Origin of the sequence: Goekera deserti (assembly GCF_010685995.1) — a bacterium.
GTDB lineage: Bacteria > Actinomycetota > Actinomycetes > Mycobacteriales > Geodermatophilaceae > Goekera > Goekera deserti.
In genome coordinates this window covers 1-56,788 of record NZ_JAAGWK010000024.1, presented here as the reverse complement: position 1 = coordinate 56,788, position 56,788 = coordinate 1, and the positions used below count along the sequence as shown (strand labels likewise).

55 protein-coding genes (1 of these 55 cut by a window edge) are annotated in these 56,788 nt (G+C 74.0%); 16 read left to right on the top strand and 39 right to left on the bottom strand.

Annotation, left to right across the window (positions count from 1 at the left end):
* Together G1H19_RS16505 and G1H19_RS16500 are read right to left on the bottom strand one after the other, a co-directional pair.
* A protein-coding gene (locus G1H19_RS16505; protein WP_152730894.1) for an acetyl-CoA C-acetyltransferase crosses the window boundary here: on the bottom strand, positions 1–762 show its 5' portion. 459 nt of this gene lie to the left of the window's left edge; 762 of the gene's 1,221 nt are visible here — the first part of the coding sequence; its start codon is at positions 760–762; its stop codon lies beyond the left edge, outside the window.
* A gap of 82 nt (positions 763–844) precedes the next feature.
* Positions 845–1,879 (bottom strand): SGNH/GDSL hydrolase family protein, encoded by a 1,035-nt coding sequence (locus G1H19_RS16500; RefSeq protein ID WP_162393067.1) that lies wholly within the window; start codon positions 1,877–1,879, stop codon positions 845–847.
* 80 nt (positions 1,880–1,959) lie between these two features.
* Between G1H19_RS16500 and G1H19_RS16495 the strand changes: the two genes are divergently transcribed.
* Positions 1,960–3,315 carry a DUF2252 domain-containing protein gene (locus G1H19_RS16495; protein WP_235928146.1) on the top strand — a complete coding sequence of 452 codons (1,356 nt, stop codon included), beginning with the start codon at positions 1,960–1,962 and terminating at the stop codon, positions 3,313–3,315.
* A gap of 14 nt (positions 3,316–3,329) precedes the next feature.
* Here G1H19_RS16495 and G1H19_RS16490 read toward each other — a convergent pair whose 3' ends face one another.
* The 3 genes from G1H19_RS16490 to G1H19_RS16480 form a co-directional block, all read right to left on the bottom strand.
* The gene (locus G1H19_RS16490) at positions 3,330–3,794 is read right to left on the bottom strand and encodes a GNAT family N-acetyltransferase (RefSeq protein ID WP_162393068.1); all 465 of its coding nucleotides are present in this window, start codon (positions 3,792–3,794) and stop codon (positions 3,330–3,332) included.
* Between the two features lie 135 nt (positions 3,795–3,929).
* Positions 3,930–5,939 carry a VWA domain-containing protein gene (locus G1H19_RS16485; protein ID WP_152730895.1) on the bottom strand — a complete coding sequence of 670 codons (2,010 nt, stop codon included), beginning with the start codon at positions 5,937–5,939 and terminating at the stop codon, positions 3,930–3,932.
* A gap of 36 nt (positions 5,940–5,975) precedes the next feature.
* Complete coding sequence (locus tag G1H19_RS16480) at positions 5,976–7,445, bottom strand: sigma 54-interacting transcriptional regulator (protein ID WP_235928147.1); 1,470 nt, start codon at positions 7,443–7,445, stop codon at positions 5,976–5,978.
* Between the two features lie 72 nt (positions 7,446–7,517).
* Between G1H19_RS16480 and ilvA the strand changes: the two genes are divergently transcribed.
* The 3 genes from ilvA to G1H19_RS16460 all read left to right on the top strand — a co-directional run bounded on the left by ilvA (position 7,518) and on the right by G1H19_RS16460 (position 13,120).
* On the top strand, positions 7,518–8,747 hold the full coding sequence (gene ilvA, locus G1H19_RS16475; RefSeq protein WP_174278109.1) for a threonine ammonia-lyase: 1,230 nt from the start codon (positions 7,518–7,520) through the stop codon (positions 8,745–8,747).
* A gap of 120 nt (positions 8,748–8,867) precedes the next feature.
* Positions 8,868–10,979, top strand: coding sequence for an ATP-binding cassette domain-containing protein (locus tag G1H19_RS24660; RefSeq protein ID WP_322099366.1), 2,112 nt, complete (start codon positions 8,868–8,870; stop codon positions 10,977–10,979).
* A 35-nt stretch (positions 10,980–11,014) separates the two neighbouring features.
* Positions 11,015–13,120 carry a M3 family metallopeptidase gene (locus G1H19_RS16460; protein WP_152730896.1) on the top strand — a complete coding sequence of 702 codons (2,106 nt, stop codon included), beginning with the start codon at positions 11,015–11,017 and terminating at the stop codon, positions 13,118–13,120.
* Between the two features lie 193 nt (positions 13,121–13,313).
* On the opposite strand, the gene G1H19_RS16455 is transcribed toward G1H19_RS16460, so the two are convergent.
* Positions 13,314–13,676 carry an RNHCP domain-containing protein gene (locus tag G1H19_RS16455; RefSeq protein ID WP_235928148.1) on the bottom strand — a complete coding sequence of 121 codons (363 nt, stop codon included), beginning with the start codon at positions 13,674–13,676 and terminating at the stop codon, positions 13,314–13,316.
* An 8-nt stretch (positions 13,677–13,684) separates the two neighbouring features.
* Positions 13,685–14,185: a transcription elongation factor GreA gene (greA, locus tag G1H19_RS16450; protein WP_235928149.1), complete on the bottom strand. Its 501-nt coding sequence runs from the start codon at positions 14,183–14,185 to the stop codon at positions 13,685–13,687.
* A 229-nt stretch (positions 14,186–14,414) separates the two neighbouring features.
* Here greA and mca point away from each other — a divergent pair, with 229 nt between their 5' ends.
* Both mca and G1H19_RS16440 read left to right on the top strand, forming a co-directional pair.
* Positions 14,415–15,302: a mycothiol conjugate amidase Mca gene (gene mca, locus G1H19_RS16445; protein ID WP_235928150.1), complete on the top strand. Its 888-nt coding sequence runs from the start codon at positions 14,415–14,417 to the stop codon at positions 15,300–15,302.
* Positions 15,299–15,628 (top strand): hypothetical protein, encoded by a 330-nt coding sequence (locus G1H19_RS16440; RefSeq protein ID WP_162393070.1) that lies wholly within the window; start codon positions 15,299–15,301, stop codon positions 15,626–15,628. Before mca ends, G1H19_RS16440 begins: the two co-directional genes overlap by 4 nt.
* A gap of 61 nt (positions 15,629–15,689) precedes the next feature.
* Here the strand turns inward: G1H19_RS16440 and G1H19_RS16435 are convergent, their stop codons facing one another.
* Positions 15,690–16,256, bottom strand: coding sequence for an AMIN-like domain-containing (lipo)protein (locus G1H19_RS16435; RefSeq protein ID WP_152730898.1), 567 nt, complete (start codon positions 16,254–16,256; stop codon positions 15,690–15,692).
* Between the two features lie 376 nt (positions 16,257–16,632).
* Between G1H19_RS16435 and G1H19_RS16430 the strand changes: the two genes are divergently transcribed.
* The 4 genes from G1H19_RS16430 (at position 16,633) to G1H19_RS16415 (ending at position 20,123) form a co-directional block, all read left to right on the top strand.
* On the top strand, positions 16,633–17,268 hold the full coding sequence (locus tag G1H19_RS16430; RefSeq protein WP_152730899.1) for a hypothetical protein: 636 nt from the start codon (positions 16,633–16,635) through the stop codon (positions 17,266–17,268).
* A gap of 53 nt (positions 17,269–17,321) precedes the next feature.
* Entirely contained in the window at positions 17,322–18,584 is a 1,263-nt protein-coding gene (locus tag G1H19_RS16425) for a geranylgeranyl reductase family protein (protein ID WP_162393071.1), read from the top strand.
* A gap of 94 nt (positions 18,585–18,678) precedes the next feature.
* A complete protein-coding gene (locus tag G1H19_RS16420) occupies positions 18,679–19,014 on the top strand; it encodes a PadR family transcriptional regulator (RefSeq protein WP_152730900.1) in 336 nt (111 codons plus the stop codon).
* Positions 19,011–20,123 (top strand): HAAS signaling domain-containing protein, encoded by a 1,113-nt coding sequence (locus tag G1H19_RS16415; protein ID WP_152730901.1) that lies wholly within the window; start codon positions 19,011–19,013, stop codon positions 20,121–20,123. Before G1H19_RS16420 ends, G1H19_RS16415 begins: the two co-directional genes overlap by 4 nt.
* A 72-nt stretch (positions 20,124–20,195) precedes the next feature.
* Here G1H19_RS16415 and trhA read toward each other — a convergent pair whose 3' ends face one another.
* Positions 20,196–21,017 carry a PAQR family membrane homeostasis protein TrhA gene (trhA, locus tag G1H19_RS16410; protein WP_152730902.1) on the bottom strand — a complete coding sequence of 274 codons (822 nt, stop codon included), beginning with the start codon at positions 21,015–21,017 and terminating at the stop codon, positions 20,196–20,198.
* Positions 21,018–21,149: 132 nt separating this feature from the next.
* Here trhA and G1H19_RS16405 point away from each other — a divergent pair, with 132 nt between their 5' ends.
* The 6 genes from G1H19_RS16405 (at position 21,150) to G1H19_RS16380 (ending at position 26,768) form a co-directional block, all read left to right on the top strand.
* Positions 21,150–21,929: an isoprenyl transferase gene (locus G1H19_RS16405; RefSeq protein WP_152730903.1), complete on the top strand. Its 780-nt coding sequence runs from the start codon at positions 21,150–21,152 to the stop codon at positions 21,927–21,929.
* Positions 21,930–21,983: 54 nt separating this feature from the next.
* Entirely contained in the window at positions 21,984–23,267 is a 1,284-nt protein-coding gene (locus tag G1H19_RS16400) for a DUF885 domain-containing protein (protein ID WP_235909993.1), read from the top strand.
* A gap of 1 nt (position 23,268) precedes the next feature.
* Positions 23,269–23,463 carry a hypothetical protein gene (locus G1H19_RS16395; protein ID WP_152730904.1) on the top strand — a complete coding sequence of 65 codons (195 nt, stop codon included), beginning with the start codon at positions 23,269–23,271 and terminating at the stop codon, positions 23,461–23,463.
* 54 nt (positions 23,464–23,517) lie between these two features.
* Complete coding sequence (locus G1H19_RS16390; RefSeq protein WP_162393072.1) at positions 23,518–24,498, top strand: ATP-binding cassette domain-containing protein; 981 nt, start codon at positions 23,518–23,520, stop codon at positions 24,496–24,498.
* Positions 24,495–25,253: an ABC transporter permease gene (locus G1H19_RS16385; RefSeq protein ID WP_152730905.1), complete on the top strand. Its 759-nt coding sequence runs from the start codon at positions 24,495–24,497 to the stop codon at positions 25,251–25,253. Before G1H19_RS16390 ends, G1H19_RS16385 begins: the two co-directional genes overlap by 4 nt.
* 222 nt (positions 25,254–25,475) lie before the next feature.
* Positions 25,476–26,768 (top strand): PhoH family protein, encoded by a 1,293-nt coding sequence (locus G1H19_RS16380; protein ID WP_202925925.1) that lies wholly within the window; start codon positions 25,476–25,478, stop codon positions 26,766–26,768.
* Positions 26,769–26,925: 157 nt separating this feature from the next.
* On the opposite strand, the gene G1H19_RS16375 is transcribed toward G1H19_RS16380, so the two are convergent.
* The 30 genes from G1H19_RS16375 to G1H19_RS16230 form a co-directional block, all read right to left on the bottom strand.
* Positions 26,926–27,165, bottom strand: a complete 240-nt coding sequence (locus G1H19_RS16375) for a hypothetical protein (protein WP_152730907.1) — start codon at positions 27,163–27,165, stop codon at positions 26,926–26,928.
* On the bottom strand, positions 27,162–32,141 hold the full coding sequence (locus G1H19_RS16370; RefSeq protein ID WP_152730908.1) for a hypothetical protein: 4,980 nt from the start codon (positions 32,139–32,141) through the stop codon (positions 27,162–27,164). Before G1H19_RS16370 ends, G1H19_RS16375 begins: the two co-directional genes overlap by 4 nt.
* Complete coding sequence (gene flhA / locus G1H19_RS16365; protein WP_162393073.1) at positions 32,122–34,167, bottom strand: flagellar biosynthesis protein FlhA; 2,046 nt, start codon at positions 34,165–34,167, stop codon at positions 32,122–32,124. Before flhA ends, G1H19_RS16370 begins: the two co-directional genes overlap by 20 nt.
* Positions 34,168–34,347: 180 nt before the next feature.
* Complete coding sequence (locus G1H19_RS16360) at positions 34,348–35,475, bottom strand: EscU/YscU/HrcU family type III secretion system export apparatus switch protein (RefSeq protein WP_162393074.1); 1,128 nt, start codon at positions 35,473–35,475, stop codon at positions 34,348–34,350.
* 3 nt (positions 35,476–35,478) lie between these two features.
* Positions 35,479–36,243, bottom strand: coding sequence for a flagellar biosynthetic protein FliR (fliR, locus tag G1H19_RS16355; RefSeq protein ID WP_162393075.1), 765 nt, complete (start codon positions 36,241–36,243; stop codon positions 35,479–35,481).
* A 6-nt stretch (positions 36,244–36,249) separates the two neighbouring features.
* A complete protein-coding gene (gene fliQ / locus G1H19_RS16350) occupies positions 36,250–36,525 on the bottom strand; it encodes a flagellar biosynthesis protein FliQ (protein ID WP_162393076.1) in 276 nt (91 codons plus the stop codon).
* Positions 36,522–37,337: a flagellar type III secretion system pore protein FliP gene (fliP, locus tag G1H19_RS16345; RefSeq protein ID WP_152730909.1), complete on the bottom strand. Its 816-nt coding sequence runs from the start codon at positions 37,335–37,337 to the stop codon at positions 36,522–36,524. Before fliP ends, fliQ begins: the two co-directional genes overlap by 4 nt.
* Complete coding sequence (locus G1H19_RS16340) at positions 37,334–37,795, bottom strand: FliO/MopB family protein (protein ID WP_235909994.1); 462 nt, start codon at positions 37,793–37,795, stop codon at positions 37,334–37,336. The genes fliP and G1H19_RS16340 overlap by 4 nt, the downstream gene beginning before the upstream one ends.
* Entirely contained in the window at positions 37,792–38,538 is a 747-nt protein-coding gene (gene fliN, locus G1H19_RS16335; protein WP_152730910.1) for a flagellar motor switch protein FliN, read from the bottom strand. The genes G1H19_RS16340 and fliN overlap by 4 nt, the downstream gene beginning before the upstream one ends.
* The gene (locus G1H19_RS24655; protein WP_162393077.1) at positions 38,535–39,569 is read right to left on the bottom strand and encodes a flagellar motor switch protein FliM; all 1,035 of its coding nucleotides are present in this window, start codon (positions 39,567–39,569) and stop codon (positions 38,535–38,537) included. The genes fliN and G1H19_RS24655 overlap by 4 nt, the downstream gene beginning before the upstream one ends.
* A gap of 107 nt (positions 39,570–39,676) precedes the next feature.
* Entirely contained in the window at positions 39,677–40,135 is a 459-nt protein-coding gene (locus tag G1H19_RS16325) for a flagellar basal body-associated FliL family protein (protein WP_152730911.1), read from the bottom strand.
* Between the two features lie 11 nt (positions 40,136–40,146).
* A complete protein-coding gene (locus G1H19_RS16320) occupies positions 40,147–41,052 on the bottom strand; it encodes an OmpA/MotB family protein (RefSeq protein WP_162393078.1) in 906 nt (301 codons plus the stop codon).
* A gap of 25 nt (positions 41,053–41,077) precedes the next feature.
* On the bottom strand, positions 41,078–41,857 hold the full coding sequence (locus tag G1H19_RS16315; RefSeq protein WP_152730912.1) for a motility protein A: 780 nt from the start codon (positions 41,855–41,857) through the stop codon (positions 41,078–41,080).
* Positions 41,858–41,860: 3 nt separating this feature from the next.
* Entirely contained in the window at positions 41,861–42,148 is a 288-nt protein-coding gene (locus tag G1H19_RS16310) for a flagellar FlbD family protein (RefSeq protein ID WP_235928152.1), read from the bottom strand.
* A 221-nt stretch (positions 42,149–42,369) separates the two neighbouring features.
* Positions 42,370–43,641: a flagellar hook protein FlgE gene (locus tag G1H19_RS16305; protein ID WP_152730914.1), complete on the bottom strand. Its 1,272-nt coding sequence runs from the start codon at positions 43,639–43,641 to the stop codon at positions 42,370–42,372.
* Positions 43,642–43,682: 41 nt separating this feature from the next.
* Complete coding sequence (locus G1H19_RS22695) at positions 43,683–44,474, bottom strand: flagellar hook assembly protein FlgD (RefSeq protein WP_235909995.1); 792 nt, start codon at positions 44,472–44,474, stop codon at positions 43,683–43,685.
* A gap of 15 nt (positions 44,475–44,489) precedes the next feature.
* On the bottom strand, positions 44,490–46,298 hold the full coding sequence (locus G1H19_RS24650; RefSeq protein ID WP_152730915.1) for a flagellar hook-length control protein FliK: 1,809 nt from the start codon (positions 46,296–46,298) through the stop codon (positions 44,490–44,492).
* Positions 46,295–47,302 carry a transglycosylase SLT domain-containing protein gene (locus G1H19_RS16290; protein ID WP_162393080.1) on the bottom strand — a complete coding sequence of 336 codons (1,008 nt, stop codon included), beginning with the start codon at positions 47,300–47,302 and terminating at the stop codon, positions 46,295–46,297. The genes G1H19_RS24650 and G1H19_RS16290 overlap by 4 nt, the downstream gene beginning before the upstream one ends.
* On the bottom strand, positions 47,290–47,778 hold the full coding sequence (locus G1H19_RS16285; RefSeq protein ID WP_193616535.1) for a flagellar export protein FliJ: 489 nt from the start codon (positions 47,776–47,778) through the stop codon (positions 47,290–47,292). Before G1H19_RS16285 ends, G1H19_RS16290 begins: the two co-directional genes overlap by 13 nt.
* Before the next feature lie 10 nt (positions 47,779–47,788).
* Entirely contained in the window at positions 47,789–49,090 is a 1,302-nt protein-coding gene (locus G1H19_RS16280) for a FliI/YscN family ATPase (protein WP_162393081.1), read from the bottom strand.
* Complete coding sequence (locus tag G1H19_RS16275) at positions 49,087–49,980, bottom strand: FliH/SctL family protein (RefSeq protein ID WP_235909996.1); 894 nt, start codon at positions 49,978–49,980, stop codon at positions 49,087–49,089. The genes G1H19_RS16280 and G1H19_RS16275 overlap by 4 nt, the downstream gene beginning before the upstream one ends.
* Positions 49,973–51,061, bottom strand: a complete 1,089-nt coding sequence (gene fliG / locus G1H19_RS16270) for a flagellar motor switch protein FliG (RefSeq protein WP_152730917.1) — start codon at positions 51,059–51,061, stop codon at positions 49,973–49,975. The genes G1H19_RS16275 and fliG overlap by 8 nt, the downstream gene beginning before the upstream one ends.
* 2 nt (positions 51,062–51,063) lie before the next feature.
* On the bottom strand, positions 51,064–52,659 hold the full coding sequence (gene fliF, locus G1H19_RS16265) for a flagellar basal-body MS-ring/collar protein FliF (RefSeq protein WP_152730918.1): 1,596 nt from the start codon (positions 52,657–52,659) through the stop codon (positions 51,064–51,066).
* Complete coding sequence (fliE, locus tag G1H19_RS16260) at positions 52,659–52,991, bottom strand: flagellar hook-basal body complex protein FliE (RefSeq protein ID WP_152730919.1); 333 nt, start codon at positions 52,989–52,991, stop codon at positions 52,659–52,661. The genes fliF and fliE overlap by 1 nt, the downstream gene beginning before the upstream one ends.
* A gap of 2 nt (positions 52,992–52,993) precedes the next feature.
* Positions 52,994–53,398 carry a flagellar basal body rod protein FlgC gene (locus G1H19_RS16255; RefSeq protein WP_152730920.1) on the bottom strand — a complete coding sequence of 135 codons (405 nt, stop codon included), beginning with the start codon at positions 53,396–53,398 and terminating at the stop codon, positions 52,994–52,996.
* A complete protein-coding gene (gene flgB / locus G1H19_RS16250) occupies positions 53,398–53,748 on the bottom strand; it encodes a flagellar basal body rod protein FlgB (RefSeq protein ID WP_235928153.1) in 351 nt (116 codons plus the stop codon). The genes G1H19_RS16255 and flgB overlap by 1 nt, the downstream gene beginning before the upstream one ends.
* A gap of 367 nt (positions 53,749–54,115) precedes the next feature.
* Positions 54,116–54,469: a hypothetical protein gene (locus G1H19_RS16245; protein ID WP_152730922.1), complete on the bottom strand. Its 354-nt coding sequence runs from the start codon at positions 54,467–54,469 to the stop codon at positions 54,116–54,118.
* Positions 54,466–54,852: a flagellar export chaperone FliS gene (gene fliS, locus G1H19_RS16240; protein WP_152730923.1), complete on the bottom strand. Its 387-nt coding sequence runs from the start codon at positions 54,850–54,852 to the stop codon at positions 54,466–54,468. Before fliS ends, G1H19_RS16245 begins: the two co-directional genes overlap by 4 nt.
* Positions 54,853–54,898: 46 nt before the next feature.
* Positions 54,899–56,299, bottom strand: coding sequence for a flagellar filament capping protein FliD (fliD, locus tag G1H19_RS16235; protein ID WP_152730924.1), 1,401 nt, complete (start codon positions 56,297–56,299; stop codon positions 54,899–54,901).
* Positions 56,300–56,425: 126 nt separating this feature from the next.
* On the bottom strand, positions 56,426–56,788 hold a 363-nt coding region (locus G1H19_RS16230), incomplete at its 5' end, for a flagellin (protein WP_268895386.1).

The window sequence follows — 56,788 nt, the reverse complement described above, 5'->3', positions numbered from 1 at the left end:
GACCCGGCCGTCGGGGCGGAACACCGGCTTCAGCGCGGAGATGCCCTCGATCGTCGTCCCGGCGCGGGGGCCGTCGTCGGCGCTGACCACGGTGCCGTCCGGGGTGGTGACCGGGGTGATCTCCCGGGCCCAGAAGCCGTTGGCGATGGCCTTCTCGGCGAGGTTCTGGCTGCGCACGGCGAACTCGTCCATCTCCTGGCGGGAGACGTCCTTGAGCAGCGCCAGGTTCTCCGCGGTCTGCCCCATGGAGATGTAGACGTCGGGCACGTCCCCGTCCGAGCGCGGGTCGGTCCAGCTCTCGGCGCCGCTCTCGGCCACCTTCGCCCCCCGGGCGGCGGCGTCGGTGAAGGCCGGGTTCTGCGTGTCCGGCAGGCCGTCGGAGTTGCCCTTGACGAAGCGGGACACCATCTCCACGCCCGCGGAGATGAAGACGTCGCCCTCGCCGGCCCGGATGGCGTGCATCGCCATGCGGGTGGTCTGCAGCGAGGAGGAGCAGTAGCGGGTGATCGTCGTGCCGGGCAGGTGGTCCATGCCCAGCAGCACCGCGACGACGCGGCCCATGTTGTACCCCTGCTCACCGCCGGGCAGCCCGCAACCGAGGACCAGGTCGTCGATGTCCGTCGGGTCCAGCTCGGGCACCTGGTCCAGTGCGGCGCGCACGATCGTGGCGGTGAGGTCGTCGGGGCGCAGGTCCTTCAGCGATCCCTTGAAGGCGCGGCCGATGGGCGAGCGGGCGGTGGCGACGATGACGGCTTCGGGCATACGAGTACTCCACGGTGAGGCGTTGCCGGGGGCGGCACGGGCGTCGGTCGGCCCGAACCTACCCGGGGCCGTGCCGCGGCCGTCAGCCCCGGACCCCCGGCTGGGCGACGCCCGCCCGGGCGGACTCGCCGGCCTCCTCGGGTGTGGGGATCCCCGGCGGACGGCGGCGGCGCAGCCGGGCCCAGGGCCCGCGCGGGCCGGTGTCCTGGCCGCGCACCTCGGTGGGCTGCACCTCGGTGCCGGTGCGGCCGGCCGCGCGGGCGGCGGCCTGCGCCACCGGGCGCACGGTGTTGCGCCGCAGCCGCAGGCCCCGGTCGGCCGAGGCGGGCCACACCCCGATCGAGTCGGCCACCGAGGGCAGCAGCGAGGCAGCAGCCGCGGCGTAGCCGACGGCCGAGGGGTGGAACTCGTCCCGGCTGAACATGCTGGTGTCGGTGGCGAACGCCGGCCCGAGCACCGAGCCGAGCGACACGGTGCGCCCGCCCTCGGCGACCACCGCGATGGTCTGCGCCGCCGCCAGCTCGCGGCTCCACCGCCGGGCCAGCAGGCGCAGCGGCTGCCGGATCGGCCGGATCGTGCCCAGGTCCGGGCAGGTCCCGACCACCACCTTGCAGCCGGCCGCGGTCAGCCGGCGCACCTCGTCGGCGAGCTGCCGCACCGACGTCGACGGGCGGGCGCGGCTGGTGATGTCGTTGGCGCCGATCATGATCAGCGCGACGTCGGGCCGCTCGGCCAGGGCCTGGTCGACCTGGGCGGCGAGCCGGGCGGACACGCAGCCCGACACCGCCAGGCGGACCAGCCGTACCGGGCGCTCGCTGAGCTCGGCGAGCGCGGCCGCGATGAGCACGCCGGGGGTCTCGGTGGCCTTGTCGACGCCGAGCCCCACGGCGCTGGAGTCGCCCAGCACCACGAACACGATCGGCTCGCCCCGGCCGCTGCCGTAGACGCCGTTGCCGGTGGGTGGGTCCTTGCGCAGGTCGTGGGTCTCGATCCGCCGCCGGGCCGACCGCGCCTCCTCGCGGAGCAGCGCGACCAGGCCGGCACCGACCAGGCCGATCCCGCCGCCGCCGTAGATCGCGCTGGTCGCCAGTCGCCGTGCCCTGCTGGCCCGCGTCACCTCGGCTCCCGTCCGTCGTCCGTGCACCGGCGGCGCTGCAGGCCGCCCATCGCAGGCTAGTCGCCACCTACGGTGGGCCCGTGCCCACCCGCCAGCCCCCCGCACCGGACGCCGACCTCGACCGTCAGCAGCAGATCGTCGACGTGCTCGTCGACGCCTTCTCGGCGCTGATGACCGCGGACGCCGACGCCTTCCGCACCAAGTTCCGCAAGATGGCGGCCGACCCGTTCGCCTTCTACCGCGGGTCGGCGTGCCTGTTCTACGCCGACATGGCGACCGGTGAGGACCGCTGGTGTGACGAGCGGACGTCGCGGGTGTGGATCCAGGGTGACCTGCACGCGGAGAACTTCGGCACCTACATGGACGGCGACGGGCGGATCGTCTTCGACGTCAACGACTTCGACGAGGCCTACCTGGGCCACGTCAGCTGGGACCTGCGCCGGTTCGCGGCCAGCTTCGCCCTGCTCGCCTGGCGCAAGGCGCTCGGCGACGACGTGATCGCCCAGGTGCTGGACGCCTACCTGTCGGCCTACCTGGACCAGGTCGCCGCCTTCACCCGCTCCGACGACGACCGCTCGTTCGCCCTCACGAGGGAGAACACCGACGGCGCGGTGCGCGAGCTGCTGCTGGCCACCACCGAGCGCACCCGGATCGCCCTGCTGGACCGCCTCACGGTCGTGGAGCACCACCAGCGCCGGTTCGCCGACTCCAGCCGCAACCGCGTCCTGGACGACGACGAGCGGGCCGTGGTGCTCGCCGCGGTCGACCGCTACCGGGAGACGGTGCCGGAGGGCCGGCGCCGCCGCGAGGTCGCCTACGACGTCAAGGACGTGATCGGCACCGGCGGCTTCGGCATCGGCAGCGCCGGCCTGCCCGCCTACAACGTGCTGCTGGAGGGCTACGACCAGGCCCTGGAGAACGACATCGTGCTCTCGCTGAAGCAGGGCAACGTCGCCGCGCCCAGCCGGGTGGTCACCGACCCGGCCATCCGGGAGCACTTCGAGCACGAGGGCCACCGGACGGCGGTGAGCCAGCGGGCCCTGCAGTCGCACGCCTCCCCGTTCCTCGGCCACACCGAGATCGGCGGGGTGGGCTTCCTGGTCGCCGAGCTGTCGCCGTACGAGCTGGACCTGGACTGGGACGACCTGACCGAGCCCGACGAGATCCTGCCCGTGGTGCGCCAGTTGGGCCGGGCCACCGCGAAGATGCACTGCGTCGGCGACGCCGACTCCGACCACACCCTGGTGCCCTTCCAGACCGAGGAGGCGATCACCACGATGATCGGGGGCCGGCGCGCGGAGTTCATCGCCGACCTGACCGACTTCGCCCTGGACTACGCCCAGCGCACCCGGGTGGACCACCGGCTGTTCGTCGACGCCTTCCGGGCCGGCCAGATCCCCGGCATCAGCTCCAGCGGCGCCCAGCCGCTGCGCTGAGCGGCGGCGCGGCCTCAGCGGATCGGCAGCTCGACGACCATGCCGCGGTGCGTGCCGACCGGGCGCAGGTCGTAGGGCTCGGTGACCACCTGGAAGCCCAGCTTCCGGTAGAAGCCGACGGCGGCCTCCCGGGCGTCGCACCAGACCAGCTGCCCGCCGCGGGCGGCGACCCGGGTCAGACCCTCGGCGACCAGCGCCCGCCCGGCGCCCAGGCCGCGCACCCGGGGGTCGGTGGCCATGCCGCGCAGCTGCCAGGTGCCCTCGGTCTCCCGCCACGGGCAGTCCCGCGGGTGGAACCGGACGACGCCGACGACCTCGCCGCCGTCCAGCCGGGCGGCCAGGTGCAGCGTGTACGGGGCGTCGTCCTCGTCGATCTCCACCGGGCGGCCCTGCCGGAGCTCCTGGGCGCGCAGCGGGTAGGTCGCGGCGGCGTCGACCTGCTCCACGGTGATCAGCCCGGGGCCGGCCTCGATGTCCACGTCGTCGTCCTCCCCGCTCCCGGCCCCGCCGCAGGGTGGCGGCGGGGTCCTCGGTCGGCCCAGTCTCCCCGACGGCCGGGGCGCCCTCCCGGCCGCTCCGCCGGCAGCCGGGCGTCGGCGGCCGGGGAGCCGGCGTCAACGGCCCCGCCGCCCCTTCCGGGCCCGCAGGTAGTCGGCGACGACGTACTCGCCGAGACGGTCGCCGTCCGGGGTGAACACCCGGCCACCGGTGCGCTGGGTGATGTCGTGCACGAAGTGCACCAGCGCGGGCTCCGGGTCCAGGGCGAAGACGTTCATCGTCGCCCCGGACCGGGCGCAGCGTTCCACCTCGGCGACGGTGCGGGCGATCGTCTCCGGCACGGGTGGCCAGTTGAAGTACGGCGTGCCGTCCGACAGCAGGTGCGCCGTGGGCTCGCCGTCGGTGACCACCAGGATCACCGGCTCGGCGTCGTGGTGCCGGGCCAGGAAGCGGCGGGCGAGCATGAGCCCGTGCTGCAGGTTGGTGCCCTGCAGGGTGTCCACGCTCAGCTCGGCGAGCGTCTCCGGTCGCAGCACCTGCGCGGTGGAGGCGAAGCCGATGATCTCGATCGCGTCCTGCGGGAAGCGGGTGGTCACCAGCGAGTGCAGCGCCATCGCCGTCGACTTGGCCGCCCCCCAGGTGCCGCGCAGCGCCATCGAGTAGGACAGGTCGACCAGCAGCGCCACCGCGGCACCGGCCCGGCGCTCGGTCTCCACCACCTCGAAGTCCTCGACGGCGATCTGCACGCGCCGCCGGCCGGCCGGCCCTGCGTCCGGGGCCGCCGGGTGCGGCTCGCCGGCGGTGCGCAGGACGGCGTTGCGCACGGTGCGGATCACGTCCAGCGGCTGCTCGTCGCCGAACTGCCACTCCCGCGAGCTGCCGGTCAGCTCGCCGGTGGCGCCGGCGTCGGGCACGTCGTGGTCGCCGCGGCCGGCGGCGTCCAGCGAGCTGAACACCCGCTTCAGCGCGGTGGCCCCGAGCCGGCGCACCGCCTTCGGCGAGAGCTCGAGCCTGCCCTCGGTGCGGGTCAGGAAGCCCTGCCGCTCCAGCTCGCGCTCCATCTGGCGCAGCGCGGCCAGGTCGTCCACGGCCGCGCGGCCCAGTGCGCGCTCCAGCAGCTCCTCGTCCACGTCGGCCAGCGAGGCACCGGCGTAGCCCTGGGACAGCTGGTTGCTCAGGGCCTCCAGGTCGGCCAGCTCGGCGACCGCGGAGGTGGCGTCGCCCATCCCCAGCCCCTGCTCGCCGTCCGGCACCGCACCCCGCTGGCCCCAGGGCAGGTCGGGCCGGGCCTGGCGCAGCGCGTCGTCGAGGTGCGCCATCTCGCTCTCCAGGCCCAGGTCGCCCATCGCCTGCTGCATGAGGTCGCCGAGCTCGGCCCGCTGCTCGGGGGAGAGGCCGGCCATCATCCGCTCCTGCGCGGCGGCCCGGCGGGCCAGCGCGTCGATGAGCTCGTCCACCGTCTCCGGGTCGTCGGGGAAGAACTGGCCGTGCCGCTCCATGAAGTCGGCGAACTGCTGGTCGGTGTCCTCGCCGCGGTTGTGCGCGTCCAGCAGCGCGGACAGGTCGGCCACCATGTCCTTGACCGCCTGCACGTCGCCGGCACCGGCGTTCTGCAGGGCCTGCTTCATGTTGTCGAACGAGCTGTCCAGCACCTCCCGGCGCAGCAGGTCCTGGATCTCCTGGTAGGCCTGGCGGGCCTCCTCGGAACGCCACTGCCTGTCCTTGAGCGCCCGCACCGCCCCGGCGGTGTCCTGCGGCAGGGCGTCCAGCTCGGCCTCGGCCAGCCGGGCGGCGTCGTCCGGGTCGGGGAACAGCTCGCGCCGCTCGGCCTGCACGGCGCGGTCGAGCAGCTCGCGCACCTGCTCCAGCGTGCCGTCCATCCGGCCGGCCTTGCGGGCCTCGCGCAGCCGGTCGCGGACCGAGCGGCGCAGGTCGTCCATGCCGCGCCGACCCTCGGTGCCCCGGCGCAGCAGCTCGCGCAGCGCCTCGCGCACCCCGGAGCCGGCCAGCACCTGGTCGCCGATCTCGTCGACGGCCCGGCCCAGGTCGTAGGGCGGCGCCAGCGGGTCGGGCCCGCCCCGCCACCGGCCGTACCGGTAACCGTTGCTGCCGCGTCGCCTGCCCATGTCGGCCTCCCTCGCGCTCGTCGGGTACCGGCGCGCTCAGGCGCCGTAGACCGTGCGGCTGCCGTCGGTGTCCTTCGCGAGCCGGCGGGTCAGGTACAGGCCCTCCAGCGCGAACTCCACCGCGGCCGCCGCCTGCTCCGCCGACTGCTCACCCTCCGGGACGCCCAGGCGCCCCAGCAGCTCGGCGAGCTTCGGGATGGTGCCCAGCTGGCCCAGCAGCGCCGCCGCCGGCACCAGCTCACCGGACTCGACCACCTCGCCGGCGGTGAAGTGCTCCTGCAGGCCGGTGAGGTCGAAGCCGGCGCACCGGGCGCGGAAGGTCTGCGCGGTGGCCTGGCGCAGCAGGTGCTCGAGCACCTCGACCTCGCGGTCGTCGTCGTCGTCGGAGCCGGCGTCGGCGAACTCGACCTTGCCGCGGCTGGCCGGGACGATGCTGGGCAGGTCGACCACCCGGGCCACCGGCTGGGTCTCCCCGGCCACGGCCGCGCGGCGCACCGCGGAGGCCGCGATCGTCTCCAGCCCGGCGATGGCGAACCGGGCGCTCACCCCGGAGCGCTGGTCGACGTGGCTGGACTCGCGCACCAGCCGGGTGAACCGGGCCACGATCTCCACCAGGTGCTCGGGCACCACGGGGGCGTCCAGGCCGCCGCTGCCGGTGCCGGTGGTCACCCCGCCCCAGCTGGTCTGCGCCTCCTGGTGCAGCAGCCGGATCTCGTCGGCGAGCTCCAGCGGGTAGTGGGTGCGCACCTCGGCGCCGAACCGGTCCTTGAGCGGGGTGATGATCCGCCCGCGGTTGGTGTAGTCCTCCGGGTTCGCGCTGGCCACCAGCAGCAGGTCCAGCGGCAGCCGGACGCGGTAGCCGCGGATCTGGACGTCCCGCTCCTCCAGCACGTTGAGCAGCGCCACCTGGATCCGCTCGGCCAGGTCGGGCAGCTCGTTGATGCTGAAGATGCCGCGGTTGGTGCGCGGCACCAGGCCGTAGTGCACCGTCTCCGGGTCGCCCAGGGTGCGGCCCTCGGCGACCTTGATCGGGTCGACGTCGCCGATCAGGTCACCGACGCTGGTGTCCGGGGTGGCCAGCTTCTCCCCGAACCGGTCGCTGCGGTGCAGCCAGCCGACCGGGGTGGCGTCACCGTGCTCGGCGACCTGGCGCTGTGCCCAGACGCTCACCGGCGCCATCGGGTGCTCGTTGAGCTCGCTGCCGATCAGCACCGGCGTCCACTCGTCGAACAGGCCCACCAGGGTGCGGATCAGCCGGGTCTTGCCCTGGCCGCGCTCACCGAGCAGGACCAGGTCGTGGCCGGCGAGCAGCGCCCGCTCGACCTCGGGCACCACGGTGTCCTCGAACCCGACGATGCCGGGCAGGCTGGGCTCCCCGGCAGCGAGGCGGGCGAGCAGGTTGGCGCGCAGCTCGCTCTTCACCGGGGTGGCCGTGGCACCGGTGGAGCGCAGCTCGCCGAGCGTGGTGGGTGCGGGAGCGGGGGTCTGGCGTGCGTCGTCCGTCACCTCGACCACGGTACGACGCACCTGTGACGAACGAGTGTGCAGCGCCACGCGGGGTGCTGCGAGGATCACCGGGTGTCCGCGAGCCCTGGATCGGTCCCCCTGGTCACCGGTGCGGAGGTGGCGTCGGCCGCCGAGCTGCTGCGCGGCGTCGTGCGGCGCACCCCGCTGGAGAACTCCCGGGCCCTGGCCGACCGGGTGGGCGGCCCGGTGCTGCTGAAGTGCGAGAACCTGCAGCGCACCGGCTCGTTCAAGATCCGCGGCGCCTACACCCGGATCGCCCGGCTGACCGACGCCGAGCGGGCCCGCGGCGTGGTCGCGGCCAGCGCCGGCAACCACGCGCAGGGCGTGGCGCTCGCCGCCCGCGAGCTCGGCGCCGAGGCGACGGTGTTCATGCCCGACACGGCCCCGCTGCCCAAGCTCGCCGCCACCCGTGGCTACGGCGCCACGGTGCGGCTCGGCGGGCTGTCGCTGGTCGAGCCGCTGCTGTCGGCCGCGGCGTTCGCCGAGGAGACCGGCTCGGTGTTCATCCACCCCTTCGACCACCCGGACGTCGTGGCCGGCCAGGGCACCGTCGGCCTCGAGGTGCTCGAGCAGTGCCCGGACGTCGCCACCGTCGTCGTCTGCACCGGCGGGGGCGGGCTGGTCTCCGGCGTCGCCGCGGCGGTCAAGGACGCCCGGCCCGGCGTCCGGGTGGTCGCGGTGCAGGCCGAGGGGGCCGCGGCCTTCCCCGGGTCGCTGGCCCGGGGGCGGCCGGTGGCGCTGGAGTCGATGTCGACGATGGCCGACGGGATCGCCGTGGCCGCCCCCACCGACCTGACCCTCGCCCACGTGGCCGGGCTGGTCGACGAGGTGCGCACGGTCACCGAGGAGGACCTCTCCCGGGCGCTGCTGTTCTGCCTGGAGCGGGCCAAGCTCGTCGTCGAGCCCGCCGGGGTGGCCGCGGTCGCCGCCGTCCTGGCCGACCCGGGCGCCTTCCCGGCACCGGTCGTGGCCATCGTGTCCGGCGGGAACATCGACCCGGTGCTGATGCTCAAGGTGGTGCAGCACGGCATGGCCGCCGCCGGCCGGTACCTGTCCCTGCGGGTGAGCGTGCCCGACCGGCCGGGGTCGCTGGCCGGCCTGCTGCAGGCCTGCGCCGCGGTGTCGGCCAACGTGCTGTCGATCGAGCACCAGCGCACCACCACCCGGCTGGCCGTCGGCGAGGTCGAGGTGGCCGCCGTGCTGGAGACGCAGGGGCCCGACCACGCCGCGGACGTCGTCGCGGCACTGGCCCGCGCCGGGTACGCACCCACCGCGGACTGACCCGGTTCGTCGCGCTCACGGGCGGCTTCCACGACTGTGTGTTACTCGGAGGTACACGATCGGTGGGCAGCGCTCCGAGAGCGTGGTGGAGCACCGCTCCGGTGATCTAGTTTGCCGGTCATGACGGACGCGATCGTGGTCGAGGGACTGGTCAAGCGGTTCGGTGGGACGACGGCGCTCTCCGGCGTCGACCTGTCCGTCCCCGAGGGCACGGTCCTCGGTCTGCTGGGTCCCAACGGGGCCGGCAAGACCACCACGGTCCGCATCCTGTCCACGCTGCTGACCCCGGACGAGGGCCGGGTGACGATCGGTGGTCTCGACGCGCTCACCCAGGCCCAGGAGGTCCGGTCGATCATCGGGCTCACCGGCCAGTACGCCGCCGTCGACGAGTACCTGACCGGCTACGAGAACCTGGAGATGGTCGGCAGGCTGTACCGGCTCGGGCCGCGCAAGGCCCGGTCCCGGGCCGGGCTGCTGCTCGAGCGGTTCGACCTCGTCGAGGCCGCCGACCGTCCGGCCAAGACCTACTCCGGCGGCATGCGCCGCCGCCTGGACATCGCCGCCTCCCTGATCGCCCGGCCGCGGGTGCTGTTCCTCGACGAGCCGACCACGGGCCTGGACCCGCGCAGCCGGCTCGGCATGTGGGAGCTGATCTCGGCGCTGGTCAACGACGGCACCACCATCCTGCTGACCACCCAGTACCTGGAGGAGGCCGACCGGCTGGCCGACCGGATGGTGGTCATCGACCACGGCCGGGTCATCGCCCGCGGCACCGGGGACGACCTCAAGGCACAGGTCGGCGGTGAGCGGCTGGAGTTCACCCTCGGCTCGGCCGCCGACGCCGGCATCGTCGCTGCCGAGCTCGGCACGCTGGCCGTGGGCCCGGTGCGGCGCGACGACCAGACCCGCCGGGTCACGATCCCGGTCGCCGGTGGCGCCGCGGTGCTGGCCGAGGCGCTGCGCCGGCTGGAGGGCACCCCGGTCACCGTGCTCGACGTCGGGCTGCGCCGCCCGGACCTGGACGACGTCTTCCTCACCCTGACCGGCCGCTCGGCCGGTGCGGACGGTCCCCCGGACGCACCCGACGGCGGCCCGGACGCCGACGCCCCGGGTGGGGGCGGCCCCCAGGAGCCCGTCGGGGCCGGCGGCCGGCCCGCGCACCAGCACGCCCTGCCCGCCGTCGGCCGCTCCCGCGGCGCCACGCAGCAGGCGCGGGCCCGGGTGGGCGACGGCGACGGTGGCGCGCTGAGCCTCGCCGACCCGGTGCTGCAGACCGCGCCCGTCCCGGCCCGGCAGGCGGTGGGCGTCCTGGAGCGCCCCCGGGCGGACGCTGACCGGGACCAGCCCCGCCGGGCTGCCGCACGGCCGGCCCGGCCCCGCCCCCCGTCGTCCGGCTCGGGGCGGGCTCCCGCCTCGGACGCGCCCAGCAGCGCGTTCGCCGCCTTCGTCTCCGACAGCCTGACCATCACCAAGCGGAACCTGATCAAGGTGAGGCGGGTCCCCGACCTGCTGGTCTTCGCCACGCTGTCGCCGATCATGTTCGTGCTGCTGTTCCGCTACGTGTTCGGTGGCGCGATCCAGCTGCCCTCCGGCATCACCTACGCCGAGTTCCTGCTGCCCGGGATCTTCGCCCAGACGGTGGTGTTCGGCAGCGTCCTCACCGGGGCCTCGCTCGCGGAGGACCAGCAGAAGGGGCTGATCGACCGGTTCCGCTCCCTGCCGATGTCGCGGGCGGCGGTGCTGGTCGGCCGCACGCTGGCCGACGTCACCATGAACATCGTCACCATCACCGTGATGATGCTGACCGGCCTCGCCGTCGGCTGGCGCATCCACACCTCGGTGGGCGAGGCGCTGCTGGGCGTGCTGCTCCTGCTGCTGTTCTCCTTCGCCATCTCCTGGGTGATGGCGTTCGTGGGGCTCAACGTGCGCACGCCGGAGGTGGTGAACAACGCCAGCTTCATCGTGATCTTCCCGCTGACGTTCATCGCGAACACCTTCGTGCCGACGGACAACTTCCCCGCCGTGCTGCAGACGTTCTCCGACTGGAACCCGGTGTCGGCGCTGGTGCAGGCCTGCCGTGAGCTGTTCGGCAACACCACGCCGGGCCTGAGCACCCCGGACAGCTGGGCGCTGCAGCACCCGGTGGCCTACGTGCTGCTGTGGGTGGTGCTGCTGCTGGTGGTGTTCATGCCGCTGGCGGTGCGCAGCTTCCAGCGGGTCGTCTCCCGCTGAACCGGCGCGCGGCGGCGGGGGTGATGATGGGCCCGATGAGCACTCCCGAGACCCCTCAGCCCGCTGCCGACGCCGAGCCGACCGCGGTCGTGACCGCCGACGGCACCCTCGAGCCCACCAACCCGCTGCTGCTGCCCTCGGCCCTGCCGTACGGGTTGCCCCCCTTCGCCGAGCTGACCCTGGAGCACGTCCGGGAGGCCCTGCTCGCCGGGATGGAGCAGCACCGGGTCGAGGTGGAGTCGGTGGTCGCCGACCCCGCCGAGCCGACCTTCGAGAACACCGTGGTGGCGCTGGAGGTGGCCGGGCAGCTGCTGGACCGGGCCTCGGTCGTGTTCCACAACATGAGCTCGGCGCTGGCCGACGACGCGCTGCGCGAGGTGGAGCGGGAGGTCTCCCCGCTGCTGTCCGCGCACTACGACGCCGTCCGGCTGGACCCGCGGCTGTTCGCCCGGATCGACGCCGTGCACGCCGGGCGGCACGACGCCGGCCTGGACGAGGAGTCGGTCCGGCTGGTCGAGCGCTACCACTTGGACTTCGTGCTCGCCGGTGCCCAGCTGGACGACGCGGGCACCGCACGGCTGCGGGAGCTGAACCAGGAGCTGTCCCGGCTGTCGACGGCGTTCGGGCAGAACCTGCAGCAGGCCACCGAGGCCGCCGGCGTGCTGGTCACCGACGAGGCCGAGCTCGCCGGGCTGACCGACGAGGAGATCGCCGGCGCCGCCCAGGCGGCCCGCGACCAGGGGCACGAGGGTGCCTGGCTGCTCACCCTGCGGCTGCCCAGCGGTCAGCCGCAGCTCGCCCGGCTGCAGCACCGGGCACTGCGCGAGCGCCTGCACCGGGCCTCGGTCGGCCGGGCGTCGTCCGGGGAGCACGACAACGGCCCGGTGGCGGTGCAGATGGCCCTGCTCCGGGCCGAGCGCGCGCGGCTGCTGGGCTTCGACACCCACGCCGACCTGATCGCCGCCGACCAGACCGCCCGCACGTCGGAGGCGGTGGACGCCCTGCTGGCCACCCTGGTCGGCCCCTCGGTGGCCAACGCCGCCGCCGAGGCGGCCGTGCTGGCCGAGCTGGCCGCCGCGGACGGCGTCGAGCTCGCCCCCTGGGACTGGGCCTTCTACAGCGAGCGCGTGCGGGCGGAGCGGTACGCCGTCGACACGTCGGCGCTGCGCCCGTGGTTCGAGCTGGACCGGGTGCTGGTGGACGGCGTCTTCCACGCCGCCCGCCTGCTGTACGGCTTCACCTTCACGCCGCGACCGGACCTGGTCGGCTACCACCCCGACGTCCGGGTGTGGGAGGTCGCCGACGCCTCCGGTGCCGAGGTCGGGCTGTACCTGGGTGACTTCCACGCGCGCACCGGCAAGCGCGGCGGGGCGTGGATGAGCTCGTTCGTCGACCAGTCCGCGCTGCTGGGCACCCGGCCGGTGGTCTACAACAACCTGAACGTCACCCGGCCGGCCCCGGGCCAGCCCACGCTGCTGACCCTGGACGAGGTCACCACGCTGTTCCACGAGTTCGGCCACGCGCTGCACGGGCTGTGTTCCGACGTCACCTACCCGCGGTTCTCCGGCACCAGCGTGCCGCGCGACTTCGTCGAGTTCCCGAGCCAGGTGAACGAGATGTGGGCGCTCTGGCCGGAGGTGCTGGACCACTACGCCCGGCACGTGGAGACGGGCGAGCCGCTGCCGGCCGCCACCGTCGCCGCGATCGAGGCGGCGTCGCTGTGGGGCGAGGGCTTCGGCACGTGCGAGTACCTGGGCGCCACCCTGCTGGACCAGGCCTGGCACCGGATCACCCCGGACGCCGAGGTCGGCGACCCGCAGGAGTTCGAGCGCCAGGCGCTGCTCGCGGCCGGGGTGTCCTCCGAGCTGGTGCCGCCGCGGTACCGGACGACGTACTTCCAGCACGTGTTCGCCGGCGGCTACTCGGCCGGCTACTACTCCTACATCTGGTCGGAGGTGCTCGACGCCGACACGGTGGAGTGGTTCAAGGAGAACGGCGGGCTCTCCCGCGCCAACGGCGACGTGTTCCGCACCCGGCTGCTGGCCCGCGGCGGGTCGGTCGACCCGCTGGGTGCCTTCCGGGCCGTGCGCGGCCGGGACGCCGACCCGGCGCCGCTGCTCCGCCGTCGCGGCCTGTGTTGATGGTCGCGCTCCGCGCTCCAACCGCGGCCACGTGCCGGGGCCGGTTGCGCTGAGCCCGCCGTGCTCCTCCTCGGGGAGCGCCTCGTGCCTCGGCCCTCCCGTCGGTGTCGCTCCGCCTGCGGCGGATCCGACCACGTCGGGCGGCGGTGTCGTTGCTCCTCGGGGAGGGCCTCGTTCCTCGGCCCTCCCGTCGTCACAACCAGGGCAGCCGGAGCACCAGGTCCAGGTCGTCGGGGGCGGCGCCGTCCCGGACCAGCCGGTTGGGCTGGTGGTGGCCGCAGGCGGTGCAGCGGTGCACCACCTGCCAGCCCTTGCCGGACTTCTCCACCAGCCCGACCGGCTCCATCAGCTCCCGGCAGGTGCTGGCCCGGTCGCCGGGCAGCTCGTCGACGTGCAGCGACCACAGGCACCACGGGCAGTGGTTGCGGTAGTGCCCGTCGGTGTTGGCCGGCACCGGGGTGAGGCAGTACCCGCAGGTGAAGTCGGTGTTCTCCGCGCGGCGACCGCGGGCGCGGGTACTGCCCAGGGTGGGGTCCGGGGGCAGGGCGGGGACCACGGCCGCGCTCAGACGACGAACGGCTCGACCGCGACGACCTCGACGGTCAGGTCCTTGCCGTTCGGGGTGGTGTAGGTGACCGACTCACCCGGAGCGGCACCCATGATCGCCACGCCCAGCGCCGACTCGGGGGAGTAGACGGTCAGCTCGGTGGTGCCGGCGATCTCGCGCGAGCCGAGCAGGAACTTCTCGGTCTCGTCGTCGCCGGCGAACCGGACGGTGATGACCGTGCCGAGGGCGGCGTTGGTGGCCGTTGCCGGCGGTTCGCCGACCCGTGCCTTGCGCAGCAGGTCGGTGAGCTGGCGGATGCGGCCCTCCTGCTTGCCCTGCTCGTCCTTGGCCGCGTGGTAGCCGCCGTTCTCCTTGAGGTCGCCCTCCTCGCGGCGGGCGTTGATCTCTGCCGACATGGCCGGCCGGCCGGCCACCAACTCGTCGAGCTCGGCCTTGAGCCGGTCGTACGCGGACTGGGTCAGCCAGACGCCCTGGTCCTGCTCGTCAGTGGTGGACACGATGAGATGCTCCCGGAACTCGGATGGCCGCCCCCCATGCGGGGAACGGCCTGTGATCTACCGAACGTAACACCGCCGGCCGATGCCGTGCGCACGGCTGCCGTCCCGCCGTCCGGTCACGAGACCCTACCGATCTGACCGTCCCGGGTGTCCGTTGCCGCGGTCGACGTCACCCGCTCCGGGGGGCCGGGCCGCCCCCGGGCGCCCGCAACGGGTGACAATGGACGGTGTGAACGCTCCTGATCAGCTGCGCCTGCTCGCGGTGCACGCCCACCCCGACGACGAGTCGAGCAAGGGTGCGGCCACGATGGCCAAGTACGTCGCCGAGGGGGCCCGGGTGCTCGTGGCCACCTGCACCGGCGGTGAGCGGGGCTCGGTGCTGAACCCGGCGCTGGACCGCCCGGAGGTCTGGGAGCGGCTGCCGCAGATCCGCACCGAGGAGATGGCGCGGGCCCGGGAGATCCTCGGCGTCGAGCAGGAGTGGCTCGGCTTCGTCGACTCCGGCCTCCCGGAGGGCGACCCGTTGCCGCCCCTGCCCGAGGGCTGCTTCGCCCTGGTGCCGGTGGAGGAGGCGGCCGCCCCGCTGGTCGCCCTGATCCGGCGGTTCAAGCCGCAGGTGGTCACCACCTACGACGAGCGCGGTGGCTACCCGCACCCCGACCACATCAAGACCCACGACATCTCCGTGCACGCCTTCGAGGCCGCCGGTGACCCCGACCGGTACCCCGAGCTGGGGGAGCCGTGGCAGCCCAGCAAGCTGTACTTCCACATGAGCTTCACCAAGCCGCGCATGGTGGCCACGCACGAGGCGATGCTCGCCCGCGGCCTGGAGTCGCCGTACGCGGAGTGGCTGGCCGGCTGGGACGACAGCAAGGACATCTCGCACCGGGTCACCACCCGGGTGCCGTGCGGCGAGTACTTCGAGCTCCGGGACGCCGCCCTGATCGCGCACGCCACCCAGGTCGACCCCACCGGGCGCTGGTTCGCCTGCCCGCTGGAGCTCCAGCGCGAGGTGTGGCCGACCGAGGACTACGAGCTGGCCCGCAGCCTGGTCGACTCGACCGTGCCCGAGGACGACCTGTTCGCCGGGGTCCGCAGCGGGGTGCCGGTGCCGTGAACCCGCTCGCGCAGGCCGTGCTGGCCGTCTCCGACCAGGACCCGCAGGACGTCGGCACCGCCGGCCCGATCGGGCTGGCGCTCATCCTCGTGCTGCTGGTCGCCGTCTTCGCGCTGGGCAGGTCGATGACCGGTCACCTCAAGAAGCTGCCGCGCACCTTCGACCCCGCCGACCAGCCCGTCGTCGTCCCGGACACCCCGGCGGAGCTGTTCGAGCCGCGCGCCCCGGGCGCCGACCTGCTGGACCACCTGCGCCGCGCGCCGCTGGCCATCGAGGCGCCCCGGCCCGAGGACGACACGGACGGCCGGCCCCGGTCCGCGGACTGACCACGACGCGGACGGGCCGGTGGCCGGTCGCCCAGGGCGCCCGACCACCGGCCCGCTGCCGTCACCAGCGGTGCGCGACGTCCACCACCAGGCGCGGGTCCTGCCCGGACCCGACCGGCGGCGCGAGGACGAAGGCGCGCACCGGCAGCCGCGCCCGGGTGCCCAGGGCGAGCACCGTGCTGCCCTCGAACGACTCCACCCAGGCCACCTGGCGGAACGTGCGGTAGCCGGACACGTCGACGACCTCGGCCCGGTCGGCCGGCAGGTACGCGACGTCGTCCCCGGAGAGGGCCGAGGCCCCGACCACGACCTCGATGTCGGCGCCGCCACGCACCGGGGTCGGGATGCCGCTGGAGCCGACGACCCGGTCGACGTACCGGACGGAGTAGGAGTCGAAGGCGCCCGCGCCGCCGATGTCGACCACCAGGCGGTCGAAGCAGTCGTGGCGTCCGGACCGGACGTCCTGGACGTACGCCCCGGTGTAGGGGGCGGTGTCGCGCACCTGGGGCTGGGATCCCCAGGGTGTCGTGCAGCGCGCCGGCCCGGCCTGTGCCGGTGCGGCGAGCCCCAGCAGCGCCAGGGTGAGGGCCGTGAGCAGTGCGGGGGTGCGGAATCGGTTTCCGTTCATGCTGACCTCCTTGTCGGCACCAGGAGCGTCCCGCCGGCCGCGGGAGCGTCACCAGAGCCGGCTGTGCGAGAACTGGACGGAAAGCGGGTGGGGCCGCTGGCAAGGTGCTGCCGCTCCTCAGCGAGCCACCACACGTCCCTGCCTGCCCGTCACGCTCGGTGAGGTTGCGTCCTGTCCGCGGCCCGGCTCCCCGGACCCGGGCTCGGGATCGCGGGTCTGTCGTCGGCTGGTGATGACCGTGCGTCATGGGATCGCGCACGGCTGGCCGGGTCGGCTGACGGTGGATCCGCTGTGAGCGCAACGCCGGCGCGTGACCTCGAGCCCCCGCGGGCTTACCGTGTAATCACGTAATCAACGCAGTGACACGGAGGTCGTCATGCACGCAGGACGCTTTGCAGGTGGCCCGTTCGGCGGGGGCCCGTTCCCCGGCGGCCGTGGCCGTGGCCCGGGTGGGGGGCGTGGTCCCGGTGGGCGCGGCCCCGGTGGGCGGCCGGCCGAGTCGGGTCCGCCGGTCGACCGGGCCGAGGTCGCCGGCTGGTTCGCCGGGCGGCTGCCCGACGCCTGGTTCACCGGACCCGTCGAGATCGTGGTCGACCGGGACGAGATCACCGTCGTCGGGCCGGTGCCCGAGCCGGAGGCCGGCGAGGGTGACCCGGCGGCCGCCCGGGTGGGCAGGATCGCGCGCTTCCAGGAGGACACCCGCGAGCAGCGGATGGCCATCGCGGACGCCGCGCAGGCCCGCTACGGCCGCTCCGTGGCCTGGGGCGCGGCGTGCGGTGACCAGCGCGAGGTCTTCACCACGCTGTCGGTGCCGGTCATGACCCGGCTGCGCCAGTCCGAGCGGCTGGTGCTGGACACCCTGGTCGACGCGGGGGTCGCCCGCTCGCGGTCGGAGGCGCTGGCCTGGTCGGTGCGCCTGGTCGGCGAGCACGCCGACGAGTGGCTGACCCAGCTGCGCCAGGCCATGGCCGCCGTCGAGGAGGTCCGCGCCCAGGGCCCGACCCTCGGCTGACGTCGCCGTCGCGCTCCGCCGCCTGTCGGCCGCGGCCGGGGATACTCGGCCAGGTGACCACGCCCCAGCCCATCGCGACCGACGTCCTCGTGGTGGGTGCCGGGCCCGCCGGGTCCGCCGCGGCAGCCTGGGCGGCCCGCCACGGGGCCGACGTCGTGCTGGCCGACGCGGCCACCTTCCCCCGGGACAAGCCCTGCGGCGACGGGCTGACCCCGCGGGCCATCGCGGAGCTGGACCTGCTCGGCCTGGGCGACTGGGTGCGCGGCCACGCCCGCAACCGGGGGCTGCGGGCGGCCGGCTTCGGCCGGGAGCTGCTGCTGCCCTGGCCGGGCGGGTCGCTGCCCGACCACGGCGGTGCCGTGCCGCGCACCGAGCTGGACGCGCGGATCCGCCAGGTAGCGCTGGACGACGGCGTGCTCCCGATGGACGGCGCCCGCGCCGTCGACGTGCAGCGCGACGGCGACCGGGTCGGCGGGGTGGTCTTCCGGACCGCCGACGGGGGCTCGCGCACCGTGGCCTGCCGCCGGCTGGTGGTGGCCGACGGCGTGCGGTCGCCGCTGGGCCGGGTGCTCGGCCGCCAGTGGCACCGGGAGACCGCCTACGGTGTGGCCGCGCGGGGCTACATGTCCTCCGGGCGCAGCGACGACGAGTGGATGTCCTCCCACCTGGAGCTGCGCGGCACCCAGGGCGAGCTGCTGTCCGGCTACGGCTGGGTGTTCCCGCTCGGCGACGGCGGGGTCAACATCGGCGTCGGCACGCTGGCCACGTCGCGCCGTCCGGCCGGGGTGCAGCTGCGCGCGCTGCTCGACTTCTACGCCGACAGCCGCCGAGCGGAGTGGCAGCTGGACGGCGCGGTGCGGGACCCGGCCTCGGCGCTGCTGCCGATGGGCGGCGCGGTGTCCGGTGTGGCCGGGCGCAACTGGGCGCTGGTCGGTGACGCGGCCGGCTGCGTGAACCCGCTCAACGGCGAGGGCATCGACTACGGCATGGAGACCGGCCGGAACCTGGCCGGGCTGCTGGGGGAGAGCGACTGGTCGCTGGCCTGGCCGGCCACCCTGCGCCGGCACTACGGCCACGCGTTCTCCATCGCCCGGCGGCTGGCCGGGCTGCTCACGGTGCCCCAGCTGCTGCCGACGGCGGGCCCGATCGGCATGCGCTCGACGGCGCTGATGACGGTGGCGCTGCGGGTGATGGGCAACCTGGTCACCGAGTCCGACAACGACCTCACCGCCCGGGTGTGGCGCGCGGCCGGCCGGCTGTCGGTGCGGCTGGACGAGCGGCCGCCGTTCCCGGCCGCGGACCTGCGCAGCGCCTGAGCCCACCGCGGGACACGCCGGGCCCCGACCTGGTCCAGCTGCTGTGCAGTGCACAGTAGTGTGCGGCGCACGGGACCACGGCCGAGGAGACTGCATGGACACCACACAACTGCTCAAGGGGGTGCTCGACCTCGCCGTCCTGGCCGTCCTGGACGGTGAGGACGGGTACGGCTACGACGTCGTCCGCCGGCTGCGGGCAGCCGGGCTGGACGACGTCGGCGACGCGTCGGTGTACGGCACGCTGCGCCGGCTCTACGCGGCCGGGCACCTGACCAGCTACGTGGTGCCCTCGGAGTCCGGGCCGCACCGCAAGTACTACGGGCTCAACGCCTCCGGGCACGCCCAGCTGGAGAGCGCGTCCAAGACCTGGGGCGGTTTCGCCGACACGATGGCGGCGCTGCTGCGCCGGGAGCGAGGAGAGGTGGCATGACGAGTCCAGACACCGTCGACCGGTCGACAGGGCGGCGGGACGAGACCGCCGACTACGCGCGGCAGGTCCGGGCCGCCCTCGCCGACGTCCCGCGGGAGCGGCTCACCGAGGTCCTGGAGGACCTGGAGGAGCATCTGGCCGAGGTCGCCGCGGAGAGCGAGGAGCCCCTCGTCCAGCGGCTCGGCCCGGCGTCGGCCTACGCCGAGGAGCTGCGCGCGTCCGCCGGGCTGGCCCCCGGTCCGGTACGCCGGGCCGGCCGGCTGTCCTGGGACCGGGTCGACCCGCTGCTCGACCGGGCCCGCGCGGCGCAGCCGGTGCGCGAGGTGGCCGACTTCCTGCCCGAGCTGCGGCCGGCCTGGTGGGTGGCCCGGGCGTGGCTGGGCCTGCTCGCCCTGGACCGGGTGGTGGCCGGCGGCTGGTCGCTGCTGCCCGAGTTCGGGCTCGGCCCGGTGGTGGGACTGGTGCTGCTGGCGGCGGCGGTGACCGCGTCGGTGCGGTTCGGGCGTCGGACGCAGGAGCACCCGGACCCGGCCCGTCGTCCGCTCGTGCTGGCCGGCAACGGTGCGCTCGCGCTGCTCGCCGTCGCGACGGTGCTCGGGGTGGGCGCGAACCCGGCCGCGCAGGCCGGACCGGTGTACGGCGACTACGCCGAGTCCAGCGGGAGCGGCGGGACGCTGGCCCACGAGGACGGCACCCCGATCACGAACGTCCACCCGTTCTCCGCCACCGGGGAGCCGCTGTCCGGCGTCCTGCTGTACGACCAGGACGGGCGGCCGATCGACAACCTCGCCGACTGGACCGCCGACGGCGTTCCGGTCGAGCGGGTGGTCGCCCCGGGGGCGCCGCCGGCGCCGCGCAACTCCTACCCGCAGCAGCAGCGCGCCTACGCCTACGACGAGTACGGCCGCGCGGTGCCGGTGCAGCCGGCACCGCCGACCGGGCCCGCCCCGACGACGACCGCTGCCCCGACCCCGACCCCGACCAGCGGCGCTGCGTCGTCGGCCCCCGCGTCGACGACGGACGCCCCCGCCGCGGAGACCCCGGGGACGACGGCGCCGGCCGGGCCGGCGGAGGAGCCGCCGCCCGCGGAGCCGACGCCGAGCCCCTGACGCGGTGCGCACCGCCGGGCGGCCGGCCCGGCGGTGCGGTGCGGGGCGTCGTCCGGACGGAGGGGGCGGTCCTCAGACGAACGGGCTGTTGTACAGCGCGAAGTAGACGCCGATGTAGTGGCAGGCCGCGGCCACGATGGTCATGGCGTGGAACACTTCGTGGTAACCGAAGGTGCCCGGCCACGGGTTGGGCTTCTTGATCCCGTAGGCGACGCCGCCGAGGGTGTACAGCAGCCCGCCCGCGGCCAGCAGCACCACCGACGTGACACCGGCGAGGTCGAGGATGTCGGCGAGCACGAAGACGGCCACCCAGCCGAGCGCCAGGTAGATCGGCACGCCCAGCCAGCGGGGCGCGGTCGGCCAGACCAGCTTGAGGGCCATGCCGGCCAGCGCGCCGCCCCAGACGGTGGCGAGCACCCGCCAGTTGCTGGGCGCGTTGACCGACAGCGCGGCGAACGGCGTGTACGTGCCGGCGATGAACACGAAGATCATCGAGTGGTCGAGCCGCTTCATCACCTTCCAGCCGCGCGGTGACCAGCGCCGCCGGTGGTAGAGCGCGCTCACGCCGAACAGGCCGAGGATCGTGATGCAGTAGAGCGTCACCGGCAGTCCCGCGCGCAGGCCACCGTGCGTCCAGGCCAGCGGGATGAGCACGGCGCCGGCCACGATGGAGCCGAAGAACGCGAACAGGTGCAGCCAGCCGCGCATCCGCGGGCGGGTGTCCGGGTGGTCCCAGTCGGAGTCGGCGAAGTCCTCCGCCGTCCACTCGCGGACGGCGTCCACCTGCTGGCCCTCGTCGAGGACGGTGGTCACCGCCTGGTGCAGCGGGGCCTCGATCTCCGCGCCGTCGGCCTCGACCCTCACCGGCTCGCCGGACTCGCTCGCACGGCTCATGCGCCGAGGCTACGGTCCGGTAGGTGCGTGTGCACCCGGGCGAGGCTGTGAGCTGACCCAGCGGCGCCCCGGCCGACGCCCCGGGACGCCGGGGGGGCGCGGAGCCGGTGCCCAGCCCCTAGGGTGCTCGCCATGGGGGTGCGTCAGCGGGTCCGCAGCGCGCTGGTCGGCATCTACGAGCGGCGGCTGTCCCGCTCGCTCGTCGGGGCGGACACACCGCGTCACGTGGGCGTGATCATCGACGGCAACCGCCGCTGGGCGCGGGCGATCGGCCTGGAGGACGTCAACGACGGCCACCGCCGCGGCGCGGACAAGATCGCCGACCTGCTCGGCTGGTGCGACGACGCCGGCGTCGAGGTGGTCACGCTCTTCCTGCTCTCCACCGACAACCTCACCCGCCCCGAGCCCGAGCTCACCCCGCTGCTGCGGATCATCGAGGGCGTCGCCACCGACCTCGCCGGTCCGGGTCGCCGCTGGCACCTGCGGGCGATGGGGGCGCTGGAGCTGCTGCCCGCCGAGACCGCCGCGGTGCTCAAGCAGGCCGAGGAGGACACCCGGCACCGGCCCGGTGCCAGCGTCAACCTGGCGGTCGGGTACGGAGGGCGCCGGGAGATCGTCGACGCCGTCCGGTCGCTGCTGACCGCGCACGCCGAGCAGGGCACCTCGATGGACGCCCTCGTCGAGCAGCTGCACCCGGACCACATCGCCGAGCACCTGTACACCCGTGGCCAGCCCGACCCGGACCTGGTCATCCGCACCAGCGGCGAGCAGCGGCTGAGCGGTTTCCTGCTGTGGCAGACGGCCAACGCGGAGTTCCACTTCACCGACGTCTACTGGCCGGACTTCCGCCGGATCGACTTCCTGCGCGCCCTGCGCGACTACTCCGCCCGGCACCGCCGCTTCGGCGGCTGAGCGCGCGTCCGGGGCCCGCCGGTGTGCCGGGGGCGCGCCTGGGACACTCGGGGCATGGCAGCCGGCGCGGTCGACGTCCCTCTGGAGTACGTGCGTCTGGGGCTGCGGTTCGACCGCGTGGAGGCCGGGTTCGTCGACGCGTACACCGGTGACCCGCGGCTGCGCGCCCAGGTGCTGGACGAGCCGGCGCCCACCCCGGCGCAGCTGCGCGACCAGGCCCGGGCGCTGCTGCGCGAGCTCGACTCCGCCCGGCTGGCGGCCGACCGGGCGGAGTACCTGCGCGGCCAGCTGGTCGGCCTGGAGTGCTCGGCCCGCAAGATAGGCGGCGAGCCGGTGGGCTTCGTGGAGGAGGTGAAGGCCTACTTCCAGGTCGACGTCGAGCTCGGCGACCCGGCCACGTACGCCGCCGCGCACGCCGAGCTGGTGCGGCTGCTGCCCGGCCAGGGGTCGCTGGCCGAGCGGTACGCCGCGCACCGCCGGCGGGAGGAGTGCCCGCCGGACCGGCTGGAGGCGGCGGTGCACGCGCTGTCCAGCGCGCTGCGCGACCGGGTGCGCGGTCGGTACGGCCTCCCGGAGACCGAGACGGTGCGCTACGAGGTGGTCACCGACAAGCCGTGGTCGGGCTTCAACTACTACGAGGGCGACTTCCGGTCCCGCGTGGCGATCAACGCCGACCTGCCGCACCGGCTGGGCCAGCTGCCGCACCTGGTCGCGCACGAGAGCTATCCCGGTCACCACACCGAGCACTGCCGCAAGGAGCTCGGTCTGGTGGCCCGGGACGGCCGCACCGAGCACACCGTGTTCCTGGTCAACACCCCGGAGTGCCTGATGGCCGAGGGGCTGGCCGACCTGGGTGTCGAGGCCGCCGTCGGCACCGGCTGGGGGGCCTGGTCCGCGGAGGTGCTCGGCGACCTGGGGCTGCACTTCGACGGCGAGCTGGCCGAGCGGGTCGCGGCCGCCGCGGCGCCGCTGAACCGGGTACGGCAGGACGCCGCGCTGATGCTGCACGACCGGGGCGCCGACGTCGACGACGTGGTCGCGCACCTGCAGCGCTGGTCGCTGGTCAGCCGTGAGCGCGCCACCCAGCAGCTGCGCTTCCTCACCGACCCGCTGTGGCGGGCCTACATCTCCACCTACGTCGAGGGCTACGAGCTGCTCGCCCGCTGGCTGGGTGCCCGACCGGCGGCGCAGCCGGTCGCCGACCGGTTCCTCCGGCTGCTGGACGAGCCGCTCACCCCGGCTCGGGTGACCGCGGAGCTGGCCGGCTCGACGGCGACGGCCGGTGCCGCGGGCACCTCCCTCGGTGCCTCCGGGCGTGTGCCCGGTCCCGTGGGCTGACGTGCCCCGCCGGCCCGCCCGCGAGCGGCGCGCCCTGCGGCTGTGGTCGGCCGGCTGGCTGGCGCTGTTCCTGGTGCTCGGCCTGCTGTGGGTGGGCGGCATCGCGGCGGAGTGGCTGGTGCTGCTGGTCCCGCTCGTCTGGGCCGCCCCCGCGTTGCGCCCGGTGCGCGAGGAGGAGCTGCCGGACGCATGGTGAGCGCCGGCCGGAACGCCGTGGCGTTCTGTCGGTGCCAGGACCGACACTGCACGGGTGATCCACGCGCGCGGCCTGGCCCGCACCTTCCGGAAGAAGAAGCAGGAGGTGCGCGCCGTCGACGGTGTGGACCTCGACGTCGACGCCGGCGAGATCGTCGGTTTCCTGGGCCCCAACGGCGCCGGCAAGACCACCACGCTGCGCATGCTCACCACGCTGCTCGCCCCCACCTCCGGCACCGCCACCGTGGCCGGCTGCGACCTGGTCGCCGACCCGGTCGGGGTGCGCCGGCGCATCGGGTACGTCTCGCAGAGCGGGTCCACCGCGCCGGAGGCGCGGGCCGGTGAGGAGGTGGTCGACCACGCCCGGCTGTACGGCATCAGCACCGCCGACGCCACCGCCCGGGGCAAGCAGCTGTTCCGCGAGCTGGACCTGGACGGGCTCTGGGAGCGCCAGCCCCGGGCCATGTCCGGCGGTCAGCGCCGCCGGCTGGACATCGCACTGGGCCTGGTGCACGTGCCGGAGCTGGTGTTCCTCGACGAGCCGACCACCGGGCTGGACCCGCAGGCCCGGGCCAACCTGTGGCAGCACATCCGGGGCCTGCGCGAGGAGCGCGGCACCACGGTGTTCCTCACCACCCACTACCTGGACGAGGCCGACGCGCTGTGCGACCGGATCCTGGTCATCGACCACGGCGCCATCGTCGCCTCGGGCACGCCGGACGAGCTGAAGTCCCAGGTGGGCGGGGACGTGCTCACCGTGACCGCGAGCCGGGACGACGAGGCGGCGCCGATCGCCCGGCTGGTCGACGGCCTGGTCGGTGCGGAGTCCGCCGTGGTCAGCGGGCGTCAGGTGGTGGGCCGGGTGCCGCACGGCGGGTCCGCCCTGGTCCAGCTGGTGCGCGAGCTGGACGCCGCGGGCCTGGTCGTGGCGGGCATCGAGAGCCGCCGTCCCAGCCTGGACGACGTGTTCCTCGGGCTCACCGGCCGGTCCCTGCGCGAGGAGGGCGCCCCGGCGCCGGAGGGGGTGCCGGCATGAGCGTCCTGGCCCGCGACACCTACACCGTCTTCGCCCGGGCGATGCGGATGTCGCTGCGCAACCCGGCCTGGCTGGTGATCAGCCTGATGCAGCCGATCCTCTACATCGTGCTGTTCGGGCCACTGCTCGAGCCGCTGTCCGGTCAGCTGGGGTCCGGCAACGCCTACCAGCTCTTCGTGCCCGGCATCCTGGTGCAGCTGGGCATCTTCGGTGCGTTGTTCGTCGGCTTCGGCCTGATCGCGGAGTACCGCGCCGGGGTCATCGAGAGCCAGCGGGTCACGCCGGCCAGCCGCACGGCGCTGCTGCTCGGGCGGGTGCTGCGCGACGTCGTCGTCCTGCTGGTGCAGGGCACGCTGCTGGTGCTCGTGTCGATCCCGCTGGGCCTGCGCGCACCGGTGCTCGGCGTGCTGCTCACCCTGGTGGTCATCGCGGTGCTCGGGGCGGCGTTCGCCTCCATCTCCTACGCGCTGGCCTTGACGCTGAAGAGCGAGGACGCGTTCGCGCCGCTGCTGAACGCCTTCGTGCTGCCCATCCTGCTGCTGTCCGGCATCCTGCTGCCGATGACGCTGGCCCCCGGCTGGCTGCAGGCGGTGAGCGACGTCAACCCGCTCAAGCACGTGGTCAGCGGCACCCGGGCGTTCTTCGACGGTGACTACGGCAGTGCGACCGCGTGGTGGGGGGCCGCACTGACGGTCGCGCTCGGCGTCCTGGGGTGGGCGTTCGGCGTCCGACGTTTCCGGGCGGAGTCCAGTTGATGTCCGTTGTCCCAAGCGTCACTCGAAAGCGTGTCGGTGTCTGTCCTGGGTGACGGATCGGGCCTAGCGTCGGTGGCGGGACGTGAGCACTCCTCGCGCCCCACGGGAGGCCCGGATGGTGCGATGGAGTCAGTCGACCAGGGGGGCCGAGTCCTGGCCCCTGCGCCGGGGCCCGGCCACCTTCGATCCGGGGCGCACTCCGCGCCCCTCGGGAGTCGACACGTGAGTCCACGCCGCACCTACGTCCTCGACACCTCCGTCCTGCTGTCCGACCCGGGTGCCATGCTCCGGTTCGACGGTCACGACGTGGTGCTGCCCCTGGTCGTCATCGGGGAGCTCGAGGACAAGCGCAACCACCCGGAGCTGGGCTGGTTCGCCCGTCAGGCACTGCGGATACTCGACGAGCTGCGCGTCACCCACGGCCGGCTGGACGCGCCCGTCCCGGTCGGGGACGGCGGCACGCTGCACGTCGAGCTGAACCACAGCGACGCCTCGGTGCTCCCCGCCGGGTTCCGCAACGACTCCAACGACAGCCGGATCATGGTCGTGGCGCTCAACCTGCGCACCGACGGCCGCGAGGTCTGCCTGGTGACCAAGGACGTCCCGTTGCGCGTCAAGGCAGCGGCCGTCGGCCTGGACACCGACGAGTACCGGCTGCACAACGCCGTCGACGCCGGCTGGAGCGGGATGAGCGAGCTGACGCTGGAGGACGGCGAGATCAACGCGCTGTACACCGCCGGCACCGCGTTCGTGCCCGCCGCCGCCGAGCTGCCCACGCACACCGGCCTGGTGCTGCTGTCCTCCCGGGGGTCGGCGCTGGGCCGGGTGCTGCCGGACAAGAACGTACGGCTGGTCCGGGGTGACCGGGACGCCTTCGGCCTGCACGGCCGCTCCGCCGAGCAGCGCATCGCCCTGGACCTGCTGCTCGACCCGGAGATCGGCATCGTCTCGATGGGCGGCCGGGCCGGCACCGGCAAGTCGGCGCTGGCGCTGTGCGCCGGCCTGGAGTCGGTGATGGAGCGCCGAGCGCACAAGAAGGTGGTGATCTTCCGCCCGCTGTACGCCGTCGGCGGGCAGGAGCTCGGCTACCTGCCCGGCAGCGAGGGCGAGAAGATGGCCCCCTGGGCGCAGGCGGTGTTCGACACCCTGGGTGCGCTGGTCAGCAAGGAGGTCACCGCCGAGATCGCCGCCCGCGGCCTGATCGAGGTGCTCCCGCTGACCCACATCCGGGGCCGGTCGCTGCACGACTCGTTCGTGATCGTGGACGAGGCACAGTCGCTGGAGCGCGGCGTGCTGCTGACCGTGCTCTCCCGGCTGGGCACCAACTCGCGGGTGGTGCTCACCCACGACGTCGCCCAGCGGGACAACCTGCGCGTCGGCCGGCACGACGGCGTCACCGCGGTGATCGAGGCCCTCAAGGGCCACCCGCTCTTCGCGCACGTCACCCTGACCCGCTCCGAGCGCTCCCCGATCGCCGCGCTGGTCACCGAGATGCTGGAGGACCTGCCGCTCTGACCCACCGGCGGTGGGCGGCCCCGGCCGCCCACCGCCGCGGGGGGCGCTGCCGCCTGGGCGCTGCCGTGGGCAGCGGGCAACGCGCCCGGTCGGAGGGGTACCGGGGAGCGCCCAGGTCGACCGGGGCGCGGATCACCGGCCAACGCGTCCGCTGGCCTCAGCCGGCGTCCTCCGGGGCGGGGGTGGGCTCGGCGGCCGCGGCGCCGCGGGCCGGGGCGGGGGCGGCCGGCCGGGCGGCGAACCGCACGACCGACACCACCAGCCAGCCGGCCAGCAGGCACCAGGGCAGCCGGGCCGTCAGGTCCTGGGTCGACAGGTCCCCGCGCAGGGTCAGTGCCACCACCGGCAGCGCGAAGAGCGCCGCCAGCAGCAGCACGTCACCGCGGAACGGGCTCATCGTCCCGAGACCTCCAGCCGCTCGGACAGCAGCGACGCCCAGCGGAACGCGGTGGCCGGCGCACCGTCGACCAGCGCCACCGGCACCGGCACGTGCTGCAGCATGGCCGCCGGGTCGGCGCTCGCGTCACACTCGGCCACCGCCACGGCGTCCAGTCGAGGCAGGTTCGTCAGCCACTGCGACAGGTCCTCGGGCTTGCGGGTGGCGTCCACGACGCCCCACACGGCGGTCGGCGTCCAGATGTCGATCATCTCCTGGACCCAGGCACTCGGACCGCTGCGCAGCGGGGCGTCGACGGCGACGATGGTGACCGTCCCCGCCGCCCGGGTCCACCGGCGCCGCTCGATCGCGGTCTCGGTGTTGGAGACCCGCATCGACTCCGGCGCCAGGCAGGCCAGCGCCCCGGGCGAGGCCCACTGGATCCGCTCGTGGTCCAGGCGCTGGTGCGCGGCGACGGCCCGCGCGGTGCTCAGCGCCTCCGAGCCCGGCCCCACCAGCATCAGCACGTCACCGGCGCCGGCGGGCACCGCGGGCGGCGTGGGCAGGTGCGCCGACAGCACCGACGCCAGGGCCGAGTAGGTGCCCCGGCTCGTCGCGTCCGCGGCGAAGTCGGCGTCCAGCAGGAAGTCCGGCATGCCGAGCGCACGCAGCTGGCTGATCAGCTGGGTGGACGCCTGGGTGACCAGGTCGTTGCGCCGGCGGTGCACCAGCTGGGTCACCGCGGCCAGCCGCGCCGCCGGAGCCGGGGCACCGGTCAGCTCGCGCAGGCCACCGCCGTCCGTGCGGGGACCCCGCGCCGCGGGCAGCGCCAGCGACCCCGGCCCGGACCGGCCGGCCGGCAGGGACGCGGTGCCACGGACGGCGGGCGGGAGCATCCGGCGGCTCAGCACCGGCGGCGTCCGCACCGACATCGGCGGCACCCGGTTCGGCGGGAGCAGCGACAGCGGCGGCATCACCATGGTCGCGTCGGTGGGCCACGACGGTTCCTCCACCGACGTGTCCACCGCGGACTCCAGCGACGGGACGACGGCGGGGCAGAGCTCGTCGCGGACGTCGGTGGCCTCCTCGACCACCTCGGTCCAGCTCAGCTCGGCGTGGGTGAACTGGGCCCGCGTGGTCTGCGAGCGCGTGGTCGAGGCGTGGGTCGTCTCGGTCAGCAGGGTGCGGGTGATCTCGGCGTGGGTGACCTGGCCGGGACCGCCGTCCTGGCCGCGCTCGCCCGCGGCGTGCCGGGCCCGGCTGACCGGGGCCTGCTCGAGGTCGAGCGTCGGGTCGTCGAGCAGGGCTGCGGGCAGCGTCTCCTCGGCGAACCGGCGGGCGGTGAAGCGGCCCAGCAGGTCGTGCGCGGCGAACGCCCGGCGGGCGGCGTCGGCCGACATGGGGCCGGCCTCGGCGAAGGACACACCCTCGTCGAAGCTGGAGATGTCCGGCACGGTCTCGGCCTCGGCGGGCGTCTCGTCGTCGTAGCGGTGCCGGCGACGGGTGCGCGAGGGCTCCACGCCCACCCGCAGCGCGATCTCCGCCCAGCTGGTGCCCGTGCCGCCGTCCACCGCGTCCGACGGGTCGTCGGTGACGGCCGCCGGGTCGACGTCCGTCGACGTGCCGGTGTCCCAGCTGCCGGCGCTGTCCCAGCTCGAGCCGGTCCCGGCGCTCGGGGTGAGGACGTCCGGCGTGGGCTCCCAGGAGTTGGTGAGCTCCCAGCCACCGGCGGGCTCCCAGGTGCTGCCGGTCTCGGACGCCGTGGTCGAGGGCTCCCAGGAGCTGGTGTGCTCCCAGGTGTGCAGCGGCTCCAGGGTGGTGCCGGTGTCCTCCGTGGCCACGTGCGCAGTGAGCGCCGGGGGCTCCCACGCCGGGCCGCCGAAACTGGCCAGCAGGTCGGCGAAGATGCTCGACTCCCACGCGGGGGCGGGCTCGGCGGCGGGCAGGTCGAGGTCCCACGACGTCGTCGACGTCGAGGTGGCCGGTGCGTCCCACGCCGCGGACGGCGTACCGGTCTCCTCGGCCGGCGACCAGGCCGGCGACCAGGTCGACGACTCGAGGGCGGCCAGGGGCTCGACCCGCCAGGTGCTGTCCGGGGTCACCGGGGTGGCGGCGACGTCGGCGTACGGCGAGTACCAGTCGACCGCCGGGACGTCGGCGACCGGGGCCGCGGCAGGCGCCTCGGCGGCGTGCCGGTGGCGTCCGCTCGACGCCCGGACGGCGGGGACGACGTCGGACCACAGGTCCATCGCCGAGCCGCCGCCGGCCGGCAGCGCCGGGACGTCGTACTCGACGGGTGCGTCGTGCCCGGTCGGTGCGCTGAACTCGACCGTCGTCGGGGTGGGCGGGAGCGCCCGCCCGGCGTCGGCCGGCACCGGGGCGGACAGGGCCTCGGACGCCGGGGCCTGCGCGGTGGCCACCTCGACGTACCGGGCCCCGGCCGGGTCGGCGTGCAGCACCTGCGGGACGGCGTGCACGGCCGGCTCGGCGACGTGCACGGCCGGGGCCGCCGGGGCGACCGCGGGCACCACGTGACCGGCGTGCTGCACGGCCGCGTCCGGGGCGACGTGCGCCCCGGCGTCCGGCGCCGGTGCGGCGGCCTGCTCCGGGAGCCGGTCGTGGCCGGCGGGGGCCGCGTACGCCGGCGGCAGTGCAGCCGGCGTGGCGTACGGGTCCTGCTCGGCCGGCGCGGCGTACGGCGACGGCGCGACGTACCCGTGGGGCGCGGCGTACGGCGACGGCCCAGGGTGCTCCTGCGGAGCTGCGTACGGCGACGGCCCGGCGTGCTCCTGCGGCGCCGCGTACGGCGAGACGGTGTCGGTGGGCACGCCGTGCTCCGGGCCGATCGCGTACGGGTGGCCGTGCTGCCCCGCGGCCGACAGCTGGGCCGGGTGGCCGTGCTGCGCGGCGAACTCGGCCGGCGGCGTGGACCCCGGGTGGCCCGGCTGGGTGGCCGGAGCCTGCGCCGCGTGGGCCTGCGCCGCGTGGGCCTGCGGTGCGGCGTGCGTCTGGGGTGCCGCGTAGGACTGGGGTGCCGCGTAGGACTGGGGTGCCGCGTACGACTGGGGGGCCGCGTACGACTGAGGGGCCGCGTAGGACTGGGGCGTTCCGTACGCCTGGGCTGCGTGCCCCTCGGCGCCCGGGGAGGGCTGCGGCGCCGCGTACCCCGCCGGAGCCGCGTACCCCGCCGGAGCCGCGTACCCCGCCGGAGCCGCGTAAGCCTCCGGCGTCGCGAACCCCGGGTGTCCGGGGGACGGCGCGAACCCGGCGGGGGTCACCGGGTGCCCGACGTGTCCGGCAGGCGCCGGGTACGAGGCGGGGTGCCCAGCCGGGGCCGGGTGGGCGGCACCGTGCTCGGGGTGCGCCTGGCCGGGAGCCGCCGGCACGGTGTACCCCGCGTACAGCGGCTGCGCCGCGTACCCGGCGGGCACGGGCTGGCCCGAGTACCCGTCCGGCATCGGCTGCGCCGCGGGGACCGGCTGCAAGGCAGCGACCGGCTGGGCGGCGGGCATCGGCTGGGCGGTGGGCGAGCCGGACCACACCGGCTCCGGCGCGGCAGGGACCACCGGCGCAGCCGGCAGCTCGCTCGCAGCCGACGGGACGGCGGGCACGACCTGCTCGGCGGGCGCGTACTGCTCCGCCGGCACGTGCTGCTCGGCGGTCGCGTACTGCTGCGCCGGCACGTGCTGCTCGGTGGTCGCGTACTGCTGCGCCGGCACGTGCTGCTCGGCGGGTGCGTACTGCTCCGCCGCGACGGACTGCTCGGCCGGCACGGGCGCCGGGACGGCCGCCACCGGGGCGGCACCCACCGGGGCCGCGACGGGACGGGCCGCCGGGACCTCGGCGACCGGCTCGGCGTGCTGCTCGACCAGGTCGGCCTGCTGCTCGACGGGCTCGGCGTGCTCCTCGACCGGGGCGACGTAGGTGCCGGCCTTCTCGATGGCCGGGGGCAGCAGCTCCTGTGCCGGGGTCTGCGCACTCTCCACGGCCACCAGCACCTGGTCGTCGCTGTCGACCATCCGGGCCAGGGCAGCGGCGAACGGCGACAGCGACCCACCGGTGGTGGGCTTCGCCGCCCGCGCGGACGGGGTGCGGGGCGGGGCGGCCTTGGGCTTGGCCGCGGCACGGGGTGCGCGGGCAGGTGTGGCCGCCGGAGCCGCGGCGCGGGACGACGTCGACCCGGACGGGGCAGCCGGGAACTGGGCAGAGCTGGGCTCGCCGGGGCGCGGCATCCCGCGGCCCGCGGCCGAGGCACCCGAGCGGGGGGCGGGCACGGCGCTGCCGGACCCGGTACGCGGGGACGCCGCGGACTGGCGCGACCGGGGCAGGCCGACGGAGCTCTCCGCGGTCCGGGTGTCGCGGGCCTGGCGCACCGCCGGGCGTCCGTCGCCGGCAGGCGCGGCCGGGGCCGCGGGCTGCTGCTTGGAGTAGACGCCGGCAGCGGGCGCGTCGGTGGAGCCGAGCAGGGCAGCCAGCTCCTCGACCGGGTCGGCGGCCGTCGGCCGGCCGGCCCGCGGTGCGGGCGCGTCGGCGATGTCCCAGCCGGACGGCATCGCGGGCGCGGCGGCGCGCGCGCCGCCGAGCGCACCGGCACCGCGCGGCGGGTCGGCCGGCTGGTCGACCCACTCGTCGACCCAGTCGTCGATCCACTCCTCGCCGTGCTCGTCCACGAACGAGCCGCGGCGCCGGGTCGTGTTGGCGCGCGGGGCCGGGGCCGCCGCGCGGGGTCCGGCCGGACGGTCGGGCTGCGGGGTGGCCCGCGGCGTCGACGTCCGGGGGATGGCCCCGCCGGATCGACCCGGCCGGGCCACGGGCCGGTCGTCGTCGACGTCGGGCAGGTCCACCTCGGCGACGAAGCGCTCGGCGGAGAAGAAGCCCATCACCCCGCCCGTGCGCACGCGGCGGATGCCGTTGATGCGCACGGAGGGGCCGTACATGTCCCGGGCGGCCTCGATGGCCCCCTCGCGGGTTGCCGACTCAGCGGACAGCGAAAGCACCGGTCACCACTCCTACCGTCTCGATGTTGGCCGTGCGGGTGACCTCGGTGTAGGCGATGACCGACAACCGGGGGAGGACCTGACGCATCAGGCGCGCCAGGGCGGCGCGTACCTGCGGGGAGCAGACGAGGACGGGGGAGAGGCTCATGGCCTCGGCGTCCTCGAGGATGTCGGTGCAGTTGCGCACCAGGGCGTCGACGCCTGCGCCGTCCAGGGCGAGCACCTGCCCGCCGTCCCCCTGGCGCACCGACTCGAGCAGGCGCTGCTCGAAGACCGGGTCGAGGGTCATGACGTGCAGGCGCTCGTCCGGGGTGACGTAGGGGTGGCTGATGGCCGACCCGAGGGCGGCGCGGGCGGCCTCGACGAGCCCGTCCAGGTCGGTGGAGGTCTTGGCCCGCAGCGACAGCGCCTCGAAGATGCGCACCAGGTCGCGGATCGAGACGCCCTCCTCCAGCAGCGCCTGCAGCACCCGCTGCACCTCACCCAGGGTGAGCAGCGTCGGGGTGAGCTCCTCGACGACGATCGGGTTGGTGCGGCGCACCATCTCGACCAGCATCTTCACGTCCTCCCGGCCGAGCAGGGCGGCGGCGTTGAGCCGCACGACCTCGGCCAGGTGCGTGGTGACCACCGAGGAGCGGTCGACGACGGTCGCGCCGGCCATCTCGGCCTGGCGCTGCAGCTCGGCGGGCACCCACTTGGCGGCGAGGCCGAACACCGGCTCGCGGGTCGGCTTGCCGGGCAGGCCGTCCAGGTGGTCGCCGATCGCCAGCACCGTGCCGGCCGGCGAGCTGCCCTTGGCGGCGGGCACGCCGTTGAGCCAGATGACGTACTGGGACGCCGGCAGGTCGAGGTTGTCGCGGGTGCGCACCAGGGGGATGACCAGGCCGGAGTCCATGGCGACCTTGCGGCGCAGTGCCTTCACCCGGTCCAGCAGGTCACCGCCGCGGGACGGGTCGACCAGGTCCACCAGGTCGAAGGCGACCTCCAGCTCCAGCGGGTCCACCCGCATCCGGTCCACGATCGCCTCGGGGGAGTCCGGCTGGACCTCCTCGGGCTCGGCCTGGGCGGCGTCCTCGGCGTCGTCGTCGACGTCGGGGACCTCCACGATGCGGGAGGCGAAGAACAGGAAGACGGCGCCGGCCAGCAGGAACGGCAGCTTGGGCAGACCGGGGATGAGGCAGAGGGCGACCGACGCCCCGCCGGCGATGCGCAGCGGCAGCTTGCGCCGGCCCAGCTGGGCCAGCAGGTCCCCGCCCATGTCGCCCTCGGTGGCCGAGCGCGTGACGATGAGGCCGGTGGCGGTGGAGATCAGCAGCGCGGGGATCTGGGAGACCAGGCCGTCACCCACGCTGAGCAGCGAGTAGGTCGTGATGGCCTCGCCGGGGGACATCCCGCGCTGCATCATCCCGATGGCGAAGCCACCGATCAGGTTGATCAGCGTGACGATGATGGCCGCGATGGCGTCGCCCTTGACGAACTTGCTGGCACCGTCCATCGACCCGTAGAAGTCGGCCTCGGCGGTGACCTCCTGGCGGCGCTTGCGCGCCTGGGCCTGGGTGATCAGGCCGGCGTTCAGGTCGGCGTCGATGGCCATCTGCTTGCCGGGCATGGCGTCGAGGGTGAAGCGGGCCCCGACCTCGGCCACGCGGCCGGCACCGTTGGTGATGACGACGAACTGGATGATCGTGAGGATCACGAAGATCACCAGGCCGACGATCAGCGAGCCGCCGATCACGAAGTCGCCGAACGCCTCGATGACGTGGCCGGCGTAGCCGTCGGTGAGCACCAGCCGCGTCGAGGACACGTTGAGCGCCAGCCGCAGCAGGGTCGCCACCAGCACCAGCGACGGGAACACCGCGAAGTCCAGGGGACGGCGGATCTGCATCGACACCAGCAGGATCAGCAGCGAGCCGGTGATGTTCGCCGCGATGAGCAGGTCGAGCAGCACGGCCGGCAGTGGGACCACGAGCATGAGCACGATCGACACGACGCCGATCGGTACAGCTGCTTTCCCGAGTCCTCGCACGGGGGACTCATCGGCAGTCAGGGTGCGGGCCGTACCGCCGACCTGCGGCCCGAGGGTCAGCCGGGACGACTGGGGCGCAGTGCTGCGAAAGAGGTACCCGGTTCGGCTTCAGCCCCCTGGCACCCCGAGTGGAGTGTGAGACGCGAGGGGACCTCGCCGCTGGTACTCCGCGCGGGGCGCTCAGCGGCGGCGGGCGGTGGGCAGCCCGGTGGTGTCGGGTGCGGCGAAGCCGGGGCGGTGCACCCCGCCGACGACGCCGCGCGACCCGAGGTGCATGACGAAGGCCAGCACCCGGGCCACCGCGGTGAACAGCTGCGGCGGCACCTCCTGGTCCAGGTCGGTGGAGGCGTACAGCGCCCGGGCCAGCGGGATGTCGTGCACCAGCGGCACCCGGGCCTCCTCGGCGCGGCGGCGCAGCTCGGCGGCGATCTCGTCCCGGCCCTTGGCCACCACCCGCGGGGCACCGGTCCCGGCCTCGTACTTGAGCGCCACGGCCACGTGGGTGGGGTTGACCAGCAGCACGTCGGCCTCGGTGACCGCGGTCATCATCCGGTTGCGGCTCATCTCCATGGCCACGGCCTTGCGCTGGGCCTTCATGTGCGGGTCGCCCTCGTTCTGCTTGTACTCCTGCTTGATCTCGTAGAGGCTCATCTTCAGCTGCTTCATGCTGGTGTGCCGCTGGTAGGCGTAGTCGGCCACGGCGAGCACCAGGCCGGTCACGGCGGTCACCCGGAACATCGTCACCGCGGCGTCGGTGAAGATCGCCACCACGTCGGTCAGCGACATCGAGCCGGCGCCGGACACCAGCGTCTTCGCGGTGTCGGCGGTCGACCAGATCACCGTGCCCAGCGCGACCGTCTTGACCAGCGCCTTGGCGGTCTCCCAGAGCCCGTGCGTGCCGAACATGCGCTTCAGCCCGCTGAACGGGTTGATCTTGGCGAACGTCGGCTTCATCGGCTTCGCCGAGACGTGCACGCCCTGCACGGCGTAGCCGAGCGTGCCCACCACCATCATCCCCAGTGCCAGCGGGAGGATCGCGGTGAAGAAGGCGACCACCGCGTCACCCAGCATCGCCGTGACCATGTAGGCCTGGGGCCGGTCGAACACCGCGGTCGCGGTGACGAACAGCTGGCGCAGCTGGGTGAAGCCGCTCCTGGCCAGCATCGGCAGCAGCACGCTGGCCGCGGCCACGCCGGCCCAGGTGCTGAGCTCCTGGGTCTTCGGTGACTGCCCGTCCTTCTTGGCCTTCTGCAGTTTCTGCGCTGTCGGTTTCTCTGTCTTCTCACCACCCGGACCGTCCTTGGCCACGGCTCAGCCGCTCGACAGCGAGAGCATGGCGCGGGTGGCCGCCTCGATCAGGGTCGACAGCGCGGGCGGCAGCAGCGGGAAGGTGAGCCCCAGCAGCACCAGCACGACCAGGATCTTGACCGGGAAGTTGAGGTTGAACAGCTGCATGGCCGGGGCCGCCCGGCTGAGGATGCCCAGCGCGACGTCGGACAGCAGCAGGACGGCGACCAGCGGGCCGGCGATCTGCAGCGCGGCCAGGAACATCATCGAGAAGCTGGTGATGAGCACGTCGGCCAGCTGGTCGGTGGGCAGCCCGCCGCCCAGCGGCAGGCCGCGGTAGGAGAGGACGAAGCCCCGCACCAGCACCAGGTGCGCGCCGCTGGTGAACAGCAGCGTCGTCGCCAGGAGGTAGTGCAGGCGGCCGATCGTCGAGTTCATCGTCATCGCGAGCGGGTCGTAGGCCGGCTGCAGCGAGAAGCCGCCGGTCACGTCGAGGATGTCACCGGCGGTCTGCACGGCGGTGAACAGCAGCTGGACGATGAAGCCCAGCGCCGCCCCCACCGCCAGCTCGGTCACCACCGACACCAGCAGGAAGCTGGCCGTCACGACCGGCATCGTCTCGGCGAGGTCGGGCATGACCACCAGGCCGAGCATCGTGGCCAGGGCGCCCTTGACCGAGGACGGGATCGCCTTGTTGTTGAACGGGGGTGCGGTGAGGATGAACCCGGCGGCCCGGACGGTGCCCAGGAGCAACGCCACCAGGGTCACCTCCGAGACCTGGAGGTCCACCGCCGGTCAGCTCCTGCCCAGCAGTGCCGGGAGCAGCTCGAACAGGTGGTGGGTGAAGGAGACCATCTCGTGCAGCACCCAGTTGCCGGTGACCAGCAGGGCCACGGCCACCGCGATCATCTTGGGCACGAACGACAGCGTCTGTTCCTGGATCTGGGTGGCCGCCTGGAACAGCGAGATGGCGAACCCGACGAGCAGGGCGGTCAGCAGGATCGGCGCGGAGACCTTGGCCGCCAGCAGCATGGTCTGCAGCGCGATGTGGGTGACGTCGGCGTCGCTCACGAGTAGGACCCCACCAGTGCGGTCGTGATCAGCGCCCAGCCGTCGACGACGACGAACAGCAGCAGCTTGAACGGCAGCGACACGATCGACGGCGGCACCATCATCATGCCCAGGCTCATCAGCGCGGCGCTGACCAGCATGTCCAGCACCAGGAACGGGATGAAGATGACCAGCCCGATGATGAAGGCGCTCTTCAGCTCCGACAGCACGAAGGCCGGGATCAGCGTGGTGAGGCTGACGTCGGCGGCGTTCGCCGGCGCCTCCTCACCGGACAGGCCGACCATCAGCTCCAGCTCGTCGTCCCGGGTGTTGTGCAGCAGGAAGTCCTTGAGCGGCACGGTGCCGGCGTCGTAGGCCTGCCCGGCGGTGATCGCACCGTCCATGTAGGGCTGGACGGCGACGTCGTTGATGTCGCCGAACACCGGGCCCATCACGAACAGCGTGAGGAACAGCGCGATGCCGGTGAGCACCTGGTTGGGCGGCGAGGAGGCCATGCCCAGGGCGTTGCGGGTGAGCGACAGGACGACCAGCATCTTGGTGAAGCTGGTGGTCAGCAGCAGCAGCGACGGCGCGACCGACAGCACGGTGAGCGCCAGGATCAGCGTCACGGCGGTGCTGGGGCTGCCGCTGCCGACGGAGATGTCCACGACGCCCGTGCCGGCGCCGTCGACCGCGGCCGGGGCGACGGGGGCGACGGGCGCGGTGGGAGCGACCGGCGCGGCCGAGGCCGCACCCGCCAGCACCGTGCTCAGCAGGGCCATCGCCAGCACCAGGAGGGCCAGCAGGCCGGCCCGGTCCAGCCGCCGGGTCATCGTCGCACCGTGCGTTCCCGCAGCTCGGAGACCATCGACCCCCAGGCGGCGCGGTCCAGCACGGAGCCTGCGGTGATGCCGCTGGAGTGGCGGGCCGGGGTCCGGCGGGGCGCCGGCAGCAGGTCCCCGTCGGTGTAGTCGTCGGAGTCGTCAGGGTCGTCGTCGGCGCCGGAGCGGGCCGGCCGGGAGGAGGCCAGCGCCTCGTCGACCGCGTCGGGGTCCATCTCGCCGAGCAGCGTGATCTGCTGGTCGGTGGCGCCCACGACCAGCACCCGCTCGCCGATGCGCAGCACCGACACGTTGCTCGAGCGGCCCATGCGCTGGCTGGCGAGGACCTCGATCAGGCTGCCCCCGCCGCCCAGGCCGCGCTTCTTCGCGACCCGAGCGGCCATCAGCAGCACGCCGGCGACGAACGCCAGCGACAGCACCAGGCGGATGATCATCCAGGCGGTGCTCATGCCGGCGGGTTCCCGAGCTCGGCGGCGTCGGTGACGATCTCCGAGATCCGCAGCCCGAAGTCCTCGTCGACGACGACGACCTCCCCGCGGGCGATGAGCGTGCCGTTGACCAGCAGGTCGGCCGGCGCGCTGGCGGCGCGGTCGAGCTCGATGACCTCGCCGGGGTGCAGCGACAGCAGTTCGGCCACGGTCATCCGGGTGCGGCCGATCTCGACGGTGACCTCCATGGCCACGTTGCGCAGCAGGTCCAGGCTGCCGGGCGGCCGGGTGCTGCCGGGCGGCACGGGCAGGTCGACCTGCAGGGCGAAGACCGCCTGCTCCGCACCGGCGCCGAGCAGCGGGACGGCGACGAACATGCCCTTGTCGCGCAGCCCGTCCATCGCGGCCACCGGGTCCTCGACGCGCTCGGAGGAGACCCGCACCCGGCCGAGCTGGGCGGCGGCGGCCTCCAGGGCGGGGCGCAGCGCGGTGGCGACGTCCATCGTGCCCACGGGGGAGTTCTGCAGCGCCTCCACGACGTCGCGGGAGACGACCAGCACGATGTCGCCGCTGATCTCCCCGGACAGCCGGGCGGTGACGGCCTGCTCGGCGTCGGCCGGCAGGTCGACGAGGTCCGGGTCGTGCACGGCCTCGCCGGACACCAGCGGGACCGACGCCGGCACGAGGTCGGCGGCGGCCTGGGCCGCGGCTGCGATGGCCGCCTGGACGGTGGCCGAGTCGTCGGTTCGGGGCGCGGTGCTCATGCGGTGTCCTCTGGGCTCGGTCCGACGGGTGCGCTGGGGGAGCGGGTGGGGGCCCGGCCTCGTGCGCCGGGGCCGGACCCGGCGGGCGGGGTGGGGACGATCGAGGCCGCGAGCCGCCGGCGGTGGTTGCTGGCGATCGCGTGCGCGAACGTGACGTCGTTGGTGATGACCTCGAGCGGGGAGTCCTTGGGGTGCCGCAGCAGCAGCACGTCGCCGACTGCGAGGGACAGCAGGTCGTGGCTGGCCACCTCGAGCGGGTTGAACCGGATGCTCACGTCGACCGGCACCTGGTTGAGCCGCGCCGCGACGGCCTCGGCGGCCCGGGCGCGCTTGGCGCGCGCGGACTCCGACAGCTGCGGCGACGTCGCGCTGGCCAGGGAGGCCGCGAAGGAGGAGAAGGGCAGCACCAGGGTGGCCACGGTCTCCCGGGCACCGACCTGCAGCTCGAAGCTGAAGACCATCACGGTCTCCGAGCCCACGGCGGTCTGGGCGAGAGCAGGGTTGTACTCGAGCTCGCCGAGCACCGGCTCGATCCGGGTGATCGGCTCCATCGAGCGGGCCATCTCCATCAGCAGCCGGTCGAGCAGGTGCTTCTCGAGCGAGGCCTCCATGATGGTCATCGGCCGCATGGGCTGCTCGGCGGTCCCGGAGCCGCCCAGCATGTGGTCGACGGTGGCCATCGCGACGTCGAGCGGGAAGGCGAGGTGGCCCTTGCCCTGCAGCGGCTCGAAGGTGAAGTTCGCGACGAAGTAGGGGTCCGGCAGGCTGGTGGCGTACTCCTCGTAGGAGTGCTGCTCGATCCCCACCAGGTCCATCCGGGCGCCGGTGCGCAGCAGGGACGTGAGGATCGTCGTCGCCGCGCGGGCGAAGTCCTCCTGCGAGTTCTGCAGGACCCGGACGTGGTCACGGGAGAGCTTGGTCGGCCGCCGGAAGTCGTAGTCGCGGGGCTCGCTGCGGCGCGCTCGGCTGTTGCTCACCCCCGGCGGGGGAGCACTGCCGCGCGCGGGGGCGACGGCGTCGGATCGGCTCACGAGGTGCTCATCGGCGGTGCCGGTGGGCACCCTGACCGGTGCGCCCACCCCGTCGCGGTCGGTGCGCGACGGGGTGGGCGGGTGGTGCGGGCGGTGCTGAGGTGGTGCTACTGCGTGACGTACTCGGTGAAGTAGATGCCCATCACGTCGTGGTGGTAGGCCTCGATGATCTTCTTCTGCAGGTCGGCCTTGAGGGCGTCCCGGGCGGTGGTGACGTCGGCGGGCTGGGCCTGGGAGAACTGCGAGATGAGCAGGTCCAGGGCCTTGGAGCCGTCGGGTGCTCCACCGTGCCCGCCACCGCCGGCCGCCTCGGTGAACTGCAGCGCGATGCCCACCTTGAGGTAGCCGCCACCGGCCAGGTTCACCGCGACCGGTTCCAGGGTGAGGACGGTGCCCTCGACCGGTGCCGCCTCTGCCTCGCTGCCGGAGAACACGAAGAAGTACAGCGCCGCGCCCACGGCCAGCAGCGCGACCACCGCGATGATCAGGATCTTCTTCTTGCCGCCCTTGGCCTCCTCCCCGTCGGCGGGCGCCTTGTCGTCCTTCTCCTTGGTCTTGGTGCTCATGGCCTCGCTCCTCAGTTCTGGGCTGCGTCGATGACGGGCAGCAGTTGGTTGGCGGCGCTGGACGCGTCGGACAGGACGACGACGTCCACCCGGCGGTTGACGGACATCGCGTTCGGGTCGGAGTCGGGCAGCAGCGGCTTGGTGCTGCTGTAGCCGGTGGCCGACATGCGGTCCTCGGCCACGCGGCCCGTGGTGGTGATGTACTCGACGATCACCGAGGCCCGGTCGGTGGAGAGCTGCCAGTTGGAGGAGTACCGACCGCCGGGGGTGACCGGCAGCGAGTTGGCGTGACCCTCCACCGCGATGTCCTGCGGGAGCCCCCGCAGGGTGGGGGCGATCGCGTCCAGCACGCTCTTCCCCGGTGCCCGCAGCACGGCCTGCTCCGCGTCGAACAGGAGCTGGTCGGCGATCACGTGCACCACCAGCCCGCGCTCGGTGATCTCGAACTTCGCCGCGTTCGGGTAGCCGGCCGCGTCCAGGGCCGCCTGCAACGCAGCCTTGGCCGCAGCCAGCTGGTCGTAGGTGGCCTGTGCTTCGCGCTGCGTGGCCTCGGCCGCGGCTGCGGCTGCCTTCGCAGCTGCGGCTGCTTCCTCTGCGGACTGCTCGGCCTTGCTCTCCGGCACGTCCTCGGTCACCTGCACCGGGGACGGGTAGCCGTCGAAGACACTGGCCTCGCTCGACGCGCCTTGGCCCATCGAGGTGATCGGGGCGCCGAAGCTCTCGGCCAGCCCGGTGGCGAGCTGGTCGAACTTCTTCGCGTCCACCTGGCTGATCGCGAAGAGCACGATGAAGAGCACCATCAGCAGGGTGACCATGTCGGCGTAGGAGACCAGCCACCTCTCGTGGTTCTCGTGCTCCTCCTCCTCGTGGTGCTGCGCCCGGCGTCCCTTCTTGGGGGCGTGCCCGCCGCCGCTCACGTCCGCCGCCCGTGCACGGTCGTGGTCATGCCGCGGCCTTCGCGGCCTTGGCGAGCTCGCTCGGTGGGATGAGGGAGGTCAGCTTCTGCCGCACGGTGCGCGGGCTGGTGCCGGCCTGGATCTCCGAGATGCCCTCGACGAGCATCATCATCTGGGCGGCCTCCAGGTCGCTGTTCCGGGCGATCTTGGCGCCCATCGGCAGCCAGAAGACGTTCGCCGAGAGCACGCCCCAGAGGGTCGCGATGAACGCCGCGGCGATCAGCGGGCCGAGGCTGTCGGGGTTGCTCAGGTTCTCCAGCACGTGGACCAGACCGACGACGGTGCCGATGATGCCGACCGTCGGGGCGTAGCCGCCCATGGCGGTGAAGAACTTGGTGGCGACCTTGTCCTCGGCCTTCTTCGCCGCGATCTCGGCCTCCAGGACGGCGCGCAGGTCCTCCGGGTCGGTGCCGTCGATGCTCATCTGCAGGCCGCGCTTGAGGAACGGGTCGTCGATGTTCTTGACCTCGGCCTCCAGCGCGAGCAGGCCCTCCTTGCGGGCCTTCTCGGCCAGGCTGACCAGCGTCTGGATCTTCTCGGTGATCGGCGGCACCTTGGGGGGCATGAGGCCCTGCTTCATCCAGGCGCCGATCTTGCCGACGTCGGACATCGCCAGGCCGGCGATCGCGGCGCCGAACGTGCCGCCGAACACGAGGATCAGCGGCGGCAGCAGGAAGATCGCCAGCGGGCTGGACCCCTCGAGGACCATCATGATCACGAGGGAGACCAGGGCCAGGACGATCCCGATGATCGTGGCGGGGTCCATGGGTCAGCGCTCCTCGCGCATCGGGAAGGCGAGCACGGCGGGAGCGCGCGTGTCGTCCTCGGTGGACGGGTCCTCGAGCACCGGGGCCGCGTAGGCCCCGACGTCCATCAGGTGTGCCGTGTGCAGCACGCTGGCGCGGAAGTCGCGGATCTGCCGGATCACGTGCGGCACGCTCTCGGCCACGATGTACTTCGTGTCGTCCAGCAGCGTGATGACGGTGTCGGGGTGTGCTTCCACGCGCTGGATGAGGTCGGGGTTGACCGCGAACTCGTCCCCGTTGAGTCGCGTCACGCAGATCACGGTGGTCCTTCTTCCGGCTGGGGGTGGCGGGCCTCGGGGGCCCCTCTGTGTCATCGGTCGTGGGGTGGTGCGGGTGTAGCCGATCGCCCGGTCCGTCCCCGTCGGACGGCGACGGACCGGGCGCTCGTTCCCGCCGAGATGGCCATGAAGGCGCCGCCAAGATGGCCATTAGTGCGGCGCCAAGATGGCCATCTTGGCGGGAGGGGAGGGGGTCAGCGCTTGAGCTGGACGAGCTCCTGCAGGATCTCGTCGGAGGTGGTGATCACGCGGCTGTTCGCCTGGAACCCGCGCTGGGCGATGATCAGCCCGGTGAACTCCTCGGCCAGGTCGACGTTGCTCATCTCCAGCGAGCCGGACGCCAGGGTGCCGCGGCTGCCGCTGCCACCGATGCCGATGAGCGGCTGACCGGAGTTGTCGCCGGACTTGAACGAGCTGGCGCCGGACTTGACCAGGCCGCCGGGGTTGTTGAACGAGGCGATGGCCAGCTGGCCCAGGGCCTTGGTCTGGCCGTTGGAGTAGGTGCCCTGCAGGACGCCGTCGTCGGTGAGGCCGAAGGACTGCAGCGTGCCGGTGGTCATGCCGTTCTGCACCGTGCTGTCGACGCCGGACTTCTCGCTGAACTGGGTCATCTTGGAGAAGTCGACGACGACGGGCGTGCCCCAGTTGGCGTACGGGTTCGGGGTCGCGGCCGAGGTGGCGGTGAAGGTGGTCGTGCCCGACGCCGGCGCCGTCAGCTTGCCGGTCGCGTCGAAGGTCAGGTTCACGGGCGTGAAGCCACCGACGGCGGTCCCGGTCGAGTCGTTCATCGACATGGTCCAGGCGTTCGGGCCGGTCTTGGTGAACGAGTAGGTGAACGTGAGCTTGTTGCCCTGCTTGTCGAACATGTCCACCACGCTGGTGACGACGGCACCCGGGACCGCGGGCGGCCCGACGATCGGGTTCGCGGCCGAGGCGTTGAGGTTGCCCTTGATCGCGTTGGTGCTGGTGGGCACCGGCGGCAGGATCTGGCCGAAGGGCATGGTCAGGCTGTCGATCGGGCCGGAGGTGTCGATCTTGCCGTTGGCGTCGGCGGTCCAGCCCTGCAGCAGCGCGCCGTCCGGGGTGACCAGGTGGCCGGTGCCGTCGTAGGTCATCGAGCCGGCCCGGGTGAACAGCTGGTTGTTGCCCTGCGCGGTGACGAAGAAGCCGTCGCCGTTGATGATGAAGTCCTCGACCCGCCCGGTGTTCTGGGTGGAGCCCTGGCCGAAGTTGGTGGTCACGCCGGCGACCTTGACGCCGAGGCCGACCTGGGTCGGGTTGGTGCCACCGGTGTCCTCGGTGGGGGCGGAGGCCGCCCGCACCAGCTGGGACAGCGTGTCCTGGAAGACGACGCTCTGGGTCTTGTAGCCGACGGTGTTGACGTTGGCGATGTTGTTGCCGGTCACGTCGAGCTTGGTCTGGTGTGCCTTGAGGCCGGCGACGGCGGAGAACATCGAGCGCAGCATGGTTCTTCTCCCGGTGAGAGGGGTGGACGACGGAGGGGCGGTCAGGCGGCGGGTGCGCCGCTGCCGCTGTCGGACTTCGAGTCGCTGGTGGTGCCGGTGGCTGACGTCCCTGTCGTGCCCGTGCTCCCGGTGGCCGACGTCCCTGTCGTGCCGGTGGTGGTGCCGGACGGCGACGTCGGTGTCGCGCCCGTGGTCGGGGTGGCGGCCTTCGCGTCGGCGGCTGCCTTCGCGTCCGCGGCGGCCTTGACCTCGGCTGCCTTCGCGTCGGCCGCGGCCTTGGCGTCGGCGACGGCCTTGGCCTCGATCGCCGCGGCGTCGGCGGTGGTGATGGTGGTGACCCGACCCAGCGGGACGGCGACCCCGTTGACGACGGCCTCGGCCTCCTTGGCGTCGGTGCCGATCCGCACCGAGGTGACCAGGCCGGTCTTCGCCGTGCCGTCGGTGGCGGTGTAGGCCACCGTGTGGCCGACCATCGCGCTGGCGGTCAGCGTGCGCTGGGAGGACATCAGCGTGGCGTTCTGCTTGACGAGCTCCTGCAGCTTCTCCACCTGGCTGAAGGTGGCGGTCTGCGCCATGAGCTGGCTGCTGTCGGCCGGCTTGGAGGGGTCCTGGTACTTCATCTGGGCGACCAGCAGCTTGAGGAAGGTGTCCTTGTCGTTGGCCTTGGGGTTGGCCAGGGCGGTGGTGCCACCGCCGACCGACAGGTCGGGGGCGGCCTTCATCGCCGCGAGGGAGCTGGCCGACATGCCCGTGCTGTTGGTCGACGGGTTGCCGATCCGCTTGCGCATGGCCGCGTAGGAGCTCTCTGGCATGTTCGAGACAGGAGTGGTCATGGGAGGTCCTCTCGGTCAGGCGCGGACGTCGAGCCCGGTGGCGGCTGCCACGGACGCGGACGTGTCGGAGGTGGGGGAGACGGGCCCGGGCACGGCGCCGGGCGCGGGTCGCCACGGGCGGGTGCGGTCGTCGCCGGACTGCTGCCCGGAGCCGGCGCCGCGGCCGTCGCTGCTGCCGGCGGCGGTGCCGGGCTGCTGCTGACCGCTGTCGCCCCGGCCGTCGGCCCAGGCACGGGTGTCGGTGCTCGGGTCGACCTCGACCCGGGTGACGACGAGCCCGGCGGTGGTGAGGTCCTGCCGCAGGTCGGGGACGGCGTCGAGCAGGGCCAGGCGAGCCTGGTCGTGGGCGCCGCGCATGGTCAGCTCGACCCGGCCGTCGGTGACCCGGGCGTGCACGGCCACCGGTCCGAGGGTGTCCGGGGTGACGTGCAGGGTCATCTCGGAGCCGCCGTTCGCGGCACCGTGCAGGACCGCGAGCTGGCGGGACAGCTGCTGGGCGAGCTCGGGGTCGCGCGGCGCGGCGGTGGGTGCCGCGGTCGCGGTGACCGGCGCCGCCGTCGTCGTGGCCGGTGCGGTGCCGGACGTGACACCGCTGGTCGACGCTTCCGCGGGCACCTCGACTGCGGCGGCCACCGGTGCGGCCGGGTTCCGCGGCGCGCCGGTGAGGGCGGTGAGCGCGGACAGCAGCGGTGCCGGGACGACGGCAGCAGCGGTGGCCGTGGCGCCGGCGCTGCCGGCCGGCGCGGTCGCGGCGGCACCGTCGACGGGGGTCGGGGGACCGGCCAGGAAGCCGGCCGCCGCGGTCAGCGACGACAGCGACAGGCCGGGACCGGTGGCCCCGGTGGCCCCGGTGACGGAGACACCGGAGACCGAGACGCCGGACGCGGAGGCGCCCGCTGCGGTCGGGACGGTGGTCGCCTCGACGGCGGGGTGGCTGCCGGCGGGGTCGGTCGCCGCGGCGGCGGTGAGCAGCGCCGCCGGCAGCTGGGCCGCCGTGGGGACCGTCGTGCCGGGCACCGGCGCGGCGGCAGCGGCCGGGGCCGCCTGCGGGGCGGCCGCGGTGGCCGCGGCGGTGGGCTCCGTGGCGGCGGTCGCCGGTCGGGGGCCCGGCTGCGGGGCGGCAGCCGTCTCGAGGGCGAGGGACGCGGACGCCGCCGCCGCCGCGGACGAGCCGGTCGCCGCGCCGACGGACGCGACCGCGGCGACGTCCACCGACACCTCGGCGGTGACCGCCGGGGCCGGCTGCGTGACCGGGGCCCAGACGGCGACGGTGGTGGCCTGCTCCACCGGGGCCGTCGGCACCGGGACGTCGACGCGCTCGGTGCCGGAGACGGCGTCACCGGCGGCGTCGGCGGCGTCGTCGTCGACCGGACGATCGGTCGGCGTGTGCACCTCGTCGGCACGGTCCTGACTGCGGGCCGCGGGACCACGGGCCGGCCGGGCCTCCGGGCGGGGGCGGGTGTCGTCCCGCTCGCCGGCCTTCTCCGCCGCGTGCTCGCTGCGCGCGGCGGCCTTCTCGGCGGTGCGGTCGGCGGTGCGGTCGGCCTTGTCACCGGTCCGGTCGGCGGCACGGTCGGCGGCGCCGGACACCCGCTCGCGGGCCCGGTCGGAGGTGCGGTCGGGCAGGGTCGGCCGGGCCAGCGGCGCCCGGTCCAGGACGGGGCGCTCGGCGCGGGGCTCGGGCCGGGCGGCCGGGGCGTTCGCGGAGCGGGCGCCGTCGAGCAGGGCGGCGAAGGACACCGACGCCGACACGCCGGCGGCCGGGGCGGCCACGCGGGCCGTCACGGTGGCCGACGCGGACGCGCCGGACAGGGGGGCGGTCACGAGAGACCCGCCGCGGTGGTCTTGACCTTGGTCACGTAGGCCTGCGTCTCGGGGTAGGGAGGGATCCCGCCGTGGCGGGAGACGGTGCCCGGACCTGCGTTGTAGGCAGCCAGGGCGAGGTCGGTCGAGCCGAACTGGTCGGTGAGCTGGCGCAGGTAGCGGGCCGCGCCGTCGATGGCCGACGCCGGGTCCCGCGGGTCGACGCCGAGGCCGCGGGCCGTGGCGGGCATGAACTGCATGAGGCCCTGGGCGCCGGCCGGCGACACCGCGGAGGTGTCGAAGTTCGACTCGGTCTTGGCGACGGCGGCGAGCAGCGCGGGGGAGATGCCGTGGGCGGTGGCGGCCTTGGTGAACAGGTCGGCGTAGGGCACCCCGCGCAGCGGACCGGCCGCGGTGGCCGCCGCCGTGGCCGAGGTGGGAGCGGCGGCCTGCGCGGTGAGCCCGGAGAGCAGCGACGGGGTCTGGTCGGCCGGCAGGATGCGCCGGATCACGGTCGGCGTGCCGACGGCCTGCAGCTTGACGACCTCGCCCTCCTGCGGGGCGGCGATCATCTTGCCGTTGCCGGCGTAGATGCCGACGTGGTCGATGCCGGGGCGGGAGGACGTGTTGTCGAAGAACACCAGGTCCCCGGGCAGCGCCTCGGCCAGCGAGGCCACCGGGGTGCCCGCCGTCGCCTGCTGGGAGGAGGTGCGCGGGATGGCGACGCCGAGGTCGGCGTAGACCCGCTGGGTCAGGCCGGAGCAGTCCAGGCCCTTCGTCGGGTCGGTGCCGCCCCACTGGTAGGGGACGCCGAGGTAGGCGGTCGCCGCGGCCACCGCGCGGTCGCCGTTGCTGCTGCCGGTGCCCAGCAGCTGGCTGACGGCGTCGGAGGCGGTGCTGCCGCTGAGGCCGCTGGCCGTGGCCGCGCTCTGCCAGGTGGCCGCCGCCGAGCGCGCCACGGTGTTCGGCGTGAAGCGGGCCTGGATCTCACCGATCCGGCTCTGCACAGCACTCAGGCCGTCCACGTCGCCTCCTGCTCGTCGTCGGTGTCGGGACCGTCGTGCTGACGGCCGTCACCTACTCCATCGGCGTGTTGACGCGTGACCAGGTCGTCCACGGTGCGGATCTCTGCGACGTCGTCCGCGTGGGCCAGTGCGGCGGCGTGCCGCTCCTGCAGCCGCTCCAGGCCCTTGGTGCGCTGCGCGGCCGCCGTCCACCGGCTCCGGACCAGTGCCGACTGCTCGGCCTGGGCAGCCGCGAGCGCCCGCGCGGCCGAGGCGTCCTCGACCGCCATGTGCCCGCGGAGCAGGGCGTTGACGAAGGCGCCGGCGTCGCCGCTGGGAGGCGCGGCCGCCGTGCGCAGTGCCTGCTCCTGCGCGGTCGCCCGCTCGTCGGCGGCCGCAGCCTGGGCCGCGGCCTGCGCGGCGGCGAGGGCGGCGATCCGCTCCTCGCGGCGACGCAGCTCCAGCACCGGCGCCAGCCGGAACGCCTGGCGCTTCATCGCGTCACCGTCATTGCGTCACGACGTGGTGCAGCCGGGCCCAGGACTCCATCGGGTGCGTGAGGTCACCGGTGCCCTGCTGCAGGAACGCGTCGATGGCCGGGCTGAGCTGGCGTGCGCGGTCGACCACCGGGTCGGCGCCCTCCTGGTACGCCCCGATCTCGATGAGCTCGCGCACGTCGCGCAGCGCGCCCATGAGCCGCCGCACCTCCCGCGCGTCGGCCATCTGGGCCGGCGTGGTGACCGCCGGTGCGACGCGGGAGATCGACTCCAGCACGTCGATCGCCGGGAAGTGGCCGGCGGTCGCGAGCTTGCGGGTCAGCACGATGTGGCCGTCGAGGATCGACCGGGCGGTGTCGGCGATCGGCTCGTTGTGGTCGTCGCCCTCCACCAGCACGGTGTAGAGGCCGGTGATCGAGCCGGTGGTGGACGTGCCGGCCTTCTCCAGCAGCTTGGGCATCATCGCGAAGACGCTCGGCGGGTAGCCGCGGGTGGCCGGCGGCTCGCCCGCGCTCAGGCCGACCTCGCGCTGGGCCATGGCGGTGCGGGTGATCGAGTCCATCATCAGCAGCACGTCGCGACCCTGGTCGCGGAAGGCCTCGGCGATCCGGGTGGCGACGAAGGCGGCTTTGAGGCGCACCAGCGGCGGCTCGTCGGACGTGGCGACCACGACGACGGTGTTGGCCATGCCCTCGGGGCCCAGGTCGTCCTCGATGAACTCGCGCACCTCGCGGCCACGCTCACCGATCAGCCCGATGACCCGGATGTCGGCGTTGGTGCCGCGGGTGATCTGGCTCAGCAGCGTGGACTTGCCGACGCCGGAGCCGGCGAAGATGCCCAGGCGCTGGCCCTTGCCGCAGGGCACCAGGGTGTCCAGCGCGCGCACGCCGAAGGTGAGCGGCTCGTCCACCCGGCTGCGGGTCAGCGCGTTCGGCGTCTCGCTGGACAGGTCCACGTAGTCGACGGCGGAGGCGATCGGCGGGCCGCCGTCGATCGGGCGACCCAGCCCGTCGAGCACCCGGCCGAGCAGGGCCGTGCCCACCGGCACCTGCAGCGGGCGGCCGGTGGCGCGCACCGGCGCTCCGGCGTGCACGCCGGAGATGTCGCCGAGCGGCATGCAGGTGAGCCGGTCCCGGTGCACGGCCACGACCTCGGCCAGCAGCGGCCGGGCGGCCCCCACCTCGACGAGGTCGCCGACCGCCGCCACGACGCCGTCGACGCTCAGCGTGAGGCCCATCGCGCCGGTGACCGACCCGGTCACGGCCGGGCGGGCGGCGGCACGAGCCGCGGCCAGCGCCTGGAGCGAGCTCACGGGAGGAGCACCTGGCGCACGCGCTCGAGCGCCGGGCCGAGCTGGGCGTCGATCCGGCGCGGGCCGCTCTCGGCCAGCGCGCCGCCGCGCTCGACGCCGGCGTCCGGCACGATCGTCACGCCTGCGCGCAGCTCGGTGCGGTCGCCGGCGGTCAGGCTGGCCAGGTCCTCGGGGTGCAGGCGCACGACGACGGGCGCGTCGGCCGGGCACATGCCCAGCGCGCGCCGGACGGCGTCGCGGCCCGGGGTGGTGGCGGCGGCCAGCTCGCGGCCGAGCAGCTCGGCCACCAGGTCGAACACGTTGTCGGTGATCAGGTCGCTGACCTCGTCGGCGACGGGGGCGACCGCGGAGTCGAAGCGGGCGGCGGCGGTGGCCAGGGCGGCGGCCGCGCTGGACCACTGCCGCTCCCAGTGCTGGTGCACCACGGCGAGGCGGTCGGCGGCGGCCCGCTCGGCCTCGGCCACCGCGGCCGCCGACTGGGCGGCGCCGGCGGCGAGCCCCTGGGCGTAGCCGGCGGCGTGACCGGCGGCGCGCGCCTGCTCGTGCAGCCGGGTCAGCTCGTCGGCGTACACCTCGTCCAGCCGGACGGCGGGCCGCTGCCCGGCCATCGCGGCCCGGGGGTCGCCGGCAGCGGCGGCGTCCGCGGTGGTGCCGGCCGGCCGGGTGGCGCGGGCCCGCAGGTCGGGCCGCTGCTCGGTGGACGGCACCGGACGCGGGGCCGGCGCAGCCGAGGGCCGCGCCGGCGCGGCGGCCGGCGCCGGCGCGGGAGCCGACCGGGCTCCGCGGATGCGCCCACCGCCGGCGACGGACCCGATGTCGTCCTCGCCGGCGGCGCGGTAGGGGCGGGCCGAGGCTGCCGACTCACCCCGGAGCAGCGCGGACTCACGCAACGAACTCATCCTCGCCCCCGCGGCTGATCGTGAGGGTGCCCTGCTCCTCCATGGCGCGGATGACGGTGACGACCTTCGCCTGCGCCTCCTCGACGGTGCGGGCACGCACCGGGCCGAGCAGCTCCATCTCCTCCAGCAGGTTCTCCGCTGCCCGCTCGCTCAGGTTCCGGGTGATCTTGTCCCGCACGTCCGGGCGCACGCCCTTCAGCGCCGTCGCCAGGTCGTTGGCCTCGACGTCGCGGAGCACCAGCTGCAGCGACCGGTCGTCGATGGTGACGATGTCCTCGAAGACGAACATCTGGGCGCGCACCTGCTCGGCGAGCTCCGGGTCGGTGCTCTCCAGCCCGTCCAGGATCGAGCGCTCGGCCGGCCGGGCCGAGCGGTTGATGATCTCGACCAGTGCGCTGACGCCGCCCACCGAGGCGAGGTCCTGGTTGGTGATCATCGAGCCCATGCGACGGCCGAGCTCCTCCTCGACCATGCGCACCATGTCCGGGGAGGTGCGGTCCATCGTGGCGATGCGGTGGGCGACCACGCCCTGCATGTCCGGGGACAGCCGGGACAGCACCTCCGCGGACTGCGCGGCGGGCAGGTGGGCCAGCACCAGGGCGATGACCTGCGGGTGCTCGTCCTTGAGGAAGGTGACCAGCTGCCGGACGTCGCCGTTGCGCAGCGAGGCGAACGGGATCTCGGAGTAGACCACGTTGAGCCGGTTGAGCACGGCCTCCGCGCGGTCGGCGCCGAGGCCCGCGGACAGCATGTCCCGGGCGAACTCGAAACCACCGTGCCCGACGAAGCGACGGGCCTGCATGAGCTCGTGGAACTCCCCGAGCACCCCGTCGACGGTCTCCGGGTCCACCGCGCCCTCGAGCTTCATCAGCTCGCTGGTCACCGCCTCGACCTCGCTGGGCCGCATCTTGCTCATCAAGAGGCCGGCCTCCTCGGAGGAGAGCTGGGCCAGGAACATGGCCGCCTTGCGCAGGCCCGGGAGGTTGATCCGGGCCGTGCTCCGCGAGGCGGGCATGACGGCCGTGGACGGGCTGAGCAGCCCGGCCAGGTCCTCGACGTTGGCGATGGTCATCTCTACTTGGCCTCCGCGAACCAGCTGCGCAACATGACGGCGACCTCGTCGGGACGGTCGCTGATCATCTCCGAGATCTCACTGCGGACCCGCTCGCGCTGGGCCCCTTCCAGCTCGGCCTTGCGGGCGTCGAGGGCTGCGTCCCGGCTGCTCTCCACCCGCAGCCGCTCCAGCTCGAGCATGTGCTCGTCGGAGAGCTCGAGCTCCTGGTACTGCTCGTCCTCCTCCTCGGCCGCCCGGCCGCGGCGGGACCTCAGCCACACGATCAGCACGAGCAGGACGATGCCCAGGGCGATGGCGCCGGTCTTGACCAGCGACATCATCTGGGCCTTGGCATCGGCCGCCTCGGCCTCGGCCAGTGCGGCGGCCGCGTTCTCCGCCGCCGAGGTGTCGAAGGCGACGTTGGCGACCGTGATGGCGTCACCCCGGGTCTGGTCCAGGCCGACCGCCTGGCTGACGACGTCCTCGATGATGTTCGGGGCGGGCGGCGCGACGCCGGCCGAGGCGTTGTTCATGATCACCGACACGGTCAGCCGCTTGACGTCGCCGCCGGCGCTGTTGACGGTCTCGGTGATCTTGTCCACGGCGTTGTTCTTCGTGGTGTCGGTCTTGGTGTATGCCGACTCGCCGCCGGTACCGGCGCCGACCTGGTTCTCCGGGCCGAGCACCCCGCCGACGGCGTTGCCTCCGTCGCCGTTGTAGCCCTCGGTCTGCGTGGACTCCGACAGGGCCGGGGTGTCGTCGTTGTAGTCGTACCTCTCCTCGGTGCTGGCCCGCTCGTCGAAGTCCAGGTCGGCCCGCACGGCCACGACCGCGTTGCCGGGACCGGCCACGGTGTCCAGCATGCGCTGGGCATTCGCGGTGATCCGGGCCTCGTAGTCGGCCTCGGCCTGCGACTGGGCGTCGCTGCCGCCGGCGGAGATGCCGCTGCCGGCGGTGGACAGCAGCTGCCCCTCGGAGTTGGCGACGGTGACGTCCTTGGCGTCCATGCCCTCGACGCTGGAGCTGACGAGGTTGGTCACCGACTGCACCTGCTCACCACTGAGCTGGGTGCCGGCCGCGAGGTCCAGCAGCACCGAGGCGGTGGGCGTGCCCTGGTCGTCGGTGAAGACGGTGTCCTCCGGGATGGCCAGCTTCACCACGGCGGTCTCGACGCCGTCCATGGACTCCAGGGTCGAGGCGAGCTCGCCCTGCAGCGCGCGCTGGTAGTCGACCTGCTGCTTGAACTCGCTGGTGGTGATGCCCTGCTCGTCGAGCAGCGCGTAGCCGGTCTCCTCGCTGGCGGTGAGGCCCTTGCCGGCCATGGACAGCCGGAGGTCGTAGACCTGGTCCTTGGGCACCATGATCGTGCTGCCGCCGTCGGTGACCTCGTTCTCGACGCCCTGCGCGTTGAGCTCGTCGACGATGGCCGAGGCGTCGGCCGCGGCGAGGTTGGAGAACAGTGGGGCGTACGTGGGCTTGGTGATCCACTGGGTGAAGAACACGCCGCCGAGGAGCAGGCCGGCCACGAGCAGGCCGATGACGACCTTCTGGCCGACGCTGATGGTGGACAGGACCGAGCGCATCTTGTCCAGCTGGACGTTCATGGCGCCGGGCATCAGATCTGCATCCGCATGATGTCGTTGAACGCCTCAACGCCCTTGTTGCGCAGCGAGACGACCATCTCGGTGGTCAGCTGGGCCTGGGTGGCGGCGATCTGGTAGTCGTGCGCGTCCTGCAGGTCCCCGGTGGCGGCCTGCGCGGCCAGGGTGTCGGCCTTGCCCTGCACGGCGTTCAGCCGGTCGACCTGGCTGGTGAGCACGTCGGCGAAGCTGGCACCCGAGGCGGTGGTCGACGGGGTGCCGGCCGCGGCGCTCGTGGCGTCGGGGCCGCCGACGGCACCGATGGCCGGCATGGCGGGGAACGTCAGCCCGCTGATGGCGGAGGTCATGATCAGCCCTTCCCGAGCCGGAGTGCGGCTTCGTAGGAGGTGGTGGCGCGCTCGACGACGGCGAGGTTCGCCTGGTAGCCGCGCTGGGACATGAGCAGGTAGGTCATCTGCTCGCCGAGGTCGATGTCGGGCTTGCGCACGTAGCCGGCCTCGTCGGCCAGCGGGTTCTCCGGCTCGTACACCAGCAGGCCCTCGGCGCTGCCGAGCTGCGCGCCGGCGACCCGGACGCCGCCCTGGCCGGTGCCGTACTCGACGGCCTGGGCCTGGATGAACCGCTCCCGGAAGGCCGGCTCGTCGGGCGACGTCGCCGTGTTGATGTTGGCGATGTTGTCCGAGACCGCGTCCATCCACTTGCGGTGCACGTAGAGGGAGGAGCCCGCAGTGGTGATCGCCGAGAAGGTGCTCATCACTGCGTCCGCATGGCAGCGCGCAGCAGCGCGTACTTGCCGTCGAGGGCGTTGATGGCCAGCTGGTAGCGCAGCCCGGTCTCGGTGGCGGTCGTGACCTCGGTGTCGAGGTTGACGTTGTTGCCGTCGGTGCGCGTGGGCTGCAGCGACCGGGCGATCGAGCCGCTCTCCAGGGTGGCCCGCTCGCCGTCGGCGAGCTGGCTCTTCAGGGTCGACTCGAAGTCGGTGACGCCGGCCAGGAAGCCGGGCGTGTTGACGTTGGCGATGTTGTCGGCGGTGACCCGCTGGCGCTGGGACAGCCCGTCGAGGGCTGCGTGCAGGGCGACCTGGGTGCGGTCCTCGATGATCACGAGGCGCTTCCGGCACGACGGGGACAGCAGGGCACGGTGGGACCTCCGCAGGACGCCGCACGACGCTCAGGTCGTACGGTGAGATCGCCGTCCGTGGCGACAATGGGGTGCTCTCCGTGCACTGTCCTCATCGGCAGTCCGGGCCCGGACCGTGACGTCGCGCGAGCGGGAAACGCCTGGTCGGGCGGGCATACCCACCGATCCGGGTGATCACCGCGCGCTGTCCCCGACGGTGGGTGACGAGTTCGGGTGTGACGCAATGTCGGCTGGCGGGCGAGGTTGCTGCAGGCCCCGGGAACGACTGCGGCCCGGCCCCTCGAGAGGGGCCGGGCCGGTGTGCGGGGGAGGTGACGGGTGGCGAGCGGGATCAGATGGGCCGGTCGATGAAGGCGGCGATCGGCCGGCTCGGTGCGTAGGCCATGCGTGCCGCGACGTCGCGCTGCTTCTTGCTCTGCGTGATCCGCTCGACGATCTCCTCGGCGACGGCCAGCTGGTGCTGCAGCAGGCGGGCGGCCCGCTCGCGCAGGTCGTCGGGCACCGGGCCCAGGGCGTTCGGCGGGATCCAGTCGGTCATCCGCCGGCCCCACTCGACGATCGCGTCGGTGTCGACACCGGCGATGGCCCGCTGCGCGTCGATCAGCTCGCCCTCGAGGACGTCGAGCACGTCGGGCCAGCTGTCCGCCGGCGTCCCGACGCCGGGGGAGCGGCGGTCCAGGCTCATGCGCTCGCCATGGCGAGCGACGCGGCGGCCTCCCGCCAGGCGTCGCGCAGCGGCTCGACGATGGTGCGGCAGTCGGCCACCTTGCGGACGTTGCCCTGCACGTTGGCGAGCACGAGCTCGCCGAGCAGCCAGCTGTACAACGCCGAGAGCCGCGGGCCACCCTCCCAGGCGTCGACGTTCAGGCTCTCGCGCAGCTCGAACACGATCGCCTGCGCGTTGCGCAGCGTGTCGTTCGCGGTCTGCCGGTCGCCGCTGCCGAGGGCGGCCTGGGCGCGCTCCAGGTCCAGGGCGAGCCGGTCGTAGAGCATGACGAGCAGGCGCTGGGGGGAGGCGGTGGACACCGTGTCGCTGAGGTAGCGGGCGCGAAGGGAGGCTGCACTCATCGGGGGAGCTCCTGGGTAGAGGGGTGGTGCTTCGCAGGGGAGTGCGTCATCGACGGGACCAGCTGGGCAGGTTCGCCAGCTGACCGTCCAGCCAGCTGGACTGGTTCTTGAGCTTGCCGAGGCTGGTCTCGAGGGCGGTGTAGTACTTCTCCAGGGACAGGGTGCGGCTGGCCAGGCGAACGTCCCAGGCGTCGATCCGGCCCTGGAAGTCGGTCGCCGCGCTGTCCTTGTTCTTGGCCAGCAGGGTCAGCGAGCCGGTGGTGGCGTCGCTGGCGCCCTTGGCGATGGTGAGCATCCGCGCGGCCAGCCCGTCCACGGCGGGGACCGCGGGGGAGCCGACCACCGGCGGGGTGGCCATCGGGTCGGCGATCACCTCGGCCTTGGCCAGCGTGCCGCCGACCAGCTTCTGCGCGAGCGCGGGGTCCGCGGCCAGCGCGGTGCTGAACTTCGCCGCGTCGAACGTGAGGCTGCCGGTGCGGGTCAGCGAGATGCCGACCTCGGCCGCGGAGCGCCCGCCGATCGCCGAGGAGACCGCGTCCAGGATCTGGTTGGCCAGGCCGCGCAGCGTGCTGTCGCCCTTGAGCAGCGCGGTGGTGCTCTTGTAGTCGGTGAGCGAGGTGATCGTCTTCAGCGCCTCGTTGGCGGACTCGATCAGAGTCTTCACCTTGCCGGAGATCGCACTCGGGTCGCTGCTGACGCTGACCGTGACCGGAGTGGCTGCCGCGGCGGTGCTCACGGTCAGCGTGACGCCGTCCAGCAGGCCGGTGAAGGTGTTGCTGCTCGACGTCGCCTGGTAGCTGCCGCCGCCGGAGCCCACGGTGACCTGCGCGTCGATGCCCTGCTGGACAGTCGTGCCGAAGGTGTCCGCGCCGGCGGCGGCGGTGAACACCTTGGCCGCGCCGGAGTCCTTGGCGGTGAGCTGGAGCTTGAAGGTGGTGGCACCGACCTGCACGGCGGCTGCGGTGACCCCGTAGGTGCCGCCGTTGATCGCGGCGACGGTCTCGGCCAGGGTGCCGGTGGTGGCCACGCTGCCGGCCGTGCCGTCGGCGTTCGGGAGCGAGAGGGTGCTGCCGGACCCGCCGAAGGCGTCGCTGGTGGCGGTCCAGGTCCGGTCGCTGATGACCATGTGCCGCGCGGCGACCCGGTCGACGTTGAAGGTCAGGGAGGCGGGGGTGGCGGTCGCGGAGGCACTCACGCTGACCGAGGCGGCGGAACTGGTGGCCTTGGTGGCCTGGTAGGCGCCGGCGGCGGTGAGGGCCTCGGCTGCACTGCGCAGCGAGTCGAACCGGGTGTTGGCCGATCGGTAGGCCGTGGCGTCGGTCTTGGCGGCAGACTGGCGGTTCTTCAGCACGGTCTGCGGCTGCGCCTCGACGGCGATCAGCTGCTTGATGACGTTGGTGGTGTCCAGCCCGGAGACGAGACCGTCGATGGTGCTGTTGCTGGCCATGGGTGTGCCTCCGGGCTGTCAGGGGACGGACGGGGTGAGGGGGGAGGCCGAGGGCCTCCCCCCTCACCGTCGTCCAGCGGGTGTTCGTGCTGCTGGTGTCAGGTGGTGCTACCGCTGTCCGTCAGCTCACTGGAGCAGGCTGAGGATGCCCTGGGGGGCCTGGTTGGCCTGGGAGAGCATGGCGGTGCCGGCCTGGCTCAGGATCTGCGACTTCGTGAAGTTCGTCATCTCCTGGGCCATGTCGGTGTCGCGGATCCGGCTCTCGGACGCGGTCAGGTTCTCGACCGCGACGTTGAGGTTGTTGATGGTGTGGTCGAACCGGTTCTGCAGCGCACCGAGGTTCGCCCGGACCGTGGAGACCGTGCTGATCGCCTTGTCGATCGCCGTCAGGGCGTCGGCAGCACCGCTGCCACCGGTGAAGCTGACGGTGGCGGCGGCGACGTCGGCGGCCGAGGAGCTCAGGGCGAAGCCACCGCTGGTCATGTAGCT

Bases quoted from the DNA above. Each gene is read 5' to 3' on its own strand.
- G1H19_RS16485 (WP_152730895.1), bottom strand. From the start codon at position 5,939: ATGGGCAGGCGACGCGGCAGCAACGGTTACCGGTACGGCCGGTGGCGG.
- G1H19_RS24660 (WP_322099366.1), top strand. From the start codon at position 8,868: ATGACGGACGCGATCGTGGTCGAGGGACTGGTCAAGCGGTTCGGTGGG.
- G1H19_RS16460 (WP_152730896.1), top strand. From the start codon at position 11,015: ATGAGCACTCCCGAGACCCCTCAGCCCGCTGCCGACGCCGAGCCGACC.
- G1H19_RS16435 (WP_152730898.1), bottom strand. From the start codon at position 16,256: ATGAACGGAAACCGATTCCGCACCCCCGCACTGCTCACGGCCCTCACC.
- G1H19_RS16430 (WP_152730899.1), top strand. From the start codon at position 16,633: ATGCACGCAGGACGCTTTGCAGGTGGCCCGTTCGGCGGGGGCCCGTTC.
- G1H19_RS16420 (WP_152730900.1), top strand. From the start codon at position 18,679: ATGGACACCACACAACTGCTCAAGGGGGTGCTCGACCTCGCCGTCCTG.
- G1H19_RS16415 (WP_152730901.1), top strand. From the start codon at position 19,011: ATGACGAGTCCAGACACCGTCGACCGGTCGACAGGGCGGCGGGACGAG.
- trhA (WP_152730902.1), bottom strand. From the start codon at position 21,017: ATGAGCCGTGCGAGCGAGTCCGGCGAGCCGGTGAGGGTCGAGGCCGAC.
- G1H19_RS16405 (WP_152730903.1), top strand. From the start codon at position 21,150: ATGGGGGTGCGTCAGCGGGTCCGCAGCGCGCTGGTCGGCATCTACGAG.
- G1H19_RS16400 (WP_235909993.1), top strand. From the start codon at position 21,984: ATGGCAGCCGGCGCGGTCGACGTCCCTCTGGAGTACGTGCGTCTGGGG.
- G1H19_RS16385 (WP_152730905.1), top strand. From the start codon at position 24,495: ATGAGCGTCCTGGCCCGCGACACCTACACCGTCTTCGCCCGGGCGATG.
- G1H19_RS16375 (WP_152730907.1), bottom strand. From the start codon at position 27,165: ATGAGCCCGTTCCGCGGTGACGTGCTGCTGCTGGCGGCGCTCTTCGCG.
- fliP (WP_152730909.1), bottom strand. From the start codon at position 37,337: ATGACCCGGCGGCTGGACCGGGCCGGCCTGCTGGCCCTCCTGGTGCTG.
- G1H19_RS16340 (WP_235909994.1), bottom strand. From the start codon at position 37,795: ATGAGCACCGCCTGGATGATCATCCGCCTGGTGCTGTCGCTGGCGTTC.
- fliN (WP_152730910.1), bottom strand. From the start codon at position 38,538: ATGAGCACCGCGCCCCGAACCGACGACTCGGCCACCGTCCAGGCGGCC.
- G1H19_RS16325 (WP_152730911.1), bottom strand. From the start codon at position 40,135: ATGAGCACCAAGACCAAGGAGAAGGACGACAAGGCGCCCGCCGACGGG.
- G1H19_RS16315 (WP_152730912.1), bottom strand. From the start codon at position 41,857: ATGGACCCCGCCACGATCATCGGGATCGTCCTGGCCCTGGTCTCCCTC.
- G1H19_RS16305 (WP_152730914.1), bottom strand. From the start codon at position 43,641: ATGCTGCGCTCGATGTTCTCCGCCGTCGCCGGCCTCAAGGCACACCAG.
- G1H19_RS22695 (WP_235909995.1), bottom strand. From the start codon at position 44,474: ATGACCACTCCTGTCTCGAACATGCCAGAGAGCTCCTACGCGGCCATG.
- G1H19_RS16285 (WP_193616535.1), bottom strand. From the start codon at position 47,778: ATGAAGCGCCAGGCGTTCCGGCTGGCGCCGGTGCTGGAGCTGCGTCGC.
- fliG (WP_152730917.1), bottom strand. From the start codon at position 51,061: ATGACCATCGCCAACGTCGAGGACCTGGCCGGGCTGCTCAGCCCGTCC.
- fliF (WP_152730918.1), bottom strand. From the start codon at position 52,659: ATGCCCGGCGCCATGAACGTCCAGCTGGACAAGATGCGCTCGGTCCTG.
- fliE (WP_152730919.1), bottom strand. From the start codon at position 52,991: ATGACCTCCGCCATCAGCGGGCTGACGTTCCCCGCCATGCCGGCCATC.
- G1H19_RS16255 (WP_152730920.1), bottom strand. From the start codon at position 53,398: ATGAGCACCTTCTCGGCGATCACCACTGCGGGCTCCTCCCTCTACGTG.
- G1H19_RS16245 (WP_152730922.1), bottom strand. From the start codon at position 54,469: ATGAGCCTGGACCGCCGCTCCCCCGGCGTCGGGACGCCGGCGGACAGC.
- fliS (WP_152730923.1), bottom strand. From the start codon at position 54,852: ATGAGTGCAGCCTCCCTTCGCGCCCGCTACCTCAGCGACACGGTGTCC.
- fliD (WP_152730924.1), bottom strand. From the start codon at position 56,299: ATGGCCAGCAACAGCACCATCGACGGTCTCGTCTCCGGGCTGGACACC.